Genomic DNA, 40,865 nt, shown 5'->3' on the forward strand with positions numbered 1-40,865 from the left:
CGTCGAAGTAACTCCGCTGCGACTTGGGACTTTGTCCCCCTGTAGCGGACTGCGAGAACGCAGGTGTGTGCGCAGATGCAGATGGACCAAAGGCAGCATTCTGGGCCCCGAAGTGCTGCGAGCCGGGGCCGCTGGGGAAACTAGGGGGAGAAGTCGGGGAAGGCGAAGCCGAATGCGGGCCTGCAAAAGCGCCAAAGCGTGGGGGAGGCCCTGGAGGGGGAACAGTCATGACGAGAGGGAGTTTCCTTGTGGCTTAGAGAGAATCAACATGTTTAATGTAGCCCGAAAACGCTCGGGATAGGCGGCTAGGTCGGCTTAGAGGCAACGGTTCTTGTTAGACCGGCCTAGTCCGCATGTGGGGAGTGCTCCCCATCATGGCGCAAAATGGAGAAAAGTCCAGGAGTCTGGGGTAGAAGTTATAGGTGCGATTCGAGTTTTCAGCCCATTATGCAGACTGCCTCTGCCCCTATGAGGTGGAGACGCGCCACCCCTCGGCGCCAGATACCGAAAGCGGATTCTTTAAGGAACGGAGTTGCAGATGAGCAATGCAAACGGCGGAGGAAACCCTTGGCAAGACGCTCAAGGACATACCCCCGCGAACCCCTGGGCCCACGACATGGATGCCCGAGATAACTACGGCAACGAGGCATATCCACCCACGGATGAGTGGGAAGCCCTGCCGCCCACGGCGGTTAGTGCCGGCGCTCCTGCTTCCAAGCCGAACCGGCTGCCCCTTTATATGGGCATAGTCGTGGCCTTGATAGCCATCGCGGCAGTAATTGGCTTCTCTGTCTTTAATAGCTTGAGCGGACGTGGCACAGGAAGCTCTCAAGACTCTGCCGCCGGGGACGCCGCAATTGCGACATCCCCGCAGGAAGCAGCTACTCAGCCCGCAACGTCTGAAGAAGCAGCAGAACCGGAACGCCCAGAGTTTCCGCAGCTCCCCAGCGGCGCAGTCGCAGTGAACGACGCTGCGATGAACAATCTTCCCGGTGGGGACTTCAATAACGTCTATCGCGGCTCGAGTGTGACTTCCACACAGTTCTCTTTGGCTGTGCGTGATGCCTATGTGCGTAATTACCTCGACACGGGTGATCTTAACGCCACCTTGTCGGTATATAGCTCCGTAACCTATAACAGCTATTCCATGTCTTGCAGTGACAACGGGCAGTTTGTCACATGTACCGGCGGTAATAATGCGATCGTCTATATTGTCTAGCCCAAGGAGCACTGGCGCCGTGTCATTTCTTTTCAGCGCTCGGCCACGAGCCGGCCACAACATTTGTGGGAGCAAGAGCCTTACGATGACCGGCGCGGTTGCCACAGTCGCCAGCGCGCTTGTTTTTTCGGGCTGCACAATTGGGGATCCTGCACCGCTAGACTCCACGAGCAGCGAAAGTGCAACCGGGCCTACCTTGCCTGAGGCCGAGTCGCGGGAATCGTCCTCGATTTCGCCAACTCTTCCCGCAAGCTCAACGCAAGATTCATCGAAGGCAGCCGATGCCCAGGCAGCACTCGATGCCGCAGTATCGGCCGCCGTGACTCGCTTCGGCGGACAGGCCGGTATCGCCGTGGCTGATGGACAGGGCGTTATCGCAGCAGGGCAGACAGGACCGGCAGCAGCGTGGTCTACCTCGAAGGTGCCCTTGGCTATCGCGGCCCACAGAGCCGGGGTAGCTGACCCCGCTACTATTTCCTCCGCGATCACCTTCTCCGATAACCAAGCAGCCGAGCAAATGTGGCATGCCTTGGGGACGGGTGAGGAGGCCGCCGCGGCGGTGGGCAGTGTTCTGGCCGAGGCCGGTAACGGCTCTACTCGTGTACAGCCGCAGGTCACTAGGCCAGGATTTAGCGCCTTTGGCCAGACACAATGGTCTGTATCAGATCAGGCACGATTTGCCTCGCGCTTGGGTTGCCTGGATGGCGCCGACCAGGTTCTTTCCGCGATGCAAGTCAGCGATCCGGCGCAGGGTTATGGACTGCGCCAGTTTGTTGGGGCGCGCATGAAGGGGGGCTGGGGTCCAGACGAGTCCGGGGCTTATGAAGTCAGACAGCTGGGCATTGTGTCTTTGGAAGGCACTCCCGTTGCTCTCGCCTTGTTCGCGCATCCGCAGGAAGGCACGTATGAGGCAGGCCAAGCCATGCTGAGCACGATGACTGAGGAGCTTAAGGCAGCACAGGTCACATGGCCTTCCGCCGCGTGCTCCTAAAGCAGTAGCGTCTAAAGGCGTTTAGCGTGCCCAATATCCTTGGAAATCGCCGGTGTCTTGGGTGCCAGAACCGTCATTGACGGAGACTATCCACTGCGTTTGATTGAGCTTGACGGTACTAGGGGAATCGTTGATGCCGGCGCGATAATGGCCGCTACCGAGCCGTTGCGCCGTCCCGGAGGCAGGTCCGCTCTTCCACGAGCCGTGATAGGTGTAGGCCCCTGCGGCCTCGCAGACCACTACATAGCGGCTCTCGGAGGAGTGAAAGGCTGCGTAGACGAGCTGTTGACCTGCTGAGCAAGTAGCAGCAGGCTGAGAAGTCCAGCCAGTTGACCCCAGCCCCGGTAGCTGCCCCTCTGCTCCTTGATTGGAGTTTGCGCTAGACGCTGAATGCGGCAGCTGGGCCACCGTGCCGCTGCGAGCTGAGCCCGCCGCTGCCGTCTGGGGAGCGGCGGGAGACCCAGCGAGGCTCGGACGCGGCTGCGGCTGCCTGCTAAGCGTTTCTTGCATTCCCACAGCGGCCGGCGCAGAGCCGGCAGGGAGTAATAGTGACTGTGCCTGCTTAGTCTCAGCCTTGCCCGTACCGGCCCAAATTGCAGCGCCGGCGACAAGCGCGGCAACGATGACGCTCACGATCGCGCCAATCCCCACCCAGTCCCGTTGAGTGCGCCGAGGAGGAGCGGCAGGAGGAGGGTAGTTGGGGACGGAGGATCCATTCGCGGGCGCGGAGCTGCCGAAGCTGGGAGAGTTCATGGGCTGCCTTCACGAGGTAGGGGAGGAAAAGCCTATTGCTTAGTGTAGAACAAACCTGGCAAAACCATTAGAACTCAGCGCTGCTGCTAACCTGCACCCCATTAGTGGGGTAAGCGCAGGTGGATAAAGCGACAAAAGTGGGCCTAAGGGGGCACTCAAGAGGGCAGAAGCACTGATTGCAGGTGAAAGTATGGTGAAATGATCTCCGTGACCGCTCTCTCCTTCCCCGACTGGCTAGCCAGAAAACGCAATCTGACCGATATTACAGAGATCGGGCGTGGGGGAATGGGAACCGTCTATCGGGTGAGAGAACACGATCCGGACAGGGTTCTAGCAGTCAAGGTTTTGCTACCAGAACTCAGCGGTGCGGGGGAGCAGCAACGCTTCCGCAAGGAGATGGATAGTCTCATTCGCATCACCCATCCGGCGATCATCGACCTGAAGTTCAGCGATACCACCCCTAATGGCTATTACTTTGCCATGCCCTATTTGGATGGCGGCAGTCTAGAGGACCTCATCGCAAAGAGAAGGCAGTCAGGGCGCGGTTTCAACCTGCGGGACGTGGTTTACTACCTTAAACCCATAGCCAGGGCTTTGGATTATTTACATGGAGAGCTCTCCCCGCCGCTTGTTCACCGTGACATCAAGCCGGCCAATATTTTGTTGCGTGCTCAACCCGGCTCCCTGGATCCCAGCGTACTCATTGACTTTGGCATTGCGATTTCTCCCAATGAGTCGCGCTTAACCCGGTTAGGGCGTGTGGTTGGCACGGAGAAGTATGCCGCACCGGAGCTTTCTCATTCCGGCTTTCAGGGAGAGGCCGCCAGCGCAGCAAGTGACAACTACGCACTGGCGCTCATCGCCTTCGAGATGATCACCCTGCATCATTTCAAAGACACTATGCCGCCGCAGGCATGGCAGACCCACCGCCAAGTGTCCAATCTCGCGGGCTTTGCGCTTGGCGAAGACGCGGCCAAACACCCCGAAGAAGTCCGCGCCGTCCTAGCCCGTGGGTTGAGTGAGATTCCCGCGCAGCGTTTCCGTTCCGCCAGCGAATTCATCGACGAGCTGGGCAGGTGTGGGAAAAGAAAGCCGCCCGCTGCGCGTGGTGCTACTGCTGTGCCAACCAGCTCTGGCAGGGGAAAACAATGGTCAGGGGTACGCAATGCACTCGTGGCCGGAGCTGCTGTCGTTCTCATCGCTGGGATCTCCGCTGGTGGATGGGTCATGTCTCACCCGAAGTGGAATACTGCTGAAGAAAGCCTCGTCGCGGCCCTCCCGCAGCTTCTTCCTGGCTCTCCGGGCCAGGCGGGGTGGGCGGATGCCACCTGCCACAGTGCGGAGGTAGCTGGCGGGCAACGCGCACGAATCCAATGTGTCTCGCAGTATTTGGGCAGTTTTGAGGTAGTGGGATTTCAAGACCAAGCTGCGCGTGATGGTCTCGTGTCCTCTCAGCTGGCAACCTTTGGTAGCTCCGGCTCGGAGAAGGGAAGCGACACTGCGGTTGACACTGCGATGGTGCAAAGCGGTTCCGAGTGCACAATGACCTACTACCTCCCGGCCGGCAGCCCAGAGGCGGTGTTGGCTTTAGGCGGGGGCCAAAAACTGAGTGCAGACGCTGCGGATAGGAATACAATTGCGATAGCTTTGATAGGTTCTTCCATGATCGATTACGCACAGGATTCTTCAGGTTGGGATATAGAAATATGCTAGACACGCCTACTACCGATACCTCAGCACTGCCGGTACAACCACGCCCGCGCCTGCATATTGATGATCTGGTTGGTAACTCACTCCTGCTTCAAGCCGGGGAGGAACTCGTTGTCGGGAGATCAGGCAACCTCGTCATTGGGCGCCATGATCTTTCCATGCACCGCACGCTATTTCAGCTGTGGTACTCCGAGCAGGGCTGGATGATGAGCAATGTCGGGCGGCACATACCGCTGCGGATAGACGCACTGAACAAGGGGGGTTCCACACACATCGAACTTGGCCCAGGTGCTGTGACTTTCCTGCCCTTGGGCAAGAGCTCGATAACTTGCGAGAGCAAGGAAGAGAAGTATGAGCTGCACGTGCAGGTTGAGAAGCTGGCTAAGGTTGGCCCCTCGCGCTATTCACCCGCCAGTGATCAGCTCACCCGCGAGCGCTCAGTATTTACGGCAGAGCAAGAAGATCTCTTGCGCCTGTTAGCCGGCTACCTCGGAAGCCCAGGTGCCACGAATGCCAACATTCCTCCCGTGAAGGAGATTGCCGGGCAACTAGGCTGGACAGAGAAGAAGACGAACCAGAAGATCGACAGGCTTGTCCACAAACTGGAGGGCGAAGGCGAGGCGCCCTTTAGGCCGTTTCGCATCTTCCTTGCGCAATACGCTCATCGACACGCCTTAGGCTAGGAGAACAAGACCATGACTAACCCATTTCCCCCTGAGTACTCTCCAGAATATGGCTCTGAGAATGGCCCAGTGTATGACTCAAGAAACGGTCCCCAGCCACACTCTCAGGGCGGGAGAATTCCGCTCTATATTGGCATCGTAGTCTTGGGTGTGATTTTTGCGGCTGCCGTTGCATTCTTTGTGTTTCGTGGTCTGGGGGGTGAAGAGACCACCGCAGCCGAATCTTCTGCACCGATGTCCACCAAAAGCGGCAGCATCCTCACCGCGCAAAACCAGGATGAGAGCATGCGTGCCTCGGAGGAAGAAGACGTAGTCACGGTCACAGAGACCGTGCCCCCTGAGCCGGAGACGCCTGCCACGCAGCGGGCGGCGGATATGCCAGCGGGCCTCTCCGCGACGGGATGGATCCGAAGCTTCGCTTCTTGCAATAGCGGCGAGAGTCTAGTTTTTGCCGGTAACGGGCCGGATGGCCAGGTGGCGCTATGCCAGGGCAGTGCAGGGCTGACCTATCGTTCCCACATGTTTGGTGGAACCCTCGAATCCCCGGCTACAGAAAGCGATGGTTCCTACTATGTCCAGGCTGACCCCGCGCTCATCATCGTTACACCGGGAGGAGTTACAGTGCGCGAGGGCGGAGCCTTGGCAGCAAACTCAAGCTTCAGCCAGTCCTGGAGCGGGCGCTAGAGAATAGGGGGCTCTAGCGAGTCTTCTTCTTGCGGGCCGCTGCCGCAGCGGCCGCGGCGGAGATGGAATCATTGCGATCCTTGAGCAGCTCAAGGGTCTTTTCCTCGGCGTTGTCTGGGATGGTGGCGCCGAGTACTGACAAAGCGGCGTCGGCAAGCATGGCTGCGGTCTCCGGAATGCGCTGTGAGGCGTCGAACGGCGGGGTACCGTCGTTGCGCCGCATCTCGATGACGGACAACGCAATGTGGAAGGGCAACTCGATGCGGGGATCGTCTTCGCCCACGATGGCTGCGGCGTTGCTACGGAAATGTTCCTGCAGCTGCTTGCGTGCCTCGTGATACTCGGAAAACTCAGGAGAATTGGCCACCGGCAGCTGATACAGGCGCCCTACATTCCAGCCACTGGTGAGCAACAGACGGGCCTCAGCAGCGACCAAAGACCACAGGCGCTGTTCTGGTTCGACATCGGTCTGGGCCAACTCTCCAGCCAGCTCCAAAGAGGGCTCGATGGTCGAGTTAAGCAAGGTAAGGAAGATTTCCGTCTTGGAAGGGAAGTGATAATAGAGGGAAGCCTGCCGGATGCCTACAGCGTCCGCGATTTGGTGCGTCGAAGTATTAGCGAAGCCCTGGGTGGTGAAAAGCTCAGAAGAAGCGTCGAGGATTTCCTCCCGGGCGGAATTGCCGCGACGGCGAGGACTGTTCTTGCGCGGCCTACCAACGTTGCCTGCCATGTGGTCGGTCGCCTCCTTTCAAAAGGGGTGGGGATGAGAATAGTAAGGGATTGAGGGTTTACTTAAAGATAGTAGAGCCTCAGGGGCGCAAGCCGCGGCCAAAGCTGCGGTGCGGCGATCAAGAAGAGGCTTTATCCCGAGCTGCGATTGACTCAAACGTGGCCGAGAGTGTGCGGCATGCCGAGCCGTAGGCTGTTCTGTCCAGCGGCGGCAAGTCTGCAAGAGTTGTCTCATGCTCGTTGACTCCAGCAAACCAACGCTGCAGTTCCAATGACATGCCCATGCGCCAGGACTTGGTTAGGGAGTCTGCTTCTTCTGCGCTTAGAAGCTCGCGCTCAACCCCAATGGCTAGACGGTCTGGTGTTGGTCTCGGCGCTGGAGCGGCCCATCGCGCGATTGCAGCTATGGGGGAGAGCAGCACATGTTGGATGTCGAGCAATGCTTGGCGGTCAGGCAAGCCGTCCACCAGTTGCAGCGCCGCAGGGCGCTCCGCCAAGGCAGAGGCGAGGAGTGCTTCTTCGCCGCCAGGCCCGAGTGGAAGGCCCGCGTCGACACGGGTGGCTGCGGTGTCTTCTGCAGACTGCCCGCGCAAGCCAGCGTCCTTCAGAATGCTTTCTAGTTGAGGATCTTCTCCGATCCACAAAACCGGCATGGAGGGCAAGATATCTCCTCGCGCGACGGCGCCGGTGAGACGCACGGGGCTGCTGACCCCGGGGGAGCGAACAATATCGACGATGAGCCTGGAGTACCATGCGGCTAGTTCTAGGTCATCTCCGCGATGCTCGACGGCATTGCGGAGGAGATCTACGCCCTCAGCCAGTAAGCCGCGGGCGGTCTGTGGTGACTGGCAACGCGGCGCTAGCTCAGCGAGATCGAGCAATGACTTGTGCAAAGCCATGAAGAAGTCTTTCCTTCCGCTTTTGGTGCATTTATTTAACGTTCCTAATCTAGCACCTTGCGTGCAGAATCACGTCAAAGTGCTCCTGCACTTGCACCGCCACGGAATCATGCATTGGCGGCAGACTGATAACGGATAGAAAAATGGCCGCCACCAAGCCTTCCTTATCGGAAGGGATGGCGGCGGCCACTTAAGGTTCTTTTACCGTGTCACACTTGCCAGCGGCAAAAGCGTGCTGTTGAAACCTGCTACTGAATTAGCGGGTAGTGAACGGCAGGAGAGCCATTTCGCGTGCGTTCTTGATTGCGGTTGCAACCTGACGCTGCTGCTGCGGGGTCAGGCCCGTAACGCGGCGCGAACGGATCTTGTGACGATCCGAGATGAAAAGACGCAAGGTCTTGGTGTCCTTGTAGTCCACCTTCTCGATGCCCTCAGCCTTCAAAGGATTCTTCTTCGGGCGGCGGGTTTGCTCCATACGGAACTTCTTTTGGTTATTGCGCTTGATAGCCATTGTGCAATTCCCCCTTTACCAGCTGGACTTACGGACGCCCGGCAGCTCACCACGGTGAGCCATGCCACGCATACGGACACGGGACAAACCGAACTTGCGGAGGTAACCGCGGGGACGGCCGTCAGCGGCGTCGCGGTTACGAACGCGAGCCGGGGAAGCGTCACGAGGCTGGCGGTTCAATTCGAACTGCGCGTCGAGACGATCTTCAGCGGAGGTGTTCGGGTTCTTGATGATTGCTTTGAGCTCTGCGCGACGCTCCGCATAGCGGGCGACGATTTCCTTGCGCTGCTCGTTCTTGGCGATCTTGGACTTCTTAGCCATGAATTATCGCTCCTCGCGGAATTCGACGTGCTTGCGGGCGATCGGATCGAACTTCATCAGAGAAATACGGTCCGGGTTGTTCCGCTTATTCTTACGGGTTACGTAGGTATAACCGGTGCCAGCGGTGGACTTCAGCTTAATGATTGGGCGGATATCGTTACGTGCCATCTTCTAGATCTTCTCCCCACGTGCGCGAATCTTGGCAACAACGGACTCGATGCCGTCGCGGTCAATGATTTTGATTCCCTTGGTAGAAACAGTCAGGGTGATGGTACGGCCCTCGGAGGGCAGGTAGTAGCGACGACGCTGCACGTTAGGGTTCCAACGGCGCGAAGTGCGGCGGTGCGAGTGCGAGACCTGCTTGCCGAATTGCGGCTTGCGGCCCGTTACCTGGCAAATAGCCGACATGGGTCTTCTTTCTCCTAGCCGCCCACATCATGGCTATTAAACACTTACTCTATGCAGTGAGGTGCAGTGCTCTATTAAGTGAGGATGAGCGCAAGTAAGGGTTAAACACCAGTAGACGGGGCGTAAAACGTATATTTTGACAACAGCAATGCGCAATCTTACCGCCCGCAGTGCTTTTTGCCTAATCGCCCCATTGTAATTCCGCATCCTAATTCTGTGTCCTCTTTATGACGATTCCGAGGGGTTAAGCTTCTCGTCGTTGGTCGGCGTCAGGGGTTGAGGAATTTCCTGTTGCGGCCCATCCGGGTGTAATATGGCTCGAGTTGTTTGTTCCTCGAGCGAAGCACTCGCCACGAGGTGCGGCAGAGAAATGATCGTACATCCCAACTCAGGCACGATCTACGCAATTTTTGAGCGCGGAACCGACCTGAAGTTTCAACCCTGAGGGAGATCCTATGAAGAAAGATATCCATCCGGATTACCACCCTGTGGTTTTCCAAGATGCCGGTACCGGACATCAGTTCCTTACCAAGTCCACGGCCACTTCCGCTCGCTCCGTCGAGTGGGAAGACGGCAACGAGTACCCGCTGATCGTCGTCGACGTGACTTCTGAGTCCCACCCGTTCTGGACTGGTGCTCAGCGCGTTATGGATACCGCCGGCCGCGTCGAGCGCTTCAACCAGCGCTTCGGCGGCATGGCTCGCCGCAAGAAGAAGAACGCGTAAGGAGGAAAGAAGAAAATGGCAACTCCTAAGTTTAAGAAGTCCCGCGCGAACACCCACTCCCGTCGTTCGCAGTGGAAGGCTGACAATGTCGCCCTCCAGGAAGTAACCATCGACGGCCAGACCGTGCGCATCCCGCGCCGTCTGGTCAAGGCTGCAAAGCTCGGCCTTGTGGACGTTGAACAATTCTAATCGGCCACTCTGCTTCACTGTTTAACACCCCCACGTTGCCCCCGGCAATGCGGGGGTGTTTTGTGCCTAACGCCTGTCCAGCGCTTTTATGTGAGCCATCTCCTACTAAAGGCGGTTGCGTTTGTTCGCCTACTAATCCAGCGCCTTAATAAGTATCATCTAACCTCATGAAGATTCTCGTAGTGGATGATGATGAAGCGGTCCGCGGCTCCCTGCGGCGTTCCCTGAAGTTCAACGGCTTTGATGTGCTCACCGCCAGTGATGGAGAGGAAGCCGTTGAGGTGGTTAATTCCGAGAATCCAGAACTACTCATCCTCGATGTGATGATGCCCAAGATGGATGGACTTGAGGTGTGCCGCACGCTGCGCGGTGAAGGCTGGGACCGTCCGATACTTGTCCTTACCGCCCGTGACGGCGTGGCGGAGCGAGTGGCTGGGCTTGATGCCGGAGCGGATGATTACCTTCCCAAGCCCTTTGCTCTGGAGGAGCTGCTGGCGCGAGTTCGTTCACTCGCACGGCGCGCAGCGGCTGATTCCATAAAGAAGGAGCCGCAGGGCGACGCGCGGCTTCGTTTTGCAGATCTGGAGCTTGACTCGGATTCGCGCGAAGTCAAGCGCGGCGAGAGGCAGGTTTCCCTTACTCGTACTGAGTTCGCGTTGCTTAAGCTGCTGATGGAGAACCCACGCAAGGTCCTCGCCCGCTCGACCATCTTGGAGGAGGTGTGGGGATATGACTTCCCAACCTCCGGTAATGCGCTCGAGGTCTATGTTGGGTATCTGCGCAAAAAGACCGAGGAAGAGGGCGAGGATCGACTCATCCATACTGTGCGCGGAGTGGGGTATGTCCTGCGGGAGACCGCTGCATGATTTTTACACAGCGAACCGGGGAAGAAGCTGAGGGCAGCGGTGTCCATGAGCTAACTGCTGATTCCGGCCCTGCTGGTTCGAACACGTCGGCTCAAAGCGAAGACTCAGAAAAGGAGTCTTCGCTTTCGCCGGCGCGAATACTCTCGCGCTTCTCTCTCAAGCTGCGGCTTTCCCTCATAACCGGCATCGTGGTGGCTCTCTCGGTGGCGCTGATGGCCTCTGCGCTCTATTTCCTCATATCTGCATCTCTCATGTCCTTCGGAGATTCCGGTCTGGAGAAGCGCGCGGATGTGATGCTGGAGAGGACCAAGGATCCGGAGTTTGTTGAAAACTTAAGCGATGAGTTCGCTAAGTTTCGGGACTACACGGCCAACACACGGATTTCCTATATACCCCCGGGGCAGCAGACGAGCTTGGGCGACGATATTCCTGTCCACGGACCTTTCGAGCGCGGTAGCGATGGGCTAGACACTGTGGCTTTCTCAGAACACGGTGAGAGGATAGTGGCCAAGCGGGATAGTTCTGGGGCTACCGTGGTCATTGCTCGAGACATGGAAAGAATTAACTACCTTGTCTATGTCATCGGCCCAATTCTGATAGTTGTAGTTGTGCTGGGGATCCTTGTGGCTATGGTGGCAGGTGCAGTGGTGGCGCGGGCAGGTATGCAGCCTATTGCTCGCTTGCGCCAGGCCGCAGATTATGTGACGAGGACGAATGATCTGCGTCCTATCGAGGTTGTGGGAAAAGACGAGCTCGCTCAGCTAACAGTGTCTTTCAACCGCATGCTCCAGTCGCTGGAGAAAGCCCGGCTCAAGCAGCGTCAGTTCGTGGCGGATGCAGGGCATGAGCTCAAGACTCCGCTGACATCTATGCGCACCAATATCGAGTTGCTCATGATGATGGAGAAGGATCGAAGCCGTGCGCCCATCAGCAGACAAGAGCGCGAGGACCTTGAGTCTGATGTCATGTCTCAAATGTCGGAGCTGTCCAACCTCATCGGTGATTTGGTGGATCTCACGCGTGAAGATGCAGTGGCGGGGAGTATGGGGACCGTCGAGCTGCACGAGATATTGGAGACTTCCCTGGAGCGCGTTCGACGTCGGCGTCCCGACGTGGAATTTCAGGCTGATATTGAGCCGTGGAACATGGATGGGGATCCTCTTGCGTTGGGGCGGGCTACCCTCAATCTTTTCGACAATGCGGCCAAATGGTCTCCTGCGCAGGGCACAGTGTACGTCTCCTTGAATCAAGTTTCGGAGAATCGTGCTCTACTGCGTGTTGATGATTCCGGGCCGGGCATCGACCCCGAAGAAAGGGAGAAGGTCTTTGAGCGCTTTTATCGAGCTGCTGCAGCACGCTCTATGCCCGGCTCTGGCATCGGTCTAGCTATAGTGAAGGCCGTTGTTGAGCGGCACCACGGCAGCATTGAGATTTCTTCCTCGGCGGATGGTGGTGCTCGGATGGATGTTTTATTGCCCGGAAAACCCGGCGTGATCGGGCAGTGCCCAGAAGAGGGAGCACAGGGTACCGCGGGTGCGGAGGAGACGGGGGCAGCGGAGCCTGCTCCGACGACTTCGCCACGGGCGCGCGCCTTTGTCAAACGTTGGTTCGATAGGCTCTAGTGCTTTAATCTGGGGATCGCGCACTAGACGTGGTGAGCGCATACAGGAAGCTCTCAGTTACTCGTAGCCGCTTGGCAGACTAGCTCCAGACGCGGATAAGCGAACTCGGGCACACTAATCCACATGAATATGAGGAACCCAAACATGAATGAGCCGAATCGTCCACAGGACCCCTCGCACGATGACTCGATTTCCCAATCTCAGGGATGGAACCGTCCGCGTGATGATGGCGCGGCAAATGGCGCCTCCGGCGCATACGGATCTGGCACTCAGGGCTCGGCGCATACAGCAGGCTTTCCGTCTAGTCAGTTTGGGCAGCCCTACAACAATGCGGGCGCCTATAATTCGGCGCAGCAAGGCCAATCAGCCTCTAACGGGCAACCGCAGTGGCAGGTGCCTTTCGGTTCGGAGCCAGGTCCTGAGGGAGCAGCCCCAACCGCGGTGGCGGCGTCAACTAAGAACAAGCGGCAAGTTAGTCTCCCCGCAGCCTTGGCGCTGTCCTTAGTGGCAGCGGTCGCCGCAGGAACCATAACCGGCATCGCGGTAGGCGGCAACTCCAACGATGACAGGGCAACCGTCAACGAGGTCCTCAACAACCAACCGGTGAACAACAGCACCGGTGAAGCCCCAGCCGAGGGCTCTGTCGAGGCAGTTGCAGCCAAGGCTTTGCCTTCCGTCGTATCGATCGAGGCGGTTACACAAACCGCAGCTTCGGAGGGCTCCGGCTCGATTATTTCCCCGGACGGTTATGTCTTGACCAATCACCACGTCGTCGCCGGAACCGATAGGGGCGGTCGTTTACAGGTGTCCATGAATGACGGTTCCAAGCATTCGGCTACTTTCGTCGCCTCGGACGCCAATACTGACGTGGCTATCATCAAGATTGACGGAGTCTCCAACCTACCTTTCTTGGAGTTTGGAAACTCGGATGCCGTCGCCGTCGGACAGCAAGTGGTGGCCGTTGGTTCTCCGCTTGGACTTAATGCCACAGTGACTTCCGGCATCGTCTCGGCCAAGAACCGGCCGGTGCGTGCATCTCAAGAGGCAGGCGAGTCCTCGCTTATCGACGCAATTCAGACCGACGCGGCAGTCAACCCCGGTAACTCCGGTGGACCTTTGGTTGATATGAACGGAAATCTCGTTGGCATGAACTCGACGATCGCCTCGTTGTCGAACTCGGCTGGGTCTGAGGCCGGATTCATCGGTTTGGGATTTGCCATTCCCTCTAACTTTGCCAAGCGCATGGCCGATCAGCTCATCAACAACGGTTCGGTCAAGCACCCCACGCTAGGAGTAAAGGTCGATGCCCGCAGTAGCGGGAACGGCGCCCAAATCGTGGAAGTAGAGCCGGGCGGCCCAGCCGACAAGGCCGGGCTAAAAGCCGGGGACGTGGTCACTAGAGTCAATGACCGCCTTATCGAGAACTCGGATGCGCTCATTGCGGCCGCACGATCCCAGGACTTTGGGGCAACGGTGACCCTTGAAGTCACGAGTGAGGGGAACCCAGATCCGCGAAAGGTAGAGGTAACGCTATCTAACGAGTAAGTTACTGATACAACACGGTACTTCACCTGAAACGCTTTTAACGCCACTAACGTTTTGTCTGCCCTCCAAAGGAGCACCATGCCCGAACAGTTCGAATCCGCCGCTGTCCTCGCACAGCACGAATCCCCTGAAGTATTTAGAGACATCGCAGAGCCCGATGATGCTTTCCTTATCGCCAGCGAAAAGGAACAGGCTTTACAAGCCCCGCGGCGAGCACTCGTTGTCATCGTTACTGATCATCCTGATGAGGCTGCTCAAGATACTTCACTCTTAGCCAGCGAGCTTCTCGTAGAGGCCGGCTTCCAGGTTGACGGCGCGGTTATCGTTCGCTCCAAAAAGTCTAAAATCCGCCAGGCCATAGAGACTGCAGTCGTCGGCGGGGTTGACTTGGTATTGAGCATCGGTGGCACGGGGGTCGGTCCTCGTGACAAGGTCCCGGAGGCCACTCGTTCTGTATTAGACCAAATGGTTCCTGGCATTGCCCAAGCGTTGCGATCTTCTGGTCAAGCTTGCGGTGCTGTGGACGCGTGCACCTCGCGTGGCATCTCCGGGGTTTCGGGATCCACCGTGGTGGTCAATCTCGCTTCCTCTCGCGCAGCCGTCCGAGATGGAATGGCCACTCTTTCTCCGCTGGTTCACCACCTGGTGGACCAGTTGCAGATGTCGAGCTTCGAGTAATCGGGCACCAGGGGACGGGAAGCAGGCAATTGGGAAATCTACAGCACCGTAGGCGGCGCGTTTTCCGTCGTTCGGATGCACCTGACTATGACCGAAGCGCTGACAGCCCCCGCGAGAGACCAGCGGGTGCTGTCAGTTCAGACGCACAACGCAGCGCTCCGGTCGATGATGAGCAGGCTCTGGATGCAGGTGAGCTCCGTGGAGAGGAGTTCTACAGAGAGCAGATGCCTCCACATCATGGGTCTTAAATAGCAGAAGCGAAAAGGTCCCTGATTCTCCCCAATACAGAAAAGGGAAGAGACAGGGACCTGAGTGCGTCCTGCGGCCTAGTGGTTATTTTAACCCCAGGTTATCGGCATTAAGCTTGGTGGCGACCGCCATCGGTGGGCTGGGAAGAACCGGTGTCCTTGACGTCAGCGGTAGCGGTGGGAACAGCAGACTCATTAACCTGTGGTGCGGAGACCTTGGACTGAGCTTCGATGAGGTCACGGATCTGGGCAAGAAGCTCTTCGGTGGTCGGAGCAGAAACGGTGGGGTCGATGCCTTGGCGGCGCTTAGCGGCGTCATTGATCTTGTTGATCGGCATGACGATGAGGAAGTAGACCACGGCTGCCACGATGAGGAAGTTGATGGCTGCGGTGATTACTGCGCCGAAATCAATCAACGTCGAAGGGTTGTCCCTGATGATGCGGAAACCGAGCCCCTGCACCTCTGCGGAACCGAAAGAATTGATCAGCGGCTGAATGAGAGAATTGGTCACAGCCGTGACAATGGCGGTAAACGCGCTGCCGATGATGACCGCGACCGCGAGTTCGATGACGTTACCGCGGAGAATGAAATCCTTAAATCCCTTAAGCATGGGGTGTGTCCTTTCGCAAAATTTTCCCCGACACGGCAATATCCAGACGCGAAGATCTGGCCATTGCGGCGGGGCGATACCTTTTCGACCCTAGTCGAAATTCCGCTGCTCATTTAATAAAAGCGCGGCGGGTGGTCTATCGCGACTAAGAGAATTGCGGAGCCTGTGCACGGGAACCGACGATGACCACGGTCAGCGGCTGGCTCAATGACGCAGCCGCGACAGCCTCAGCCCCGCGTTGTGGAAGGGCAAGCAAGACCGAGGTAGGCTTTTCGCCTTCCTTGCCACCGCCGGCTGTTATGACGCGCCCACCTGCAGCGATGACTGCTGCCCGTGGCTCATCGAGTTCGGGCTTGTCGACGGCGCTGACCACGTTGACCTCGTCTCCATGGTGGAGGTGGGGAATAAGGTCTGGCTCAGCAAGCTTAAGAGGCACCATGTGGGCATTGGGGGTGATTTCACTTTCTGTGGACTCGCTCAGCAGACTCGCTGCGAGGTGCTCATCAAGTATGCGTGCGGCGCTAAGTATCTCCCCGCGGCCTGCGGCTGCAACGACAACTCGTCCCTCAAAGTCTGCTGGCGCACCGTGTAGCGCGGATTCAGCAATGGCCTGCGCAGGCAGGCGCGCAGTTTTTAGATCTCCGGGGCCGATGCGCTTTCCAGCGGGAACATCAGCGGCGAATACGAGGGCTGAGGGTTGCTCCTTAAGAGTTCCCGCGTAGCTAACTCCCGCGGCAACGACGAGGAGTGCGGCGACTAGACGTCGCACGAGGAGCAGCCTGTGGTGTCCCGGGGTGGTGAGGGTACGCAAGAAAGAGCGCAGATGGCGGTTGTTCATGGGGAATTGGACTGAAAGGAACTAGGCACGGTTCCCACGCCGAAGTACAGTAGGTATTTGAGGAAGCGTAGTAGTTACTAGAGCAGAAGGTACTAGACCTGAGAACCAGGTACTGCGGGGAGCAAGGCGTTTTCTGTGAGAATGTACTCCACTGGTACGTCATGTTTCTGGGCGGGAACGTCGCTGCGTATCTCGTGGGAGTAGACCACGCCGACTACGGTGGCGGTGCCCGCTGGAAGTTGAGCCAAAGCGCGGTCATAATATCCAGCGCCTTTGCCTAGGCGAAAGCCTGCAGGATGCACTGCGAGGGCGGGGGCGAAGATGTAGTCGCAGGAGGCGAGGATCGAGCTATCCTCCCTGTGCCCCGCTGGCTCGGAAATTCCGAGGCGGCCCAGGGTGGTTTCTTCAGGCCCGCGGTATATCGACCAGGCTAGCGCGCCATCAGCCAAAGAGATGGGCAGGTAGACGGTATCGCAGAGAGAGGAAAGGACGGTGATAAAGCCCGGGCCGCCCGGCTCGCTGGGGAGAGGGTTATAAGCGGCCACTGTCATTCCAGGTTTGAGCAAGTGCTCCACTTGGGAAACCAGTGCCGCGTTGAGGCTTGCACGCTGATCCTCAGGCAATGCGCGTCGAGCTTCGACAAGCTCGGTGCGAAGTGCAGACTTCGCGGAGACTTCTGCTTCCATGTCTCTAAACAATACAGCGCCTAAAAAGTACACTGAGGCGGAGTGCTACGCGGGAGACTGAGGGGCGGGCCTGTAAACTGGACAACATGTCTAAAGAACGAGAGGGTTCCTCCCTAGGAATCAAAACGGTCGTCGTCCCCGCCGCAGGTATGGGCACCCGTTTTCTCCCCGCCACTAAAACCGTACCCAAAGAGCTTCTTCCGGTGGTTGATACGCCTGGTATCGAGCTGATTGCGGAGGAGGCAGCTTCGGTAGGAGCCACGCGCTTGGCGGTTATCACAGCTCCCAAAAAACAAGAGGTGATGAGGCACTTCGACGAGTTCCCCGAGCTGGTGGAGACCTTGTCGGCGCGAGGTAAAGATGAGCAAGTAGCGAAAGTTGTGCGGGCATCGCAGCTCATCCATCCTGTTTCCATAGAGCAAAAGAAGCCTCTAGGACTTGGCCAGGCTGTAGGTCTAGCGGAGGGGGTTCTTGATGAGGATGAGGATTTCTTCGCCGTCATGTTGCCGGATGATATTGTCCTGCCTGCTACCGCGATGGAAAAAATGGCCAATGTCCGCGCCGAGTGCGGTGGATCGGTTTTGTGCGCCTTCGAGGTTCCGCGGGAACAGACCTACAACTACGGTGTATTTGACGTTGAGGACTCCGAGAACCCTGATGTTAAGAAAGTTGTCGGCATGGTGGAAAAGCCGGATCCGGAGGATGCGCCCTCGAATCTGGTGGCTACAGGCCGGTATCTCCTAGACCGCAAGATCTTCGATGCGCTGCGCCGCATTAAGCCAGGCAAAGGCGGGGAGCTGCAGTTGACGGATGCTATCGAGTTGCTCATTCAGGAGGGCGAGCCGGTGCACGTTGTGGTGCATGAGGGCAAGCGCCATGATCTGGGTAACCCGGGCGGTTATATCCCGGCTAACGTTGATTTTGGACTTCGGGACCCCAAGTACGGTCCTGCGCTTTATCAGTCGATCAAGAAGATCTTGTCCGAATACGAGGCAGAGCAAGGCATCCAGCAGTAGCTGGTGAAAGGCGGCGTTGAATGCGTTCAGTAGATGATCAGCTAGCCCTAGTGAGTGATGCAGCGGTCACCCCCGAACCGGTGCGAATCGCCATCGCCAACGCTTTGGGCCTCATGTGCGCAGAAGACGTGCAGGCACATGAGCCGCTGCCAGGCTTTCCGCAGGCTGCAATCGACGGCTATGCGGTGCGTGCGGTCGATATCGGTGGTGAAAGAGGTCTGCGGGTTCGTCACAGTGAAATAAGCGCACCGGAAGAAGAATCCGCATCGCAAGATGCACAGCAGCCTGAGGTCGAGCGTTCGCTTCCCGTCGTGGGCGAAGTCCCTGCCGGCTCCCGTCAGCCACTGCGCCTCCAGCCCAAGCAGGCTGTGCGCGTCTATACCGGTGCGCCGCTTCCCACGCTTGCCGATGCCGTTTTGCCATTGGAATGGACAGACCGAGGACGCAAACGCGTCACCTCGCATCGCCCCGTTCACTCCGGCGACTTTGTACGCAGGGTGGGTGATGACATCCAGCCCGGTGATGTCGCAGTTTCTGCAGGCAGCGTCTTAGGGCCGGCGCAGATTGGGCTGCTTGCCGCTGTGGGACGCAGCAAGGTGCTTGTCTATCCGCGTCCGCGCGTAACCATCGTGTCCTTTGGGCGCGAGTTGGTCGATATCGATCGCGAGCCCGGATTGGGGCAGGTATTTGATGTCAACTCCTATGCTTTAGCTGCGGCGGCCAAAGAAGCCGGAGCAGATGTGCATCGCGTCGGTATCGCCGAAGGCGAGCCGCGTCGAATCCGCGAGACCTTGGAAACTTATATCGCTAGGAGCGAGATTCTCGTAGTCAGTGGCGCGGTGGGCGGCGCAGGTTCTCAGTCGGTGCGTGAGGTGCTTGCCGAGCTAGGGGAGATCGATACTTCACGGGTGGCTATGCATCCTGGCTCAGTACAGGGCTTCGGGCTTTTGGGGGAGGACCGGATTCCGGCTTTCCTGTTGCCTTCTAATCCAGTATCGGCTCTGGTCATCTTTGAGATTTTCGTGCGACCAGCGATCCGCTTGGCACTGGGCAAGCGCAACGCCAATCGTCGCGTCGTACGCGCGCGGGCTCTCAACCATATTGATTCCCGCCCCGGTCGCCGCGGTTTCATTCGCGCCCGGTTGATGAGGGATGCCGAAACCGCAGATTATCTTGTGGAAGGCTTGGGGGGTTCCTCCGGAGCCCCAGCACACCTTTTGGCCGGATTGGCGGAGGCCAATGCGATGATTCGGGTGCCTGAAGATGTCTCGGAGGTTCGGCCTGGTGACGTCGTTGACGTGATTTTCTTGAGTCAACGTAGCTGATGTTCGATCCTTTTGGAACCGCAGCTGGCCGTTTTGCCGAGCCAGCTCAGGGGTGGCCGCATCCGATTCACCCCGGCTGGCCGGAATCTACTCCCTCGGTGCTCCTCTCGCCTTCGGAGGCACTTGCAGAGGGTGGCGAGGTACGCCTGCGGCCACTGTTGCGCAAAGACGGGGCCGATTGGCGCCAACAGCGAATCGCCGATGAGGAGTTTCTGCGACCTGTAGAGCCAACCATGCCCACGACATGGCGTGATTCCCATAATCAGCAGGCGTGGTGGAGCCATCTAACACAACTTCGTTCGGCGGCTCGAGAGGGAATAGTGGTTCCCTGCGTCATTGAGCTGGACGGAAGATTTGTGGGCCAGCTGACACTGGGCAATATTCAACACGGAGGCATCGCCGAGTGCTGGATAGGTTATTGGGTATATTCGCAGGTACATAAGGCAGGAGTTGCCACCGCAGCGTGTGGGCTGGGCGTTGATCACGCTTTCTCGCGGATGGGGCTGCATCGCGTTACTGCCACCTTCATGCCGGAGAATCCAGGATCCCGCAAAGTGCTAGTAGCTAATGGTTTCAGGCACGAGGGTTATCTTAGGCGTGCGCTGCATATCAACGGCGCGTGGAGAGATCATCAGCTCATGGCGATAGTCCGCGACGACTATCGCAGCACTGCCGTGGAGCGCCTGCGAGAGCAAGGCCGTATCCGCTAAACAGGGATCCCCACCAGTCACAGTTTTCACTCCCATAACACTTTTGGCGGCTGGCCGGTTTGCCTTCTCTAGGTATCGAATCACCCCGGATACTGTGGGACGAGCATTACTAAAAATTACTAAACCCAGTATCCGTCTACGGGAAGGTGCGTCGCGCTCGTGTCCACTGCAGTACCCATCATTCTCATCATCGTGGTGTGGCTTTTCGTGCTCGCACCGTGGATCCTCAATTCGCAGCGCCCCATGGGCCGTACTGGTGAGGCTTTCGAGGAGACCCGCGTCCTTTTTGAGGGCGATTCAGGCAAGGCGCCACGCCGCCGCCGACCGCGTCTCTCCTTGAAAGATTTGCGCCGTCGAGGCACCTCCGAAACCGAAGATGACTACGAACTAGTGTCCCCTGCAGACGTTGAGCTCGGGCGCGGTGAGGACTCGCCTCGTGCTGACTCTGCTGGGGCTACCGCTGTGCCCGAAACGGTAGAGGGTGAGGTCATCGAAGAAGATGACATTCTCCTGATTGATGATGAATTGCCGTTGGAGCAGTCGGAGGAAGGCGCAGATTCGGGCTCAGGATCGGGCGTGGACGAGGCTTCGGAGGCTGAGGATGTGGCCGAGGCGGAGTTGATTTCTGACGCTCCCAGCGCGACTTCGTCAAGCGCAGCTTCCGCTGAGTCCGACGAGCCTGATGCGCCCGGCAAAGTGGCGCCGAAGCTGGCCGAGGATGCTTATGACATGGACGAGACCTTTACCTCTCCGGCAGATCTGATGTACCCGGGTGCAGTAGATAGCCCAGAAGCATCTGCTGTGGAATCCTCCCGTGATAATGAGAGCCACGAGGACGAGGCGGGGGAGGACGCGGACGTCGAGGGTGAAGACCTAGCTGCTGAGGACACCGGACTGTCTGCTGAGGAATTGGAATTTGCACAACGCCGGCTCGGACGCGGAGGATGGGATCCTGTGGCTGCGGAGAAGGCCTCGGCAGATAGGTTTCAGCGCCGTCAGCGCACCTTAATAGGATTGGCCGTTGCAGCCGTAGCAGCAGTGGCGCTAGGCATCATCGTCGGCGGTCCGGCATGGTGGCCGGCAGCCGTGGTCGCCGTTGTAGCAGGCATCTACCTCGTTGCGTTGCGCAACCAAGTGCGTCACGAACAGGATCTCTTGCGGCGCCGCGTGCGCCACCTGCGCCGCGCACGTTGGGGCGTGCGCAACGCGGAGGATGAGGCTTTGGCCATTCCCCGCAACCTGCGGCGTCCTGGCGCAGTGGTGCTCGAAAGCGATGACGATTCACCCGACTTTGATTACCTGCCAGTGCGCTATAGCGACGATGAGTTTGGTGGACACGACACTGCGCGCAGGCGTGCGCCGCGCCGCGACGACCTCGCTGTCCGTCGCGTGGGCTAGCCTTCCCAGACTCCTGAGCTGCCACGGCGATGGGAACCTACGAGATGGGCATCGACCATGCCGATTGCCTCCATGAGCGCGTAGCACGTGGTGGGGCCGACGAAGGTAAAACCCTCATGTTTGAGGGCCTTGGCTAGGGCCTCGGACTCTGGGGAGCGGGTAGGGATATCTTCTATGTACTTGGGGTGGATATTGTGCTCCGGTAGATAAGACCAGATGAGCTGGTTTAATCCACCCTTCTCCCGCAGACTGACGGCGGCCTGTGCGTTGCGAATCGCGGCTCGGATCTTGCGTTCGTTGCGAATAATGGCTGGGTTAGCCAAAAGCTCTGCCACTTCGGATTCGCCATAGTGGGAGAGCTTATCGGCGTCAAAGAAAGCCATGGCCGCGCGGAATGCAGGGCGCTTGTGCAAAACGGTGGACCACGAGAGTCCGGCCTGGAAACCTTCTAAGACAAGCCTCTCGAGCAGTCCCGACTCCGTGTGAATGGGCATTCCCCATTCAGTGTCGTAATACTCCTTGAGTGCAGCAGAAGTAACTGCCCAAGGCGGGCGTCCCTTTCCTTCGTCATCGAAGACGAGTCCCGTGCGCGTGCTGGGAGCGTTTTCTTTCTTGGTCGCGGGTGTATCGGAATCAGACATTCTTCTCGGCTTTCTTGGTGCATTGGTTGGGTTCGGCGTAAATGAGCTTGAGATATTGGACTGGAGCACGGGGAAAGTGGTTCCAGTGCTGCTCTTTTAGGTGCGGTTACCCTAGGAGCGTTGCGCCTCTAAGCCGAGAAGAAATGTCTTGGCTGCGCTTCCGCCACGGTAGTTTCCCAGCGTGCCATCGCTGCGGATGATGCGGTGGCACGGGACGACGATGGGAAGGGGGTTTCTCGCGCAGGCGGAGCCCGCGGCACGGGTGGCGCGCGGATTTCCGGCAAGCCCTGCCAGCTGCGAGTAGGTCAGGCGCTGGCCAAAGCCCACGCGGGTTAGTTCTTCGCGGACGCGGGCCTGGAAACCGGAGCTTTCCTCTGGGGCAAGGGCAAGATCGAAGCTCGTGCGCTGTCCGGCGAAGTACTCGCGGAGCTGTTGCACGCAGGCGTCGACGGCCGTAGAGCTTTGCAGTGCGGGAGGAGTGACTGGCGAGTCCGGCAAGTCTGGGAAGTCCGGGAGAGCTTCGTGGGGAAAGAGAATCCGGGATACCGCATTGTCCGTTCCAACGATGCGCAGGGTCCCCAGGGGAGTGTCGCAGAAGGCTAGGGTGCTGCCGTGGAGAAGAGACATGTGCTCGGTCCTTTCGGAGAAATACTGCCAACCAGGGTAGTCTATTTCCCATGGATAAACCCGCCGTTCGTGATGCTGCGCTGCTGGTCTTCCGCGCGGTTCTGGGCATTATTTTCGTCGCGCACGGCGTCGATAAGATGTTCATGACCGGCATGGATGAGACCATCGGTCAGTTCTCCGCTTGGGGGGTTCCGCAGCCGCAGATTTCCGCTTATCTTGCGGCCATCGGGGAGATGATTGGCGGAGCTTTCCTCGTCATCGGTTTGCTCACTACGCTGGTTGCAGGCGCACTGGCTCTGCTGGCGGCGTGCGCGCTGTACTTCGTGCATCTCGGCAATGGGCTTTTTGCCACGGATTCTGGGATTGAATATCCAGCTGTGCTTGTGGTCTCGCTGTTGATGGTCGTGGTCTTTGGGGCCGGTAGGGCCAGCCTGGATGGGGTGTTGAGCCGTGCTAACTCATGAGGAAGTGCAGGCGGCTATTTCTGCACGCCTTGACGGGGAACCACATGGGCTCGAGGATGATGTGGTCGACGCACACCTAGAAAGCTGCGCCCAGTGCCGCGCCTTCCGCGATGAGGCTGCGGCTTTGTCGCGTTCGCTGGCTTTTGGCGAGCCAGCTGGGGCGGGCATGGCGCCGCCACAGGATCTTTCGGATATCATCTTGGCCGGCGTGGAACCGCAGTGGCGCAAGACAGCGGGAGCCCGCCAAGCCGGTCGCACCCTCTCGCGGGCCGCTATTGCCGTGATGGGCGCGATATTTGCGGTGTGGGCGGTCGTCCTCATCATCACCGCCTCTGGGTTAGAACCCACCAACGCTGATGGCAGCGTCCTTGATCCGGGAGCCGATCCCGTGCGCGCAGCCCTGTTGATGGAGGGCGCGGCAACACGCTTCGGGCTCGCCTCTGGGCTTATTTTCGCAGCGTGGCGTCCGCGCTTCGCCGCAGGCCTGTTCCCCGTGGCCTGCACGATGTTTCTCTTCCTCTTCGGGTTTGCCATGCGTGACATCGTGTGGGGAACCATCGAGGTCACCCAGGTCTACTTCCTCCTTGCAACAGGCATCGCTGCAGCGTGCCTGGGCTGGGGCTGGGCCGCGGATCGCGGCTATGCTTTGCAGTCGGCGCTGCGCAGTATAGGTTCTGGCCCGCGCAACGAGCTGTACTAAAGCCGCGCTTGTAGCTTCGCAGTGAGGTGCACAGGCAGAGACAGTAGAGACGGCCGGGGATGGACGTGGAGGGCTGGGGGAGAGGGGACTTCGCCAAGCGCTAGCTCCAGCTGGGCAACCACATCATTGATTGATACCAACCCTCGGGAATGATGAAGCCATAAAACAGCGGCGAGAAATAGAAGAACATGGCAACCACGGTGGCGAGGTAACAAATGGTCATGAAGGTTCCGCTTCTCATCTGGCCGCCGGCTAAGGCGCTCAACCACCTCCAACGAAGAAGCCTGCCGCGATTAATCATTTGCCCCAACGCCAGAGCGATGAGGACGATGACAAAGGGGATGAAGGCGGCGGCATAGAAGAAGTACATTTGCCGATCGAAGGCGGCCAGCCAGGGCAAGAATCCGGCGGCGAAGCCAACCAAGGGAATAAGGAAAGAACGATTGTGGCGCACGATGAGTGCCCACAGTCCCCACAAGACGGCCGGGACGACGCACCACCAGATGGCGGGAGTGCCGAAGAGATAGAGCATCCGGCGGCAGTGACCCTCACCGCACTCGATGTCCGTCGAGGAGTAGTAGAGGATGGGACGCGCCGCGACGAGCCAGGCCCAGGGCTTAGAATCCCACGGGTGATGGTGGCCGCCTGAGGAAGTGAGAGAGGCGTGAAACTCGAGGACCGAGCCGTGGTAATACAGCCACCCAGCGATCGGCTCTGGCAGCAGTTTTAGGGGGGAGAGCGCGCTGATGGTGCCATCGACCTTGGCGTGGCGGTAGACGGAGGTTTCCGAGGCAAACCAGGCACGCCACGTCCACACGTATAGAAGTAGGGGAACGAGTACTAAGGAGGCCAATGCGGCCGGGGTATCGCGAACGAGAGTGCCAGCAGCGTAGCGGCGGACGCCATAGCGCCTGCGCAGCGCGAGATCCGAGAAGACGCTGAGTAGCCCGAAGAAAAAGATGTAGTACAGCCCGGACCACTTCACCCCAAGGCTGAGGCCGAGAAAGACTCCCGCGCTAAAGCGCCACCACCGAAAGCCAAACCGCGGGCCGAAGTTCGAGGCCCCGAGGTTTCCATTGCGCCAGGCGTTGTGAAGGCGCATCCGCAGTGCATTGTTATCACGTGCGAGCGCCCACGCCGCGGCGACGACGAAGAAGACTTGAAAGATATCGAGCATCCCAAACTTGGAGGATACGAGAAGCACGCCGTCACAAACCCCGATGAGGCCGGCAAGGAAGGCGACCTGCCAGGAGTTGCTGATTTGGCGGGCCAGGGCCATCATCGTGATGATGGTCGCGGTGCCGAAAGCTGCCGCCATAAAACGCCAGCCCAGCGGGGTATAACCGAAGACCATTTCCGAGAGCGCCATGATCTGTTTCGCCAGCGGGGGGTGGACCACCAGCCCGTACCCGGGATTGGATTCTATGCCGCCGATAAACAGGTTGTCCCAGCTTCGAACCAAGTCCCAGGCCTGGGGGACATAGTGCTTCTCGTCGAAAATAGGGGTGCCGCCGGATACCGGGGTATTAAGACCAAGGAAGCGGGTCAGTAATGCGAGCACCGCGATTGCTGCGGTGCTTATCCAATCCGCGCGACGCCAAGAATATGCCACCGGGGCCGGTGGCTCTACGCGTCCGCGCACGCCATGTGTGGCTGGGGTAGGGGCGGTAGCAGTAGTCACGCCCACGAGTTTAGGCCACAGCCTTATGCGGCGGGCTATCGGTAGCGGCCCGGGATGTGGAATGCTTTGGGGCATGAGTTTCAATTTTCAGCTCGATCCCCTGCCGCGCGGCGTGGTGTTGGCGGCCACTCCTTTGGGCAACGTGGGAGACGCGTCCGCAAGGCTCATTCAGGCGCTGGGGCAGGCGGACGTCGTTGCCGCTGAAGACACCCGGCGGGCGCGCAACCTGGCGCAGGCTCTGGGGGTGGAGATTCGCGGCAAGGTGGTCTCCAATTTTGACCACAACGAGGCCGCTCGAGCAGCAAGCCTCATCGAGTCTGCGCGGACCGGCACGGTGCTCGTGGTCACCGACGCGGGTATGCCTATTGTCTCTGATCCCGGGCTCAGTCTCGTCAAGGCGGCGAGGGAGGCGGGCGTCGCAGTCACCTGCCTGCCTGGGCCTTCAGCCGTTACTACCGCGTTGGCGCTATCCGGGCTGGGCGTCGGACATTTCCTTTTCGATGCTTTTGCTCCCCGCAAGGCCGGTGCCCGCGCGGCCTGGCTAGAGAGCCTGCGCACGCAGGAGCGCGCGATTGTGTTCTTCGAATCGCCCCATCGCATCGCTGAGACGCTTGACGAAGCCGCTAAGATCCTCGGCGGCCAACGTCAAGCCGCCGTGTGCCGTGAGCTGACCAAGACGCACGAGGAAGTAAAACGGGGCAGCCTTGCAGAGCTCGCCCAATGGGCGAAGGAAGGCGTGCGCGGGGAAGTTACCGTAGTCATCGAGGGTGGCGATGCCGCGTCTTTCTCCTTGGAGGAACTCGTTGACAAGGCCGAGAGGCTCAGCGCCGCGGGAATGCGCCTCAAAGTTGCCTGCAAGGAAGCAGCCGCAGGCACTGGTGCCTCCAATCGTGAGCTTTATGATGCGGTGCTTGCCGCAAGGCGCGAGGCTTAGCTGAATCGTTATAGTTGCACACGGCGCTTTTCTCGCCGTGTGTGCTGGCATGCGGTTTATAGAGCTTTTAGCGCGAAAAGTGCTTAAGGTAGCACCGTGATTTCTTGAAGCTGTGGACTTTTTGAAGGTTTCCAGCTTGAAATATGTGCGAATGAGCACCAGTGTGGAGGGTATGTCTAAATCCGAACTCTCCGGCGCATCGGCGCCACAAGGAAAGGATCTGAGTGATCCACACGATCCCGAAGTGCTAGAGAACAAGCCTGAAGATCAGAAGTACGAAACCGTCGACGATGTCTTGGAAGGACAATCGGCAACAGAGCAATTGGCCTCAATGCTCGAGCCGGGCTTTGATCCCCAAGCACTTTCCTCCGACGAGAAGATCGACCTCGCGGCTGAATCCGAGGATGCCTCCATCGACTGGACCATCGTTTCCATCACGGGGTTGCTCGTCGCCGCCGTTGTGGTCTGGGGATTGAGTTTTCCTGATAGCTTTTCCCAGGTATCCCAAAAAGCACTTGACTTCGTCGTGACCGATTTTGGCTGGGCATTCGTGCTCTTCAGCACGGTATTCGTGGTTTTTGTCATCGCGGTGGCTGCGTCTAAGTTTGGCACCATCAAGCTCGGAGCGATTGATGAGGAGCCCGAATTTGCCACCGGGTCCTGGATAGCCATGATGTTCGCCGCCGGCATGGGCATTGGCCTCATGTTCTACGGCGCCTCAGAGCCGCTGGACTTCTATCGCAACGGGGTACCGGGCCACGAGCCGCATGAGGTCGGAACCTCCATGGCCACGGCCATGTTCCACTGGACACTGCACCCGTGGGCCATCTATGCGGTGGTGGGGTTGGCCATTGCCTACTCGACCTTCAGAATCGGGCGCAAGCAGTTGCTGTCCTCGGCCTTTACCCCTCTCTTTGGGGAGCGCGCCGTCAATGGCCCAGTGGGTAAGTTCATCGACATCCTCTCGATCTTCGCCACCGTTTTCGGTACCGCCTGTTCCTTGGGCTTGGGCGCGCTGCAGATTCAGGCCGGCCTGCAGGCCTCGGGCTTGATATCTAGCCCATCTGACTTTGTCGTCGTGGGAATAGTTCTCGTACTTACCCTGGCTTTCATCTTGTCTGCTATATCCGGGGTAGGACGCGGTATTCAGTACCTTTCTAATGCCAACATGGTTATGGCCGCAGTGCTGGCCATCTTCGTGTTCATCCTGGGCCCCACGATCTCTATCCTCAACCTCGTTCCAGGCTCCGTTGGCAATTATCTCAGTTCCTTCACCGAGATGATCGCCCGTACCGCCGAGTCGAACAACGGGGAGGCAGGCGAGTGGCTGTCTAGCTACACCTTGTTCTATTGGGCATGGTGGATCTCTTGGTCTCCTTTCGTCGGCATGTTCTTGGCCCGTATTTCGCGCGGGCGCTCGATCCGCGAGTTCTGCATCGGTGTACTTCTTGTCCCTGCGGGAGTCTCGACCCTCTGGTTTGCCATCTTTGGCGGTACAGCCATCCACTTGGAGCAAAAGGGTGAGTCCATCGCTGGCGAATCCACCGAAGAAGAGCTGTTTAATCTTCTTCACGCGCTGCCGCTGGGCATGATAGCCGGCATCGTCGCTATGGTTATGCTGGCGACATTCTTTGTCACCTCGGCTGACTCCGCTTCCACGGTCATGGGATCGATGTCCCAAAACGGAAGGGCAGACGCTGCGCCTTGGCTCTCCGCCACGTGGGGAGCGCTCACCGCAGCCGTGGGCCTTGTGCTTCTTTTGACCAACGAGAATGCGCTGAGCAACTTGCAAAACGTGACCATCGTGGCGGCCTCGCCCTTCCTCGTGGTCCTCATCTTGTTGATGTTCTCGCTAGTCAAGGATCTCCGCAATGACGTGATCTACCTCGAGTATCGCGAGGCGCAGGCATTCCAGCGGAAGTTGGCTCGGGAGCGCCGCATCCACCGCGAGTACCAGCGTGCGCACGCGCTCAAGCAGCGCCGGCAGCAACGTCACAAGTAGCAGACCAAAATTCTTACCTGATCGTGCGCCCTCAAGGGGGGCTTCGATAGGCTAGGGGTCATGAGTGAGTCAGTAGTAGTAAATGTTGCATGGCCCTATGCCAACGGCCCCCGCCACATTGGACACGTGGCGGGGTTTGGCGTTCCCTCGGATGTGTTCGCGCGCTACCAGCGAATGCGTGGTCGCAACGTGCTCATGGTCTCTGGTACTGACGAACACGGCACTCCGCTCCTCGTCCAAGCCGATAAAGAAGGCGTGACCGTCCGCGAGTTGGCGGACCGCTATAACCGGCAAATCGTCACGGACCTAGCTCGGCTCGGCCTTTCCTATGATCTCTTCACTCGCACCACTACGCGCAACCACTACGCAGTGGTCCAAGAGTTGTTCCGGGGCTTGTATGAGAACGGCTACATGATCAAAGAGACCACCATGGGCGCGGTTTCTCCCTCGACTGGGCGCACCTTGCCAGATCGCTACATCGAGGGAACGTGCCCCATCTGTGGCGCAGAGGGTGCCCGCGGCGACCAGTGCGATAACTGCGGCAACCAGCTCGATCCCACTGACCTCATCAACCCGGTTTCGAAGATCAACGGCGAAACCCCGATCTTCGTAGAGACCGAGCATTTCCTGCTGGATCTGCCCGCAGTCAAAGATGCACTTGAGAAGTGGCTATCCACGCGCGAGGACTGGCGTCCCAATGTCTTGAAGTTCACTTTGAACTTGCTCGAAGATATGCGCCCGCGCACCATGAGCCGCGATATTGACTGGGGCATCCCCATTCCCGTCGAGGGCTGGGAGGACAACGGCGCAAAGAAGCTCTACGTGTGGTTTGATGCGGTCGTGGGTTACCTCTCTGCCTCCATTGAGTGGGCTTATCGCATTGGCCGCCCCGATGCATGGAAAGAGTTCTGGCAGAACCCGCAGGCCCGCCACTATTACTTCCAAGGCAAGGACAACATCACCTTCCACGCCCAGATCTGGCCCGCAGAGCTTTTGGGCTATGCGGGTAAGGGCGCCAAAGGCGGCGAGCTGCATACCTACGGTGACCTCAACCTGCCCACCGAGGTGGTTTCCTCCGAGTACCTGACCATGTCCGGCTCGAAGTTCTCTTCCTCCAAGGGTGTGGTCATCTACGTCAAGGACTTCCTTGCTCAGTTCGGGCCCGATGCGTTGCGCTACTTCATCGCCGTGGCCGGACCGGAAAATAACGACACCGACTTCACGTGGGACGAGTTCGTCCGCCGCATCAACAACGAGCTGGCTAATGGCTGGGGCAACCTAGTCAACCGCACCGTCTCCATGGCGCATAAGAACTTCGGCGAAGTTCCTACGCCTGCTTCTTTAGAGCCAGCAGATGAAAAGATCCTGGCTTTGGCGGAGGAGACTTTCGCCACGGCCGGCCAGTTCTTGGAAAGCTCTAAGTTCAAGCAGGCTATAAGCGCGGTCATGCACGTCGTCGGGGAGGCCAACGCTTATATTGCGGACCAGGAGCCATGGAAGCTGGCCAAGGATGAGACCCAGCGCGAGCGCCTGGCCACGGTGCTATGGACTGCTTTGCAGGTCGTCTCTGATTGCAATGTGATGCTCACACCTTTCCTGCCATTCACGGCTCAGAAGGTGCATGAGACCTTGGGACGCACGGGCGTATGGGCGGCGCAGCCCGTCATCGAGGAGGTCCTCGATGACATGCCGGTGGATCTTGTCGGAGTAGGTCTGCCGCCAGAGAATCATCCCTATCCCATCATTACCGGTGATTACACCAAGCAGCAGGCCGTATGGCAGCGAGTCCAGGTGGAACCGGGAACGCCGCTAAACAAGCCGAAGCCGCTCATCACCAAGCTTGATCCAGAGTTGGGGGAGACCGGCCCCGAGTGGGCTCCGGTACTCAAGTAGGCAGGTTCTTAGCTTTCCCCGCCTCCTCAAAACGCTGCGGATACCTCGTGCTTGCGAGGTATAACGAGTGTTTGTCATAGGAGGCGGGTTTCATCTATTTGTAGGAAGGCAGCTTTAGAACATGGGCAAGTCACGCAACCCGCTAGCTTTCTTCCTCATACTCTTGGTTGTGGGCATCTCCTCGTTGAACCTGCGAGCGGGGATTGCCTCGGTTGCGCCGGTACTGGCGCAGATTCGAGAGAACTTTGGGATTAGCCCGGCCACCGTCGGAGTGCTCACCGCCTTGCCCGGCATTGTTTTTGCCATCATGGGGTGGTGCGCGGTTCCCATCGCGCGCAGGTCGGGGCTTTCCCTGACCGTGTTCGTCGGTGGAATAGCCATGCTCATTGGGCTGGCACTGCGCCCCTGGACCGGTAGCTTTGCCGGATTCTTGGCGCTGACGTTGTTGTTGGTAAGCGGAATGGCAGTGGCCAACATTGTCCTGCCCGCGTGGATCAAACAACACGGAAGAGTCTCCCAGATGGTTGTGCTGATGACCCTTTACACCTCGGTGCTGGGTTTATCCTCCGCCCTTGGGCCGCTGTCAGCCGTGGTGATGCCGACCTGGCGCGGTAGTCTCGCCGTGTGGGCCATCCCAGTGGGCATTGCGCTGCTGGTGTGGCTCGCCGTGTTGCCGCGGACGTGGGGCGACATCCCGCACGCCCCGCTCGGGGACGCGGGCCCTTCGGTTCCCATTATTAAATCACCAACGGCAGTGGCGATGCTGCTTTTCTTCGGGCTACAATCCACCATGGCTTACGTGCAGATGGGGTGGCTCCCGCAGATGCTCATGGACAAGGGCGTTTCACAAAGTACCGCCAGCCTGGCTTTGGCACTTATCGGAGCGCTCAATATTGTCGGCGGCATTCTTATGCCTTGGCTAATTGAGCGCCTTAATAACCTGCGCCCCGTCCCCATCTTCTTAGCCTTGTGCACCGCGAGCGGATGGGGCGGAATGCTCGTGGACGCGGCCGGTGCGCCACTGCTGTGGGCCGGGTTGATGGGAGTGGGGGGTATGTGCTTCCCGCTGGCCATTGCGCTCTTGGCAGCACGGACGAGAACGGCGGTCATGACTGCCCGGCTCTCAGGATTCGTGCAGCCGGGCGGCTATGTCTTGGCCGGAGTTGTACCGCTGGTACTTGGGGCCCTAAACAGCTGGAGCGGCAACTGGACCGTGCCGCTCGTGGTGCTTATCATCTTGTCCTTCGCCATGCTGGGCGCAAGCCTGGGCGCTACGCGTTCAGTATTCATCGATGACGAGCTCAATGGGCGATGAGTCAGGTGGAACACTCGCCAAGTTCGCTCAGTTCGCGCGCTCAGGGGTGCGCTCAGTGGTGATGGAATCGCGTGGGAAATCCAATTGCAGGTGGACTAAGCCGAGCCGGTGCCCGTCCTTGGTGTGGATATTTGGCATGCGGCCGGTCTCAACAAAGCCCAGCTTTTGGTGAAGGGCGATCGAAGCCTCGTTGTGGTCGACGATGTAGCTAATCATCGTTTGCACGTATTCGTCCTGCGCGGCGGCGTCGATAACCGCGCGCAGGAGTTTGGTGCCCACGCCTTTGCCACGCGCCTGGGGGGCCAGATAAATCGAATTCTCGACGGTGCCGAAGTAGATAGCGGGTGTGACAAATTGGAAGTACGCGGCCCAACCCAAGACGGCGTCGTCCTCGACTGCGACGAATAAGGGGTAGCCCTCTTCTTCCATGTCGCGCAGCCACTGCTCGCGATCGGAAAGGGATTCCTGCCACGTCACAAGGTTGTGCGCCGGTGTGGCAGAGGAAGCTTGGTTATAGATGGCGCTGAGTGCGGCGGCGTCGGCCAGCACGGCGGGGCGAATGAGCATGGTTTAAAAGACTACAACTACAATCGCGGGCATGTCTAAGAAGAAGCCTCGTCCCATTCCCGTGCCGGTAGAAGGCCTGAGCGCGCTGGTTGACGCCCATACGCACCTGGCCTCACACCCGGATTCGGACGCGGACGTGGTCTCCCGCGCGGAGGCGGCAGGAGTAGGCCGCATCGTCACCGTCGGAGACGATATAGAGGAATCCGCCGCAGCATTATCTGCTGCCCACGCTTTCGCTGATGTCTATGCGGCCTGCGCCATTCACCCCGTGCGCGCCGGTCAGCTCGACGATTCAGCGAAGGAACGCCTGCGCAAGATGGCGGCAGATCCGCGCTGCGTGGCCATAGGGGAGACGGGACTAGACGCATATTGGATAGAACATGCACCGGAGACTACCGCGGACATGGACACCCAGGAAGAGGCGCTGCGGTGGCACATTGATCTGGCGGTGGAATCCGCAAAGACGCTTATGATTCATAACCGCGAGGCTGATGAGGCGCTGCTGCGAATACTGGCGGAGTCCCCGCAGCCTCGGGCAGTGATGTTGCACTGCTTCTCCTCACCGTTGCAGGTCGCGCGTGAGGCGCTTGAGCGTGGCTATATTCTCTCCTTCGCCGGCAACGTGACTTTCAAGCGCAATGAGGAGCTGCGCGAGGCCGCGCGTATTGCGCCGGCGGGCCAGTTACTAGTGGAGACCGATGCCCCTTATATGACTCCCGAGCCCTTTCGGGGCTCGCGCAACGAGCCGGCTCTAATCGGCCACACGTATCGTTGCATCGCCGAGGCCCGCGGGGTCCGGGTAGAAGAGCTAGTTCAAGAGGTCAACAACACCTTCGATGCGGTGTATAGGCTAGGTTCTTAGCAAATTCTAAGAATGTGTGACGAGCATCATAGTTTATATTTTGGCTGGTAGGCGGTGGCGGGGGCGATAAATGTGGCCGATGTTTCGCCTGTGAACTATAACGAAGATTGGCTCTCGACTATACCGGGATGTTATCGTATCGTTATTAATCGTTCGCCCCGTCTTTATAACTAGGCTGCAGCTTCCCCCTGGAGGTAGCGCCCCGGCGGGGCATGGCACTGCTACTGAGTTCAACTGACTTCACCGAAGAGAGTTTCATGTCACCTGTAAACCAGATCAAGCGAATCAACAGCTCCCGCTCCCTGCCGCTGCGTCTTGCTACCGGCGGCGTCTTGGGAACCTTGGCAGTCGGCGGCGTCGTTGCCGTCACGGCACAGAAGGACGTCACCGTCGATATCAACGGTGACAAGGTTCAGCTGGCCACGTGGGCGGGCAACGTCGATGAGGCGCTGAACGCTGCTGGCGTAAGCGTCGGGCAGGAAGATCTTGTCTACCCGGCCCCTTCCGAGAAGGTCAATGACGGTGATAGCATCACGGTTCGCACCGCCAAGCCGGTGGCTGTCACCGTCGATGGCGTGCAGCAGAAGATGTCTACCACCTCCCTGAAGGTCTCCGACCTGATCGGTTCTTTGGGCAACGTCGCCCCCAACGCCGTCGTGTTGGCCGGGGATAAAAAGGTCGAAAGTGACGAGGCCGTTCAAGAGGGAATGGACCTCGAGGTCATTTCCCCCAAGATCGTGAAAATCAATGATGGCGGCAAGATCACCTATACCAACATCGCCGCTAAGACCGTGGGTGACATCATCAAGGCCCGTGGCATCAAGGTTGATGATGATGACCGCGTATCCCCATCCTCGGATGCTCCCGTGACCAACGGCATGTCCATTACCGTGGATAAGATCGATACCAAGGTATTCGATGCAACCGAGCAGTTCGATGCCGATGTACACTATGTAGATGATAGTGAGCTCGAAGAGGGCAGCGAAGTTGTCCGTGAGCAGGGCGTCAAGGGCGAGCGCGTCGTTACGCGCAAGCAGGTAATGAAGAATGGCGCTGAGGAATCCAACGATGTCCTCAAGCAGTCCGTCACCGTGGAGGCCAAGCCTTCCATCATTGCGCGTGGCACCAAGAAGGCCGCCAGTGCCTCTGCTCCTTCCGTTGCCAACGGTTCTGTGTGGGATCAGCTCGTGCAGTGTGAGGCAACCGGAAACTGGAATATCAACACCGGCAATGGTTTCTCCGGTGGATTGCAGTTTACCCCGTCCACCTGGGCAGCTTTCGGCGGCACCGCTTATGCTCCTGAGGCATGGCAGGCCACCCGCGAGCAACAGATTGCCGTTGCTGAGAAGGTCCAGGCCTCTCAGGGCTGGGGCGCTTGGCCCGCGTGTACCTCCAAGATGGGTCTGCGCTAAATCCCTAAATACTCCACCCTTCCCGCTGGGCCATACCCCGGCGGGAGGGGTCTTTTGGTTCCTGCACTAGATTGGACTGCATGAGTGACTACGCGGCGGACCTTTTAGGTCCCACGGAGATTCGACAGCTTGCCAGCAGCTTGGGCATTACCCCGACCAAGAAGCTAGGTCAGAATTTTCTCCACGATCCGAACACCATTCGGCGTATCGTCAACGCGGCTGAGCTGCGCCCCGAGGACACAGTGGTGGAGGTCGGCCCCGGGTTGGGTTCTTTGACCCTGGGCTTGCTTGGCGCGGGCCACTCAGTACAGGCGGTAGAAATCGATCCCCGCTTGGCTTCCCAGCTACCGCACACCGTCGCCGAGCGCGCCCCCGGCCTAAGTGAGCGCTTAGAGGTAGTGTACAAGGACGCGCTGCAGGTCGATGCACAGGACGTGGACGCCCCCACCGCGTTGGTGGCTAACCTGCCCTATAACGTGGCAGTTCCGGTACTGCTCCACTTCTTGGAAACCTTCCCCTCTATCCGCAGGGTATTGGTGATGGTTCAGCTCGAGGTGGCTGAGCGCCTCGCAGCGCAGCCAGGCTCGAAGATCTACGGTGTCCCAAGCGTCAAGGCCTCTTTTTACGGCACTGTGTACAAGGCTGGAACCATTGGAAAGAATGTATTTTGGCCTGCCCCCAATATCGAGTCTGGTCTTGTGCGCATCGATCGCTTCGAGCAGGAGCCTTGGCCCATTACTGCGGAGTCCCGCGCCGCGGTGTGGCCGCTTGTCGACGGCGCTTTTGCACAACGCCGCAAGACCCTGCGGGCGGCATTGGCCGGCCACTACGGATCGCCCGCGGCTGCTGAGGAGGCATTGCGCGCTGCCGGCATCGAGCCTGGCCTGCGCGGTGAGAAGCTCAGCGTCGCCGACTTCGTGCGCCTAGCCGGAGTGAGGGGAGTAGAGCATGCTTGAGCCTGAGCAAATAGATTCTTTCCTCTTTAGCGCCAAGGCACACGCCAAGGTTAACCTCCACCTCGGGGTAGGAAACTCCCGTGCCGACGGCTTTCATGAGTTGGTCTCTGTATTCCAGTCCTTGGACGTGCACGACACCGTGACTCTAAGTGAGTCGGAAGGTGCAGCGCCCCGTGGCACTCACGTGCGGGCAATAAACGTGTCGGGACCCTATGCGGCAGGCGTTCCGGCGGACCAGAGCAATCTGGCGTGGCGCGCTGTCGATGCCGTTGCCACGCGGCTGGCAGAGAAGTTCGGCCCGCGCGAGCTGTCTGTCGTTGAGCTCGAATTGCATAAGGAGATCCCTGCTGCGGGCGGGATGGCCGGCGGTTCGGCTGATGCCGCTGCGGCGCTGCGGCTAGCTGATAGCTGTTTCAGCCGCGCCTACGATATCCGCTCCTTGGGCGAGGATGAGCTTTTTTCTCTCGCTGCTGACCTAGGCTCCGACGTCCCCTTCACTTTGCTCGGTGGCACTGCTTTGGGCACTGGCCGCGGCGAACAACTCACGCCGATGTTGGCTCGCGGGCGCTATACCTGGGCGCTCATCACCTCGAAGGAGGGGCTTTCTACCCCGTCCGTATTTCAGAAGCTCGATGAGCTGCGTAGCCAGGGCAAGGGGAGCTCACCCAGCCTAGATACTACGAGGGTGTCGCAGGCGCTTATCTCTGGTGATCCAGAGCGCCTCGCAGGCGAGTTGAAAAACGATCTGCAGGCGGCGGCCCTATCCTTGCGCCCCGACCTCCGCAAGGTTCTAGACGTGGGACAAGAAGCAGGGGCCTTGGCCGGAATAGTTTCCGGCTCGGGGCCGACCTGTGCTTTCTTGTGCCCGGATAAAGCCACCGCCGCAGAAGTGGTATTTCAGGTCACCATGGCTGTCCCGGGAACGAAGGGTTTAATATCTTCTTCACCCGGGTCCGGCGCCCACCTGATTTAAAGCTCAGGCGGGTAACGCCGGCGGTGCTGCCGCGAATTGCTTAGAGTACTGACATCTCAGTCGGCTGGTAGTCCAGCTCGAAGCGATTAACTTCCTCGCCCTTGAGGAGGTCAATGACGACCAGTTCCTTCTTGTTGGCGTCGGTGACGTAGGCGTATCCGTCCTCGGACTTGAGGATAGGTCCAGGAAGCTGCCACTCTTCGTTCTCTTTCCATTCAGAGATGGCATCAATTCGCTTGGTAACCTCACCGCTATCGGCGTCGATGATGTTGAGTTTGCCGTCGTTGGTGAGCACGAGGGCTTCGCCCAAGGGGCCACGTGCCAGGGAACGGAACCAGTAGGAAGATCCCAACTCGACCTTCTTTGTGCTGTAGTCCTCGGTATTGATGAGGGAAACAGACGTGGGGTGCTCCTGCTCGGCATCCTTATCAGTCTTGTTATCGGCCAAGATGACGTGGGATTCTTCCGAACCGGCGGAGTTACCGGAGCGCTGGTAGCCGTCCTTGCCTGCGTAGGAAGAAACGTCGATCTTGTGGAACTCCTTGCCATCGAAGACTACGGGGCCATCTTCGCAACCGAAGAAGATATTACCGTTTCCTGCTGCAGCCTCGCCGTGCACGCCTGGGCACTGATCGGTCTCTGCAAGGACTTTTCCATCCTTGTCCTTGTGCTGGATGGTGTGGCGTTCGTCCTCGGTTCCCTTGGTCATGACGACGGATCCGTCCTTAAACGGTACCGCCACGCCGTGGTGGGCGGCACCGGATTCAAAGGTCTTGACATCCTTGGGGTCGGCGATCTGGTCATCTGGAATGATCTGAACAGTGCCATTGCCGTCAGAGAACAAGGCAGTGAAGCCGTCGTGAGAGACTACGTGACCGGCGTGGGGTGCATCGTAGGTGGCGTCATCGAGAGTCGGCTCAGCGGTGTAGTAGTGGTTGTGGTCACCGTGTGGCTTAGTGATGAGCCCGCTGTCGTAGGTGAGGAACTTGTCTCCCTTGGTGACCATGACGTGGCGCTTGTCCCCGGCGTTTGCTAGGCGTAGGAATGCAGGCATGTCCTCTTCATCGAGAACCTTGCCGGTCTTGGCATCATAGGTCTTGAGACCGCCCTCGTAGGAGATAACTACGCGGTTGGGCAGCTGTGCTACCTCGGTTTCGCCCTCGCCGGCTTCCATGTCGTCGTGGGAGCCGTGGTCGTGGTCTTCGTGTGCTTCCGAGGACGAAGCGGCCTCGGTGGGAGATGCAGAGGTATCTGCTGAGTTTCCGTTGGGGTTCGAGCAGGACGTGAGAAGTAGCGCAGTGCTCGAGACAACAGCGATCATAGATAGAATGGGTTTCTTCATGCCGGTCGATACTATTGATAATGACTTTCATTTTCAACATCTAGCGGAAATGGGGGTACTAACCCCGCAGGCACTAGGATGGGAAAACGTTATGGCGAACCTAATTAACCTCGAACAAGTCTCAAAAACCTATGGCCTGCAGACGCTGCTGGACGGGGTGTCCCTCGGTGTGCAGACGGGAGACCGGATAGGAATAGTCGGAGTCAACGGCGGTGGAAAAACAACTCTGCTGGAGGTCTTAAGCGGGATTGAGCCGCCGGATGCCGGACGGGTATCTCATACCTCTGGGCTGAGAATGGCCGTGGTCACGCAGCGCTTTGAGCTCGATGAGGAACTCACCGTAGCTGGCGCCATCATCGAGCCCTTAGGTCTCGAGACTTATCAATGGGCCTCCAATGCCAAAGTCCGCGATGTTCTCTCTGGGCTGGGAATCGTAGATCTGGGTCTCGACACCCCAGTGGGTTCGCTATCTGGCGGTGAGCGCCGCCGCGTTAACCTCGCAGCGGCACTCGTGCAGGACCTAGACTTGGTCATCCTCGACGAGCCTACTAACCATCTCGACGTGGAAGGCGTGCAATGGCTGGCGGAGTACCTGGTATCCCGCAAGATTTCCATCGTAGTTGTCACGCACGACCGCTGGTTCCTCGACTTCGTTGGCTTGCGTACCTGGGAAGTCCACGATGGGAAGGTTGATATCTATGAGGGTGGCTACAACGACTGGATCTTCGCCCGAGCGGAACGAGCCCGCCAAGCTGAGGCAATGGAGCAGCGCCGGCAGAACCTTGCCCGCAAGGAGTTGGCCTGGCTGCGTCGTGGCGCACCCGCACGTACGTCGAAGCCTCGCTACCGCATCGAGGCGGCAGAATCACTTATCGCGGATGTCCCGGCTCCCCGCGACAAGGTCGAGCTCATGGCTTTTTCCAAGCAGCGCCAAGGCCGGCTGGTCATCGAGCTGGAGGATGCAACAATCACCGCGCCGGATGGCCGCACCCTAGTGGATCACCTCACCTGGCGCCTCGCACCGGGGGAGCGCATCGGCCTCGTGGGAGTAAACGGTTCGGGCAAGACCACCTTGTTGCGGGCGCTGGCCGGCGAGTATCCGCTCGCCGCAGGAAAGCGCATCGTTGGTCAAACCGTGCGGCTGGGCTGGCTGCGCCAAGAACTAGATGATCTTGATCCCCAACGCCGGCTTATTGACGCCGTTGAGGACGTCGCCACTTACGTCCAGCTGGGGCACAAAGAAATCTCTGCCTCCCAGCTGGCAGAAAGGCTCGGCTTCTCTCCCAAGCGTCAGCGCACCCCCGTGGGGGACCTCTCAGGTGGCGAGAGGCGCCGCCTGCAGCTGACCCGCGTTCTCATGGCAGAACCCAATGTGTTGCTCCTCGACGAGCCCACCAACGATCTCGACATCGATACTCTCCAGGAGCTCGAGTCCCTTTTGGACTCCTGGCCGGGGACCATGGTCGTGGTCTCCCACGATCGTTACCTTGTCGAGCGCATTGCGGATTCTACCTACGCGCTTTTCGGTGATGGGAAGCTGAGCAATCTTCCAGGGGGTATCGATGAGTACCTGCGTCGGCGTTCTCTTCTCGAGGCCGAAAGCGGCAGCAAGGTACTTGATTTGGGTGAGAAGACAGTCGCTGCCAGCTCTCCGGATTTGGCGGAGCACAACTCGCCTGCCGCCAAGACTCTCTCCTCTCAGGAGGAAAGAGAACTCAAGAAGAAGATGAACGCGCTGGAGCGCAAGATGTCTAAGCTCGATAAGGAAGCCGACAAGGTCAACGCTCAGATGGCCGACGCTGCAGAAAAGGTTGATACAGAGGCCCTGACCAAGCTCGATGCCCAGCTCAAGCAGCTCAACGCGCAGCGCGAAGACTTGGAAGCCGAATGGATGGAATTGGGTGAAGCACTGGAGGGATAAGGCCTCCAAGAGGTCGTGTCCTCGAGGAAAGCTTGGCGTTAGCCCGTGGTCAGACGAGGTGATGTAGAAAGACCTCTACTATTACGATGCGGTATCAATTCTGCCTATAAGGTCTATGTAGCCTGTTCACGGTGAGTTGCTTGTGAGAACGTGACAGGTATGAATACTCCACGCCGCGTCCTTAGCATCCTGACCACCACCGCGTTGGCGCTTGCCGCCTCCGGGGCCAGTGCCCCAGCGCAAGAACCGTCCCCTGCGGTTGCTGTCAGCCCAACAACCAGCCCACCCGCTGGCTCACAGTATGGGGAGCTGGGCAAGGAGCCACCTGGTGCTGTGGTTGCGCACTTGCCCCAGGTTGCTACCGATCTCGAGCAGGCTACCGTCGCGCACCTAGAGGCTTCGGGGCATTATCGCGACGGGGTCGCTGCCGACATTGCTCAAGAATGGGCCGCTCAAGGAGAGCGTGGGGAGCTTGAGTTCTACTCCGATGTCGGTGACGGCAATATTCACCTTGAGGAAGGCACGGGCAATGTTTATCGGCTTACTGAAGGCCAAGCCCAAGAACGCTTGAGCTGGTTAAACAACGCAGGCAGCGTCACACCCATGCAGGGAACCGGATTTGGTACAGCTGTATCTTATGATGGCGAGTACCTCTATCTGGTGGAGTACTTCCGCAACTAAAGAAGCGTTCGAGGGACTTCTCATCATCGCGTACCATGGGCGTCATGATTTTCATCAACGTACAGTTTCACGTCAAGCCGGAATACAAGGACACCTTTCTCGATGAGGTGAATTGGTACACGGAGGCCTGCAACGCTGAGCCGGGGTGCCTAGACTTCAAGTGGTTCCGCGACCCCCAAGATGAGCAGCGCTTTCTCCTCCTCGAGACCTATGCCGACGGGGAGGGTGTCGCGCACGTGCAGTCCGAGCACTTCAAGCGCTCTTGCGAGGAGTTCCCGCAGTATCTGCTGGAGACCCCAGACATCATTAACTTCCGCATCGAGGGAAAGACCTCGTGGGACAAAATGGCCGAGTTCTCGGTATAGATCAACCCTCCGTATAGGTCCTTCCCACGCAGAAACCGGGCTAAGGAGCAAAAAGTGTGTCTGCGGGCGTGTCGGGGTTAGGTGCCGGGCCAGCCTTTGCGGATTCCTAGGTTGTGGTTGTATTCGTTTGGGATAGCGTTGTCGTAGAGGGCTGGTCTTCCGGT

At 58.8% G+C, this 40,865-nt stretch carries 44 protein-coding genes (1 of these 44 running past the window's edge); 28 read left to right on the forward strand and 16 right to left on the reverse strand.

The window, feature by feature from the left end; all coding sequences use genetic code 11:
* A protein-coding gene (locus F4V60_RS03995) for a hypothetical protein (protein ID WP_141255934.1) crosses the window boundary here: on the reverse strand, nucleotides 1–229 show its 5' end (the start). The gene continues 527 nt to the left of window position 1, outside the view; the window shows 229 of its 756 coding nt (coding positions 1–229); the start codon lies at nucleotides 227–229; the stop codon falls past the left edge of the window.
* 309 nt (nucleotides 230–538) lie between these two features.
* Here F4V60_RS03995 and F4V60_RS12720 point away from each other — a divergent pair, with 309 nt between their 5' ends.
* Nucleotides 539–1,219 carry a hypothetical protein gene (locus tag F4V60_RS12720; RefSeq protein WP_084559132.1) on the forward strand — a complete coding sequence of 227 codons (681 nt, stop codon included), beginning with the start codon at nucleotides 539–541 and terminating at the stop codon, nucleotides 1,217–1,219.
* Between the two features lie 85 nt (nucleotides 1,220–1,304).
* On the forward strand, nucleotides 1,305–2,210 hold the full coding sequence (locus tag F4V60_RS04005; protein ID WP_075729441.1) for a hypothetical protein: 906 nt from the start codon (nucleotides 1,305–1,307) through the stop codon (nucleotides 2,208–2,210).
* A gap of 21 nt (nucleotides 2,211–2,231) precedes the next feature.
* On the opposite strand, the gene F4V60_RS04010 is transcribed toward F4V60_RS04005, so the two are convergent.
* The gene (locus F4V60_RS04010) at nucleotides 2,232–2,963 is read right to left on the reverse strand and encodes a hypothetical protein (protein WP_075729442.1); all 732 of its coding nucleotides are present in this window, start codon (nucleotides 2,961–2,963) and stop codon (nucleotides 2,232–2,234) included.
* A 198-nt stretch (nucleotides 2,964–3,161) separates the two neighbouring features.
* On the opposite strand from F4V60_RS04010, the gene F4V60_RS04015 reads away from it, so the two are divergent.
* From F4V60_RS04015 to F4V60_RS04025, 3 genes are read left to right on the forward strand one after another with little or no spacing between them, the layout of a single operon-like run.
* Nucleotides 3,162–4,676, forward strand: coding sequence for a serine/threonine protein kinase (locus tag F4V60_RS04015; RefSeq protein WP_075729443.1), 1,515 nt, complete (start codon nucleotides 3,162–3,164; stop codon nucleotides 4,674–4,676).
* On the forward strand, nucleotides 4,670–5,356 hold the full coding sequence (locus F4V60_RS04020) for a hypothetical protein (protein WP_075729444.1): 687 nt from the start codon (nucleotides 4,670–4,672) through the stop codon (nucleotides 5,354–5,356). Before F4V60_RS04015 ends, F4V60_RS04020 begins: the two co-directional genes overlap by 7 nt.
* 12 nt (nucleotides 5,357–5,368) lie before the next feature.
* Nucleotides 5,369–6,040, forward strand: coding sequence for a hypothetical protein (locus F4V60_RS04025; protein ID WP_075729445.1), 672 nt, complete (start codon nucleotides 5,369–5,371; stop codon nucleotides 6,038–6,040).
* 13 nt (nucleotides 6,041–6,053) lie between these two features.
* On the opposite strand, the gene F4V60_RS04030 is transcribed toward F4V60_RS04025, so the two are convergent.
* The 6 genes from F4V60_RS04030 to rpmB all read right to left on the reverse strand — a co-directional run bounded on the left by F4V60_RS04030 (nucleotide 6,054) and on the right by rpmB (nucleotide 8,908).
* Entirely contained in the window at nucleotides 6,054–6,770 is a 717-nt protein-coding gene (locus F4V60_RS04030; RefSeq protein WP_075729446.1) for a TetR/AcrR family transcriptional regulator, read from the reverse strand.
* A gap of 118 nt (nucleotides 6,771–6,888) precedes the next feature.
* The gene (locus tag F4V60_RS04035) at nucleotides 6,889–7,668 is read right to left on the reverse strand and encodes a hypothetical protein (RefSeq protein ID WP_075729447.1); all 780 of its coding nucleotides are present in this window, start codon (nucleotides 7,666–7,668) and stop codon (nucleotides 6,889–6,891) included.
* A gap of 256 nt (nucleotides 7,669–7,924) precedes the next feature.
* A complete protein-coding gene (gene rpsR, locus F4V60_RS04040) occupies nucleotides 7,925–8,173 on the reverse strand; it encodes a 30S ribosomal protein S18 (RefSeq protein ID WP_075731046.1) in 249 nt (82 codons plus the stop codon).
* 21 nt (nucleotides 8,174–8,194) lie between these two features.
* Nucleotides 8,195–8,500 (reverse strand): 30S ribosomal protein S14, encoded by a 306-nt coding sequence (rpsN, locus tag F4V60_RS04045; protein WP_075729448.1) that lies wholly within the window; start codon nucleotides 8,498–8,500, stop codon nucleotides 8,195–8,197.
* 3 nt (nucleotides 8,501–8,503) lie between these two features.
* Nucleotides 8,504–8,668: a 50S ribosomal protein L33 gene (gene rpmG / locus F4V60_RS04050; protein ID WP_040085297.1), complete on the reverse strand. Its 165-nt coding sequence runs from the start codon at nucleotides 8,666–8,668 to the stop codon at nucleotides 8,504–8,506.
* Between the two features lie 3 nt (nucleotides 8,669–8,671).
* Nucleotides 8,672–8,908 (reverse strand): 50S ribosomal protein L28, encoded by a 237-nt coding sequence (rpmB, locus tag F4V60_RS04055; RefSeq protein WP_075729449.1) that lies wholly within the window; start codon nucleotides 8,906–8,908, stop codon nucleotides 8,672–8,674.
* Nucleotides 8,909–9,363: 455 nt separating this feature from the next.
* On the opposite strand from rpmB, the gene F4V60_RS04060 reads away from it, so the two are divergent.
* The 6 genes from F4V60_RS04060 to F4V60_RS04085 all read left to right on the forward strand — a co-directional run bounded on the left by F4V60_RS04060 (nucleotide 9,364) and on the right by F4V60_RS04085 (nucleotide 14,533).
* Nucleotides 9,364–9,633 (forward strand): type B 50S ribosomal protein L31, encoded by a 270-nt coding sequence (locus tag F4V60_RS04060; protein WP_075729450.1) that lies wholly within the window; start codon nucleotides 9,364–9,366, stop codon nucleotides 9,631–9,633.
* Between the two features lie 15 nt (nucleotides 9,634–9,648).
* Entirely contained in the window at nucleotides 9,649–9,822 is a 174-nt protein-coding gene (gene rpmF, locus F4V60_RS04065) for a 50S ribosomal protein L32 (protein WP_010187615.1), read from the forward strand.
* A 167-nt stretch (nucleotides 9,823–9,989) separates the two neighbouring features.
* Nucleotides 9,990–10,688, forward strand: coding sequence for a response regulator transcription factor (locus F4V60_RS04070; RefSeq protein WP_075729451.1), 699 nt, complete (start codon nucleotides 9,990–9,992; stop codon nucleotides 10,686–10,688).
* Complete coding sequence (locus F4V60_RS04075; protein ID WP_084559133.1) at nucleotides 10,685–12,310, forward strand: HAMP domain-containing sensor histidine kinase; 1,626 nt, start codon at nucleotides 10,685–10,687, stop codon at nucleotides 12,308–12,310. Before F4V60_RS04070 ends, F4V60_RS04075 begins: the two co-directional genes overlap by 4 nt.
* Nucleotides 12,311–12,454: 144 nt before the next feature.
* Complete coding sequence (locus tag F4V60_RS04080) at nucleotides 12,455–13,855, forward strand: S1C family serine protease (RefSeq protein WP_232315979.1); 1,401 nt, start codon at nucleotides 12,455–12,457, stop codon at nucleotides 13,853–13,855.
* Nucleotides 13,856–13,933: 78 nt separating this feature from the next.
* Entirely contained in the window at nucleotides 13,934–14,533 is a 600-nt protein-coding gene (locus F4V60_RS04085; protein ID WP_075729453.1) for a MogA/MoaB family molybdenum cofactor biosynthesis protein, read from the forward strand.
* Between the two features lie 358 nt (nucleotides 14,534–14,891).
* Here the strand turns inward: F4V60_RS04085 and mscL are convergent, their stop codons facing one another.
* From mscL to F4V60_RS04105, 3 genes are all read right to left on the reverse strand, one after another.
* The gene (gene mscL / locus F4V60_RS04095; protein WP_075729455.1) at nucleotides 14,892–15,392 is read right to left on the reverse strand and encodes a large conductance mechanosensitive channel protein MscL; all 501 of its coding nucleotides are present in this window, start codon (nucleotides 15,390–15,392) and stop codon (nucleotides 14,892–14,894) included.
* Nucleotides 15,393–15,537: 145 nt separating this feature from the next.
* Nucleotides 15,538–16,230 carry an SAF domain-containing protein gene (locus F4V60_RS04100; RefSeq protein WP_075729456.1) on the reverse strand — a complete coding sequence of 231 codons (693 nt, stop codon included), beginning with the start codon at nucleotides 16,228–16,230 and terminating at the stop codon, nucleotides 15,538–15,540.
* Between the two features lie 92 nt (nucleotides 16,231–16,322).
* On the reverse strand, nucleotides 16,323–16,916 hold the full coding sequence (locus tag F4V60_RS04105) for a 5-formyltetrahydrofolate cyclo-ligase (RefSeq protein ID WP_075729457.1): 594 nt from the start codon (nucleotides 16,914–16,916) through the stop codon (nucleotides 16,323–16,325).
* Between the two features lie 86 nt (nucleotides 16,917–17,002).
* Between F4V60_RS04105 and F4V60_RS04110 the strand changes: the two genes are divergently transcribed.
* The 4 genes from F4V60_RS04110 (at nucleotide 17,003) to sepX (ending at nucleotide 21,365) form a co-directional block, all read left to right on the forward strand.
* A complete protein-coding gene (locus F4V60_RS04110; protein WP_075729458.1) occupies nucleotides 17,003–17,932 on the forward strand; it encodes a UTP--glucose-1-phosphate uridylyltransferase in 930 nt (309 codons plus the stop codon).
* Nucleotides 17,933–17,952: 20 nt separating this feature from the next.
* Entirely contained in the window at nucleotides 17,953–19,257 is a 1,305-nt protein-coding gene (gene glp, locus F4V60_RS04115) for a molybdotransferase-like divisome protein Glp (protein ID WP_075729459.1), read from the forward strand.
* Nucleotides 19,257–19,967, forward strand: coding sequence for a GNAT family N-acetyltransferase (locus tag F4V60_RS04120; RefSeq protein ID WP_075729460.1), 711 nt, complete (start codon nucleotides 19,257–19,259; stop codon nucleotides 19,965–19,967). Before glp ends, F4V60_RS04120 begins: the two co-directional genes overlap by 1 nt.
* A 159-nt stretch (nucleotides 19,968–20,126) precedes the next feature.
* Nucleotides 20,127–21,365 carry a divisome protein SepX/GlpR gene (sepX, locus tag F4V60_RS04125; protein WP_075729461.1) on the forward strand — a complete coding sequence of 413 codons (1,239 nt, stop codon included), beginning with the start codon at nucleotides 20,127–20,129 and terminating at the stop codon, nucleotides 21,363–21,365.
* Here sepX and F4V60_RS04130 read toward each other — a convergent pair.
* Together F4V60_RS04130 and F4V60_RS04135 are read right to left on the reverse strand one after the other, a co-directional pair.
* Nucleotides 21,362–22,006 carry a DNA-3-methyladenine glycosylase I gene (locus tag F4V60_RS04130; protein ID WP_075729462.1) on the reverse strand — a complete coding sequence of 215 codons (645 nt, stop codon included), beginning with the start codon at nucleotides 22,004–22,006 and terminating at the stop codon, nucleotides 21,362–21,364. The genes sepX and F4V60_RS04130 overlap by 4 nt on opposite strands.
* A gap of 111 nt (nucleotides 22,007–22,117) precedes the next feature.
* Complete coding sequence (locus F4V60_RS04135) at nucleotides 22,118–22,633, reverse strand: methylated-DNA--[protein]-cysteine S-methyltransferase (protein WP_075729463.1); 516 nt, start codon at nucleotides 22,631–22,633, stop codon at nucleotides 22,118–22,120.
* A 50-nt stretch (nucleotides 22,634–22,683) separates the two neighbouring features.
* On the opposite strand from F4V60_RS04135, the gene F4V60_RS04140 reads away from it, so the two are divergent.
* A complete protein-coding gene (locus F4V60_RS04140; RefSeq protein WP_075729464.1) occupies nucleotides 22,684–23,097 on the forward strand; it encodes a DoxX family protein in 414 nt (137 codons plus the stop codon).
* Nucleotides 23,084–23,797 carry a zf-HC2 domain-containing protein gene (locus F4V60_RS04145; RefSeq protein ID WP_075729465.1) on the forward strand — a complete coding sequence of 238 codons (714 nt, stop codon included), beginning with the start codon at nucleotides 23,084–23,086 and terminating at the stop codon, nucleotides 23,795–23,797. Before F4V60_RS04140 ends, F4V60_RS04145 begins: the two co-directional genes overlap by 14 nt.
* Nucleotides 23,798–23,897: 100 nt before the next feature.
* Here the strand turns inward: F4V60_RS04145 and F4V60_RS04150 are convergent, their stop codons facing one another.
* Nucleotides 23,898–25,478, reverse strand: coding sequence for a dolichyl-phosphate-mannose--protein mannosyltransferase (locus F4V60_RS04150; RefSeq protein ID WP_232315980.1), 1,581 nt, complete (start codon nucleotides 25,476–25,478; stop codon nucleotides 23,898–23,900).
* Nucleotides 25,479–25,551: 73 nt separating this feature from the next.
* Between F4V60_RS04150 and rsmI the strand changes: the two genes are divergently transcribed.
* The 4 genes from rsmI (at nucleotide 25,552) to F4V60_RS04170 (ending at nucleotide 31,622) form a co-directional block, all read left to right on the forward strand.
* Nucleotides 25,552–26,412, forward strand: coding sequence for a 16S rRNA (cytidine(1402)-2'-O)-methyltransferase (gene rsmI, locus F4V60_RS04155; RefSeq protein ID WP_075729467.1), 861 nt, complete (start codon nucleotides 25,552–25,554; stop codon nucleotides 26,410–26,412).
* Between the two features lie 172 nt (nucleotides 26,413–26,584).
* Complete coding sequence (locus F4V60_RS04160) at nucleotides 26,585–28,414, forward strand: BCCT family transporter (protein ID WP_075729468.1); 1,830 nt, start codon at nucleotides 26,585–26,587, stop codon at nucleotides 28,412–28,414.
* 60 nt (nucleotides 28,415–28,474) lie between these two features.
* Nucleotides 28,475–30,307, forward strand: a complete 1,833-nt coding sequence (gene metG, locus F4V60_RS04165; RefSeq protein ID WP_075729469.1) for a methionine--tRNA ligase — start codon at nucleotides 28,475–28,477, stop codon at nucleotides 30,305–30,307.
* Nucleotides 30,308–30,428: 121 nt separating this feature from the next.
* Nucleotides 30,429–31,622, forward strand: a complete 1,194-nt coding sequence (locus F4V60_RS04170) for an MFS transporter (RefSeq protein ID WP_075729470.1) — start codon at nucleotides 30,429–30,431, stop codon at nucleotides 31,620–31,622.
* Between the two features lie 27 nt (nucleotides 31,623–31,649).
* Here the strand turns inward: F4V60_RS04170 and F4V60_RS04175 are convergent, their stop codons facing one another.
* Nucleotides 31,650–32,189, reverse strand: coding sequence for a GNAT family N-acetyltransferase (locus F4V60_RS04175; RefSeq protein ID WP_075729471.1), 540 nt, complete (start codon nucleotides 32,187–32,189; stop codon nucleotides 31,650–31,652).
* Nucleotides 32,190–32,220: 31 nt separating this feature from the next.
* Between F4V60_RS04175 and F4V60_RS04180 the strand changes: the two genes are divergently transcribed.
* The 4 genes from F4V60_RS04180 to F4V60_RS04195 all read left to right on the forward strand — a co-directional run bounded on the left by F4V60_RS04180 (nucleotide 32,221) and on the right by F4V60_RS04195 (nucleotide 36,392).
* A complete protein-coding gene (locus F4V60_RS04180) occupies nucleotides 32,221–33,051 on the forward strand; it encodes a TatD family hydrolase (RefSeq protein WP_075729472.1) in 831 nt (276 codons plus the stop codon).
* Nucleotides 33,052–33,308: 257 nt separating this feature from the next.
* Nucleotides 33,309–34,463 (forward strand): resuscitation-promoting factor, encoded by a 1,155-nt coding sequence (locus tag F4V60_RS04185; protein WP_075731050.1) that lies wholly within the window; start codon nucleotides 33,309–33,311, stop codon nucleotides 34,461–34,463.
* 80 nt (nucleotides 34,464–34,543) lie between these two features.
* The gene (rsmA, locus tag F4V60_RS04190; RefSeq protein ID WP_075729473.1) at nucleotides 34,544–35,419 is read left to right on the forward strand and encodes a 16S rRNA (adenine(1518)-N(6)/adenine(1519)-N(6))-dimethyltransferase RsmA; all 876 of its coding nucleotides are present in this window, start codon (nucleotides 34,544–34,546) and stop codon (nucleotides 35,417–35,419) included.
* Nucleotides 35,412–36,392: a 4-(cytidine 5'-diphospho)-2-C-methyl-D-erythritol kinase gene (locus F4V60_RS04195; protein WP_075729474.1), complete on the forward strand. Its 981-nt coding sequence runs from the start codon at nucleotides 35,412–35,414 to the stop codon at nucleotides 36,390–36,392. The genes rsmA and F4V60_RS04195 overlap by 8 nt, the downstream gene beginning before the upstream one ends.
* Nucleotides 36,393–36,432: 40 nt before the next feature.
* Here the strand turns inward: F4V60_RS04195 and F4V60_RS04200 are convergent, their stop codons facing one another.
* Nucleotides 36,433–37,734 carry a hypothetical protein gene (locus F4V60_RS04200; RefSeq protein ID WP_075729475.1) on the reverse strand — a complete coding sequence of 434 codons (1,302 nt, stop codon included), beginning with the start codon at nucleotides 37,732–37,734 and terminating at the stop codon, nucleotides 36,433–36,435.
* 91 nt (nucleotides 37,735–37,825) lie between these two features.
* Between F4V60_RS04200 and F4V60_RS04205 the strand changes: the two genes are divergently transcribed.
* From F4V60_RS04205 to F4V60_RS04215, 3 genes are all read left to right on the forward strand, one after another.
* Nucleotides 37,826–39,655, forward strand: a complete 1,830-nt coding sequence (locus F4V60_RS04205; RefSeq protein WP_075729476.1) for an ABC-F family ATP-binding cassette domain-containing protein — start codon at nucleotides 37,826–37,828, stop codon at nucleotides 39,653–39,655.
* A 159-nt stretch (nucleotides 39,656–39,814) separates the two neighbouring features.
* The gene (locus F4V60_RS04210; protein WP_075729477.1) at nucleotides 39,815–40,336 is read left to right on the forward strand and encodes a hypothetical protein; all 522 of its coding nucleotides are present in this window, start codon (nucleotides 39,815–39,817) and stop codon (nucleotides 40,334–40,336) included.
* A 44-nt stretch (nucleotides 40,337–40,380) separates the two neighbouring features.
* Nucleotides 40,381–40,701: a putative quinol monooxygenase gene (locus tag F4V60_RS04215; RefSeq protein WP_075731052.1), complete on the forward strand. Its 321-nt coding sequence runs from the start codon at nucleotides 40,381–40,383 to the stop codon at nucleotides 40,699–40,701.
* The last annotated feature ends 164 nt before the right edge of the window (nucleotides 40,702–40,865 follow it).

This window comes from Corynebacterium flavescens (assembly GCF_008693105.1).
Classification (GTDB): Bacteria; Actinomycetota; Actinomycetes; order Mycobacteriales; family Mycobacteriaceae; genus Corynebacterium; species Corynebacterium flavescens.

Excerpts from the sequence above, each read along its gene's own strand:
- F4V60_RS04100 (WP_075729456.1), bottom strand. The coding sequence starts at position 16,230 with ATGAACAACCGCCATCTGCGCTCTTTCTTGCGTACCCTCACCACCCCG.
- F4V60_RS04135 (WP_075729463.1), bottom strand. The coding sequence starts at position 22,633 with ATGTCTCTTCTCCACGGCAGCACCCTAGCCTTCTGCGACACTCCCCTG.
- F4V60_RS04200 (WP_075729475.1), bottom strand. The coding sequence starts at position 37,734 with ATGAAGAAACCCATTCTATCTATGATCGCTGTTGTCTCGAGCACTGCG.
- glp (WP_075729459.1), top strand. The coding sequence starts at position 17,953 with ATGCGTTCAGTAGATGATCAGCTAGCCCTAGTGAGTGATGCAGCGGTC.
- F4V60_RS04205 (WP_075729476.1), top strand. The coding sequence starts at position 37,826 with ATGGCGAACCTAATTAACCTCGAACAAGTCTCAAAAACCTATGGCCTG.
- F4V60_RS04085 (WP_075729453.1), top strand. The coding sequence starts at position 13,934 with ATGCCCGAACAGTTCGAATCCGCCGCTGTCCTCGCACAGCACGAATCC.
- F4V60_RS04010 (WP_075729442.1), bottom strand. The coding sequence starts at position 2,963 with ATGAACTCTCCCAGCTTCGGCAGCTCCGCGCCCGCGAATGGATCCTCC.
- F4V60_RS04070 (WP_075729451.1), top strand. The coding sequence starts at position 9,990 with ATGAAGATTCTCGTAGTGGATGATGATGAAGCGGTCCGCGGCTCCCTG.
- F4V60_RS04120 (WP_075729460.1), top strand. The coding sequence starts at position 19,257 with ATGTTCGATCCTTTTGGAACCGCAGCTGGCCGTTTTGCCGAGCCAGCT.
- F4V60_RS04060 (WP_075729450.1), top strand. The coding sequence starts at position 9,364 with ATGAAGAAAGATATCCATCCGGATTACCACCCTGTGGTTTTCCAAGAT.
- F4V60_RS04020 (WP_075729444.1), top strand. The coding sequence starts at position 4,670 with ATGCTAGACACGCCTACTACCGATACCTCAGCACTGCCGGTACAACCA.
- F4V60_RS04130 (WP_075729462.1), bottom strand. The coding sequence starts at position 22,006 with ATGTCTGATTCCGATACACCCGCGACCAAGAAAGAAAACGCTCCCAGC.
- F4V60_RS04160 (WP_075729468.1), top strand. The coding sequence starts at position 26,585 with ATGTCTAAATCCGAACTCTCCGGCGCATCGGCGCCACAAGGAAAGGAT.
- F4V60_RS04080 (WP_232315979.1), top strand. The coding sequence starts at position 12,455 with ATGAATGAGCCGAATCGTCCACAGGACCCCTCGCACGATGACTCGATT.
- F4V60_RS04180 (WP_075729472.1), top strand. The coding sequence starts at position 32,221 with ATGTCTAAGAAGAAGCCTCGTCCCATTCCCGTGCCGGTAGAAGGCCTG.
- F4V60_RS04030 (WP_075729446.1), bottom strand. The coding sequence starts at position 6,770 with ATGGCAGGCAACGTTGGTAGGCCGCGCAAGAACAGTCCTCGCCGTCGC.
- rpsN (WP_075729448.1), bottom strand. The coding sequence starts at position 8,500 with ATGGCTAAGAAGTCCAAGATCGCCAAGAACGAGCAGCGCAAGGAAATC.
- F4V60_RS04185 (WP_075731050.1), top strand. The coding sequence starts at position 33,309 with ATGTCACCTGTAAACCAGATCAAGCGAATCAACAGCTCCCGCTCCCTG.
- rpmG (WP_040085297.1), bottom strand. The coding sequence starts at position 8,668 with ATGGCACGTAACGATATCCGCCCAATCATTAAGCTGAAGTCCACCGCT.
- F4V60_RS04110 (WP_075729458.1), top strand. The coding sequence starts at position 17,003 with ATGTCTAAAGAACGAGAGGGTTCCTCCCTAGGAATCAAAACGGTCGTC.
- F4V60_RS04025 (WP_075729445.1), top strand. The coding sequence starts at position 5,369 with ATGACTAACCCATTTCCCCCTGAGTACTCTCCAGAATATGGCTCTGAG.
- F4V60_RS04175 (WP_075729471.1), bottom strand. The coding sequence starts at position 32,189 with ATGCTCATTCGCCCCGCCGTGCTGGCCGACGCCGCCGCACTCAGCGCC.
- rsmA (WP_075729473.1), top strand. The coding sequence starts at position 34,544 with ATGAGTGACTACGCGGCGGACCTTTTAGGTCCCACGGAGATTCGACAG.
- F4V60_RS04035 (WP_075729447.1), bottom strand. The coding sequence starts at position 7,668 with ATGGCTTTGCACAAGTCATTGCTCGATCTCGCTGAGCTAGCGCCGCGT.
- metG (WP_075729469.1), top strand. The coding sequence starts at position 28,475 with ATGAGTGAGTCAGTAGTAGTAAATGTTGCATGGCCCTATGCCAACGGC.
- F4V60_RS04215 (WP_075731052.1), top strand. The coding sequence starts at position 40,381 with ATGATTTTCATCAACGTACAGTTTCACGTCAAGCCGGAATACAAGGAC.
- rpmB (WP_075729449.1), bottom strand. The coding sequence starts at position 8,908 with ATGTCGGCTATTTGCCAGGTAACGGGCCGCAAGCCGCAATTCGGCAAG.
- F4V60_RS12720 (WP_084559132.1), top strand. The coding sequence starts at position 539 with ATGAGCAATGCAAACGGCGGAGGAAACCCTTGGCAAGACGCTCAAGGA.
- F4V60_RS04105 (WP_075729457.1), bottom strand. The coding sequence starts at position 16,916 with ATGGAAGCAGAAGTCTCCGCGAAGTCTGCACTTCGCACCGAGCTTGTC.
- F4V60_RS04015 (WP_075729443.1), top strand. The coding sequence starts at position 3,162 with ATGATCTCCGTGACCGCTCTCTCCTTCCCCGACTGGCTAGCCAGAAAA.
- F4V60_RS04210 (WP_075729477.1), top strand. The coding sequence starts at position 39,815 with ATGAATACTCCACGCCGCGTCCTTAGCATCCTGACCACCACCGCGTTG.
- F4V60_RS04170 (WP_075729470.1), top strand. The coding sequence starts at position 30,429 with ATGGGCAAGTCACGCAACCCGCTAGCTTTCTTCCTCATACTCTTGGTT.
- F4V60_RS04140 (WP_075729464.1), top strand. The coding sequence starts at position 22,684 with ATGGATAAACCCGCCGTTCGTGATGCTGCGCTGCTGGTCTTCCGCGCG.
- F4V60_RS04075 (WP_084559133.1), top strand. The coding sequence starts at position 10,685 with ATGATTTTTACACAGCGAACCGGGGAAGAAGCTGAGGGCAGCGGTGTC.
- rsmI (WP_075729467.1), top strand. The coding sequence starts at position 25,552 with ATGAGTTTCAATTTTCAGCTCGATCCCCTGCCGCGCGGCGTGGTGTTG.
- F4V60_RS04005 (WP_075729441.1), top strand. The coding sequence starts at position 1,305 with ATGACCGGCGCGGTTGCCACAGTCGCCAGCGCGCTTGTTTTTTCGGGC.
- rpmF (WP_010187615.1), top strand. The coding sequence starts at position 9,649 with ATGGCAACTCCTAAGTTTAAGAAGTCCCGCGCGAACACCCACTCCCGT.
- F4V60_RS04195 (WP_075729474.1), top strand. The coding sequence starts at position 35,412 with ATGCTTGAGCCTGAGCAAATAGATTCTTTCCTCTTTAGCGCCAAGGCA.
- mscL (WP_075729455.1), bottom strand. The coding sequence starts at position 15,392 with ATGCTTAAGGGATTTAAGGATTTCATTCTCCGCGGTAACGTCATCGAA.